Here is a 54,317-nt window from a genome sequence, read left to right on the forward strand (position 1 = left end):
GCCGCGACCATGGCCGACCTCGCGAAAAAATTCGCGCGGCTCGAACGCCAGACCGCCCCGCTCGAAGTCGACGCCGTCTCAGCGCGCAAGGTCCATTGGCTCAAGCCGGATCTCGTCTCCGAAATCGCCTTCGCCGAATTCACCGCCAGCGGATCGGTGCGCCATGCGAGTTTCCTCGGCCTGCGCAGCGACAAGGAGGCAAAGGACGTGACCCCCGAAAAGCAGCAACCCGCCCCCGAACCCGCCAGCGACGTGACAATCAGCAGCCGCGACCGTATCATCTTCCCCGAGGCGAAGGCGACCAAGGGCGACCTCGCCGACTATTATGAAGCCATCGCCCCGCTGATGCTTCCCCACGCCGCGCGCCGCCCGATCAGCCTCGTCCGCTGCCCGCAGGGCCGCGCCAAGAAATGCTTCTTCCAGAAGCATGACTTGGGCTCGTTCGGCGATCATGTCCAGCATGTCCCGATCCGCGAAAAGGACGGCGGGCACGAAGATTATCTCTATGTCGACGACTTGGGCGGCCTGCTCGCCTGCGTCCAGATGGGGACGATCGAATTCCACGGCTGGGGCAGCCATGTCGATGCCCTCGAAAAGCCCGACCGCATGGTCTTCGACCTCGACCCCGACGAAGGCCTCGCCTTCGCCGACGTTAAGAAGGCCGCGACCGACATCCGCCGCCAGCTCGCCGACATCGGTCTCGTCAGCTTCGCCATGCTCTCCGGCGGCAAGGGCGTGCATGTCGTCGTCCCGCTCGATCCGGGGCACAGCTGGGACGCGCACAAGGATTTCTCGAAACGCTTCGCGGAGGCGCTCAGCATGGCCGAGCCCGACCGCTTCATCGCGACGATGAGCAAGGCCAAGCGCAAGGAAAAGATTTTCATCGATTACCTCCGCAACCAGCGCGGCAGCACCGCGATCCTCCCCTATTCCGCCCGCGCCCGCGAAGGCGCACCCGTCGCCGTCCCGATCGGCTGGGACGCGCTCGCCGATGTCGACACAGCCGGCGCCTGGACGATCAACGACGCCGCGGAATTGCTCGACCGCGCCGCAGACGCCGACCTTAAAGGGTGGGGTTTCGCGTCGCAGATGCTGCCGTCAATTTAGTATTGGAAATACAGTTAGCGGAGCCGTCTGCTTCTCGTACCGGCGTCCTGATTGCGGACGGTCCGCAACCGGCCATCCACCCCAATAGGGATGTTGGCGCAGCCATTTTTACAGCGGCCACAACGTGTCGCCCGGGCCACCGATCCGAAAAGAGACTGACCTCGATCAATGTGGGCAACAAACGTGCGGGCTAAAGCTTGCTGCAACATGATGATAGCACAACAAAGCGGCGCGAATGCCGTGAAACTCGCTCCCCCTTCGCCATGGCTCGCCGCTGCGGAACTCCCACGAGCGATGTCCGAGATGTCGCTGCTTGCCGCGACGTTTCCCGGCCTTCTTTATGCGGCGGCGCGCGGAGATAGTCATCCCGTAATGGTCTTGCCCGGCCTCTTGGCGGGCGACCGGTCGACGGCCGCGTTGCGGGCCGTCCTGAACAAGCTGGGTTATGACGCCCGCCCTTGGGGCTTGGGTCGCAATCGCGGTCCACGGGCCATCGGACCGCGTGCAGAGCTTCTCGCCGCGCGCGTCGAGGCGCTGTTCGCGGAGACCGGGCGCAAGGTGAGCTTGGTCGGTTGGAGCCTCGGCGGGGTTTTCGCGCGCCTTATGGCGCGGCGCATGCCCGACCGCATTCGCCAGGTGATCACGCTCGGCTCGCCGTTTATGGACGATGGCGATGCGACCAACGCGGCAAAGCTCTTTGAGATGGCGAGCGGAACGCGGCGCGACGATGGCGCGAACCGCGCCTTGTTCGTCGAACTGGCTCGGCCATCGCAGGTGCCCTCGTCGGCGATCTACAGCCGATCCGATGGCATTTGTGCTTGGCAGACATGCCGCGAAGACAAGGCGATGCGCCGCGAAAGCATCGAGGTCTACGGCAGCCATTGCGGTCTCGGCGTGAATCCCAGCGTGATCTATGCGGTCGCCGACCGGCTGGCGCAGCTCGAAAATGGGTGGGAGCCCTTCCGACCGACGGGCTGGTGTTCCTGGGCTTTTCCCGCCGCAGGTCATGCATAAGCGCGGGATGCGCGCGCAACGCAGAGGAACTTCGAGGTGCAGCCCGGGTTGACGAGAGGCGGGGGAAGAAACTCCGCGACGGAGATCCTCATGAAAAGCCCCTATATCCTGACGCTCGCCCTTGCGCTGGCGGCGTGCAGCGGGGCTGACGACAACGCCCCCGCCGAGACCGCGACCGTAACCGAGACGATGCCCGACGCCGACGCGCCGCCGCTTACCGGCGCGCCCGCGACGCCGGTAGATGCGGCAGGCTATGTCGCCAAGGCCGGTGCCGGCGATATGTGGGAGATCGAATCCTCGAAGGCGCTTCTCGAAAAATCCACGATCGCGGATGTCAAAGCCTTCGCGCAGATGATGATCGACCATCACGGTAAATCGACCGCCAAGGTCGAGGCGGCCGCGGCCGAGGCCAAGCTGACCGTGCTCCCGCCCAAGCTCGACGATACGCAGCAGACGATGCTGGACGATATCAGAAACGCCGATGCGGAGAGTATCGACGCGGTCTATCTCGCGCACCAGAAATCCGCGCATGACACGGCTTTGGCGCTCCACAAGGGCTATGCCGCTGGCGGCGATGCCGAAGGTCTGAAAAAAGCTGCTGGTGAGATCGTGCCCATTGTCGAAGCGCATCGCACCCAGCTTGCGAAGCTGATCTCGAAGGGCTGAGCCGCCCGCCTTTGGCCAAAGGAAAGGCCCGCTTCGGCGGGCCTTTTTTGTCGGCGTTTAGCCGGAAATGTGAAGCCGGACGGCACCCGGATCGAAACTATGCCGGCGGCCTCATGCGAAGCCGCCGGCACCGTCAGGGAACGCAGGCGAGGGAGGCGCAGCGATCCCGGACGCTTACGGGAGCGGCTTGCTTCCGCCGCGGCCAAAAATGAAGCCGACGATGACCAGTACGACGGCCACGACGAGCAGGATCTTGGCGAAATCGGCGGAGAGCCCGGCAATGCCGCCGAAGCCGAGGAGCGCTGCGACGAGCGCGACGACGGCGAAAATGATGGCCCATCTGAACATATAAACTCTCCTGTCGAGACGCACGTCAGCCCCTGCTCGCGCACCAAAATGCACGCGCTTCGCGACGTCGCCAAATCATCCTGTCCGGATATGCGGTCAACGCCAGCCACGGGTGAAGGTTCCTGTGCTTCGCAGTGCAACAGAAGCGGCCGACGGGCGTCTTGTTGGAAGGGGACAAAATTCTCACAGGGAATCTTATGCGCCGGCTCTTATCGATTGCCACGGTCCCGATCCTCGTCACAACCGCGACGCTTCGCTTCACTCTTGCAGCGATCCCGCGAATAACTCGCCGTCGTCGGGCGCCAGCGCGAGTATTATTACCCTCGCCGACGGCGCGACGATGGTGGCGGCGAAGGGATCGCGCCAGCGGGCGATGGCTGAGTGGCTCACCGCAGCGGGCGCGCGAGGATCGAGCCTCGATTTGGCGCCCGGTGCCTTCGTCTCGGAAAAGGGAACGCTGTCGCGCGCGGGGCTGAGAGAAGCCGCGACGCTCGCGACCCTGCTCGACGCAACCGCCGATGCGCGGATAGCGCTTGTGGTGCACGAACATGCGCAAAATGTCGCGGCGTCGTCGCTCGGCCGCAGGCGAGCGGACGCACTGGCCACCTTTCTGAAGGAAAGGGGGATCGCGTCGGACCGGCTGGCCATCCGTACGGATCGATCGGGGCGAAGCCCGAACCAAGCGTCGCTGACGCTCGTCGCCGAACGCGGCAGCTGGCGCGACCCGATCCGGACCGGCGCGCGCTGATGGTGCGAGCATCGCAATGACCGCTTTGCTGGCCCGCCAGGTCTAACGGAGTGCCAACGTTCTCCGCTCGAACCCTACATATTATGGCTTACCGGAGCGGGCGTGCTGATCGCGCTCGTAGCATGGCTCCCCCTGGCGCTGAAACGCCTGCCGTTGTCGCTGCCGATCATCTGCATCGCGATCGGCGGCGCGATCTTCGCGTTGCCGGGGGTGACGCTTCGTCCGCTGCCCCTTGACTATCCCGAAATCGCCGAGCGCTTCACCGAGTTCGTCGTCATCATCGCCCTGATGGGGGCGGGGCTCAATCTCGACCGCCGGTTCAGCTGGCGGCAGTGGCGCGTGACCTGGCGCCTGCTCGCGATCACCATGCCGCTCAGCATCGCCGCGATCGCGGTCATAGGCGGTTGGGGCTCGGCCTTCCGTGGATTACGGCGCTGCTGCTCGGCGCGTGCCTCGCCCCGACCGATCCCGTTCTCGCGAGCGACGTCCAGGTCGGTCCCCCGCGTACGGGCGAGGAGCATGAGGTAAGGTTCGGTCTGACCTCGGAGGCGAGTCTCAACGACGGGCTCGCTTTCCCCTTCGTCAACCTGGCGATCGCGCACGCTTGCGGCAACCACAGGCGAGCCATGGGCGGGCAAATGGCTGTGGCACAATGTCCTGTGGGAGATTGGCGCCGGCATCGCGGGGGGCTGGCTGGTCGGCAGGCTCTTCGGGTGGCTGACTTTTCACGTCCCTGCCGAAACGCGTTTCGCACAGACGGGCGACGGGCTCATCGCGATCGCCGCGACATTCGTATCCTACGGCGTCACCGAGATCGCCAATTGGTACGGCTTTCTCGCGGTCTTCGTGACCGCGCTGACGCTCCGCCGCTCGCACCGCGACCATCATTTCAATCATGAAATGCACGCGCTGACCGAGCAGGTCGAGCGACTGGCGATGATGGTTCTGCTGATCCTGTTCGGCGGCGCGCTCGTCGAGGGCCTGCTGCGTCCCCTTCGCGCCGGGGACATCGTCGCGGCGGTCGCGATCATTCTGATCGTCAGGCCGCTCGCGGGGATGGCCGGGCTCGCTGGGTTGCGGGCAGCCGGTTCGGAGAAGCTGACGCTCGCCTTCTTCGGAATCCGAGGCGTCGGCCCTTTCTATTACCTCGCGTATGCGATCAACCATATGGCGCTGGCCGAAGGCGCGCGGCTCTGGGCGATCGTCGGACTCGTCGTGCTGCTATCGATCCTGCTTCACGGCCTGACCGTAACGCCCGCGATGCGGCTGCTCGACCGCCGTCACGGCCGCGATCCCGACGCCGCTATGGCCCGCGACGTGCCCGAGAAGGCTGTTTGAACCGGACCGCGACTACCGCAACTGGCTGTCCTTGCTACCGCGGCGGTTGATCCCTGCCGGTCGGATCGCCGCGTCGCGTGCGGACTGGCAGGCGACGCAAGTGCGCGTCCCGGGCAAGGCCTTGCGGCGGGCCTTTGGTATGTCCGCGCCGCAATCGTCGCAATAATCCGCGCCTTCGCCGACCGGAAGCCGCGCTCGCGCGCTCTTTACCGCGTCGGACACCGTATCGTCGATCTGATCTTGCACGGCGCCGTCGCGCGCCCAGCCATTGGCCATAATCTGTCTCCCTCTGCGGAACGCGCGGCGGCCGGGGAAGCTTCCGGCGATTTCGCTCGCGCATGAAAACGGCGGCTCCGACTTTCGTCGGGCCGCCGCTTCCTGTCTCTGCCCGAAGGGAGAGAGTTAGCTCGCGTCGAGCCCATGCTTCAGCGCCGACATCTGGTCATGGCCTTCGCGCACCGAGGTGAAGGCAGTCTGGATCAGCTGGCGCACCGCCGGGTCGAGATCCTCGTCCTTCAGCGCGCTTTCGAACTTCGCCTTGATATGGTCCTCGCCGCGTTCGACCTCGGCAACGACGGCCGCATCGTCGCGTTCGCCGGTCAGCTTGTCGCGCAGGCCGAGAAAGGCGCGGTGCGCCGACGCCAGGATGGTGCCGTCGTCTTCGGGATTGCCGCCGAGTTCGCGGACCTTCGCCTGGAAATTGGTGACGATCGCCTGGCGCTCGTTGGCGCGGCTCAGAAACTGGTCCTTGAACTGCGCGGCATTGGCTTCGTCGGCGGCCTTGCGATAGCCATCGACGCTATCGAGGGTAGTGGCGATCAGCGAATTGAGCGTCGCGACATTCTTGTTATCGAACATTCTGAAATCCTTTTGGAAGGTGACGCCGTCGAACTGTCGAGGGCGGTACGATCCCCAACCCTTCGCCTGCGCGCGGGTTGCTACACGGACGCGGAAAATAACCTGCATCATGACGATAGGGCCGCGCAGGCTGGCTCGGGTCAGATAGGGCTTGGCGCAACTTTCGCTGCCGCACCGCGTAGTGCAGGCAACCCCGTCTCCTGGCGTCCTCTCGTCTCATGGCTTTCAGGAGACGCGGCCACTCATTCTCACGCTGACCTGGCTTTGGAGCTGGCGGATCGGCGCTTGTTTTCAGCTACCGGCTACTGCCGATCGACGGGCCGGATGAACCCCAATTTCTCGCACAGTCGGCGGAGCGCGAACTGGCGCTCCAGCTCGGTCTGGGCGATCTGCTCCGCCGATGGCGCCGCGGGACGATCGACGAATTCTATCGCGTCCCCAGCCGCATTCTTTTTTTGCAGATCCTGTTCGGGCTCTGCGCCGGTTGGCGCGCCGCTCGCCGCCGCCGCGTCGTGCGCGATGACCAGCGCGCGGCAACGTGGCTTGATCTGCTCCACGATGTCGGGTGGCAGGATGCCGCTTTCTGCTTTCTGGATGGACGGCTGGTCTTCGGCTGCCTGATACGCCCCCTCGCCAGAATCCGATGCACGTCCCTCGCTGCTCGGCGTCGAGGCGGCATTTTCGCTGGCGCCGGGTTATCGGCGCAGCCGCTGACGGAAAGAAGTGACAGCGCGAACAGGCTAGTTGCCCAAGGGCTTCCAAACCAGCCTAGGCCAGACATTGCGCACGAACTTCGTCCGCAACCCGGTCACGCTCGGCGCACGCCCGCTCGAATTTCAACCGACGGGCGGCCATGGCGTGCCAGGCGGCCGCCGAGCGCAGGTCGCGGGCGCGGACGTGCGTCAGCACGGCACCGGCCGCCTCGGCCTCGCATCGTTCGGCATGTTCGCGATAAAGGTCGCTTGCTACGGGCATGGAATTCTCCTGGGTCAGCCGATTATCCTGGCGATCAGCGCTTTGATTTGGTGACGCGAACGCATGGGCGAACGCCGCGACGTATCGTCGAAGCGGATGGGCTTGCCGGCCAGCGAGAGGCCACCGAGGCTCGGGAAGATATCGTTATTCTGAAACATGTCGGTTCCGATGATTGTGAGCTATTCACGCGTCCCGGGGAAAGGGCCGCATCCGGTCGTACTGTGCCGGCTTTAAGCCGTGAGACGGTCTGCCGGCACAGGCGGGCATCAGGCCGTTTCGAGATTGACCGCGGAGATTTTGCCGTCGCGGCCCGTCTCCAGTTCGTAGGAAAGGCGCTGGTTCTTTTCGAGCGTCGCCATTCCGGCGCGTTCGAGGGCGGTGGCGTGGACGAAGCTGTCGCCCGAGCCGTCTTCGTTCGCGATGAAGCCATAGCCCTTGTCGCTGTTGAAGAATTTTACGTTGCCGATCGGCATGGGTGTTTCCTTTCACGAAAACAGGAACCTGCCGGCAAAAGCGCACGGCAGCGCTGGAAGCGTGAGAAGGGAAAAGTCGCCCCACGTCGGGGCATAAAAATTCCGTCGCAGGCGACGTAAGCGTATCTTATATAATATCATGTTCCTGTAATTCAAGAAAATGGGAATTTTATCTATAAATATATACTCCAAAAAATCGCACATTTCTAAATTTATTTCATGATAGAGATTTCCTATTCGGGTCATAATGTTTCGATAAATTGGGATAAGTTTCGTAATATATTGGCTTAGACGGAACAATTTGTCTGTTGAGAGGTTGGGGCTTCAGAGAACGGCTACCGCCAGTTCTAGGAGTCTCCCACAATGCGTAAATTCATCTTCGCGGCGAGTATCGCCGCCATTGCTCTCGTGCCGTCCGCGGTTTCGGCGCGCACGCAGTCGCAGACGAGCTGCGAGCAGCAGCGCTCGACGCGCGTCGTCGCCACCGTCGCGGGCGCCGGTGCCGGAGGCGTTCTCGGCAACGTCGTCGCAGGCAAGGGCGACAAGCGTCTCGGCACTGTGATCGGCGCGGTCGGCGGCGCGATCCTCGCCAATCAGGTTGCCAAGCCGGGTCGCGACTGCCGCGACGCCTATGGCTATTATGATCAGGAAGGGCGCTGGCATGCGTCGGGGATCGGCTCGTCGGAGGCCCGCGGTTATTATGACCGCGACGGGACCTGGTTCGAAGGACCGCCGAATGGCCGTTATGGCGATGACGGCCGATGGATCGCTTACACGGGCTCGAACCGCGGCGAGGGCGACTATCGCTCGGACGGCGAATGGGTCCCGGCTTCGGCGAACGGCTATTATGATCGCAACGACAAATGGATCGCGGGATCGACGGCCGGGCGATACGACAATCGCGGCCGCTGGGTCGCCGCCACGGCGGGCACGGCGCCCGGCAATCGCCGCGCCGACGCCTATGGCTATTACGACGCGCAAGGCGCCTGGCACGCAAGTGCGGCGGGCCGCGGGCGCGCTACCGGCTATTATGACCGCGACAACAAGTGGGTCGCGGGCAGCCCGAACGGCTATTATGACGAGAGCCGCAACTGGGTGGCGCGCGCCGAGGACGGCGCCTCGAACGGCAGCTACGACAGCCGCAACCGTTGGGTGCCCGCCTCGTCGAACGGCTATTATGACGAGAAGGACCAGTGGATCGGCGGTACCGCCAGCGGCTATTATGATCGCCGCGGACGCTGGGTCGCGGGCGCGACGGTCGGCCATTATGACGCCAATGGACGCTGGACGACGGGCGTCGCAAAGGGGCGCCGCGACAGCTACGGCATGTGGGTCGCCGATCCGCAGCCCGGCTATTACGGCACCGACGGCCGCTGGAACGCCGGCGCGACGACCGGTTATTACGACAGCCGCGGCCGCTGGATTTCGACCGCACGCGACGGCGCGCGATATGATGGCGCTCAGGGTGCAGGCTATGGGGCAAGCCGTTCTATCCTGTCGCAGGTTTCGGACCTCGACCAATATGTCCGTGCCGCGAAATCGGATCGCAGGCTGGATAATCGTACGGCGACCAGCGTCCAGCGCGAGCTGACGGCGATCCGCCGCGATGAGAAGCGGATGCGGCACGATCGCATGGGCAATTTGTCCGACCGCGACGCCGCCGCGATCCAGACGCGCATCGACCGCGTGAACCTTCGCCTGCGTATCAGCCCCAGCTGATCGGCGGCGGGGTTTGCCGGAGGCGCGACATATGTCGCTCCCGGGCCCAATCCCCTGAACAAAAATAGCCCCGCCATCACGGCTACAACCGTGATGGCGGGGCTGTTTGCTGCGATGAAAGAGTTGGCTCTGGAACGGGGATAGACGCGCGCCCACGGACGAAGCCGCGAGTTGCTATGCGTCGGTGCCGTGATCCGAAGTTACCTGCATCATAACGAATGCCGACAGCTGCGTCGCGCGTTCTAGGGCGCCGGCAGTTTGACGTCCGGCAAGGCCGCCAGTTGTGCCGCGGTCATCGAGATTTCGACGTCGGTATCGTTGCCACGCACCACGGGCTTCAGCCCGAGGATCGGCACATGGACGTAGCGATCAGGATTGCTGTCCTCGATCTCGACGAGCAGCCGGTCAACCTTGTTGTCGGGGCCGCGCAGCACCTGCACGACATCGCCGAGTTCCTTCCCATCGGCATCGACCAGGTCGGCACCTAGAAGCTGCGCCTCGCTGAGCCCGAGCGCGGCGGGAATGGGGCCTGATACGGTGGCACTGGTTTCCGCGGCCTTTTCGAGCTTGTCCTCAGCGGCTTCATCCCTGTCGTTGCACGCGGAAAGAAGGGTGGTCGAGCAGACAAGAATGAGGAGGTTGCGCATGGCTTTTCCTTTTGATGATCCTGCCTCAAAACGTCCGCGCATGAGGGAAGTTGCCTACCGGTCTGCTAGTCGCCGAATGCGGCATCGGCGACTTTTTGTCCGGATTGCCTCGGTGTGATCAGCCGATCGAGGTCGAAGCCCTGCGTCTTGGCGACAGCGAGATAATTTTCGACGACCTCGCTAGGAAGCGCGGCCGTTCTGGCAATCAGCCAGAGATGTTCGCGGTCCGGCGTGCCGACCAGTGCGACCGAATAATCGGGGGCGATCGCGAGAACCCAATAGTCGCCATGGGTAAACGGGATCCAGCGCAGATATTGGGGGAGGAAGCTGACCTTGAGCTTCGCATTACTCGCGTCCTGCGGAACGGCGACGCCGATAGACCGGTCGGCCTTGCCCTCCTTGTCGAGACACCGGTTCTCGACTCGCACGCGCCCATCCGTGGTTCTGCTGTAGGTCGCCGTGATATCGCTTGCGGCGGCATCCTCCCATTTCAGGGGAAGGCGGCAAATTTCGAACCATGTACCGAGATAGCGGTCGAGATCGATGGTCGATACCGCCGCGACTTCGATTTCATCATTTTGCATGGAGTCTCCGTTCGAGAGACGAAACTTCGCGGTCGGCAACTCGTTCCTTCATCGTCGCGCTTTTGCTGCGGCATGCCGAAGGAAGAACATATGAAACCCTATATTCTCCTGATCGCCCCGGCGCTGGTGCTCGGTGCCTGTCAGGGGCCCGCTGAGACGGCCGGCGCCGAAAAGGACAAGGCAGCCGCCGAAGCGGCGGGTCAGCCTTACGAGGGCGAAGGGCCCAATGAGCGGATAGGCGCTGCAAAAGATCGTGCCGCCGAGGCGGCCGAAGAGGCGCGCCAAGCCGAGGAGGAAGCCGTCGAGAAGGCGCGCGACAGCATCCGCACCGAAGCTGACATCGAAGCCGAGCGCCTCGAGCAGGAAGCGGACGCCGTGCGCAAGGCTGCGGAGCAGCGTGCCGAAGCGGTAAAGGGCGAAATCGCAAAATAGACCGTCTTGATGGCGGCATGGGCCGCCCGCGAGGCTTTTTACGCGGATATGAAGTCAGCGGCTGCCGCCAACCGGCGCATCCGCTCCGGTCTTCGGTCCCTTGTCGGTTGGGATCGGTTTGTGACCGCCGCCGGCTTGCGGGTCCGAATCATAATCTTCGGGATTGCCGGCGCCGCCCGCGCCGGCGCCGCTACCCGTCACCGGACCGCTGCCGACTTTGTTCGCGCGGCGGCCGCGGTTCGAAGCGCCGGTTACGTCGCCGTCGTCGCGTTCCTTTTTCGGATAGTCGTCGGGACGAACCGTCCCGACATTCTCGCGGTCTTCGATCCCCTCGGGCGGGAGCGAGCCGGGGGTGGGGGGCTTGTCGGTCATGTAAATCTCCTCTGGCGTACTCGGCATTCGATCCATCAATAGGTTGAGGGCGGATCGCTCGCGGGGAAGGACTCGTCGGCCGCCTGATCGACGCCGTCCCACGCACGCCGCGCATCGCTGCGCATGCCGTCGGGTCCCGCCGAACGTGTCTGGTCGAAATTCTCGGGATCGGTCTCGCTGTCCGCGAAGGCTGCCGAATGCGTGTCGCTTTTGGGAAATTTCGGCTCTTTCTTGCGCGTGAACCAATAGAGCGCGCCGATGACGGCGAAGCCGAGAAGTTTCCCGAAGCCCGAGGACTTTGCGGCCCGATGTGTTGCTGCTGTCATGAGTTTCTCCCTTTCGCTGGAGAAACGGGGCGCAGGCTCAAGGTTGCCGGGCCGATCTGGATCAATCGGTTTGTCGCGCACATCCCGTGCAGCGAAACGACCGTGCCTATGCTTGCTGGGGCCGAATTTCGAAACCGATCACCTTGGCGTTCGAAGACAGCGCTGCGGCGAGCCGTTCGCCGCGCTCCTCATCATAGCCATTGGCGATCGCGCCATATTCCATGATTTCGTCGGCGAGCAACTGCTCGATCGTGATAAAAGCTAGTCCATGGCCTGCCAGCAAGGTGCCAAATGCCTGCGCACCTTCGGCATCGGGTTGGCGATACCGCACCTTGAGATGCACCACGCGCCCTTGCGGCGCACGCTTCTCGGTGATCGAGACGGCGGCGAGGACGAGCAGCGTCGCCGCCGCGCCGAATATCGCAAGCTCGTAGAATCCGATCCCAAACAGGATGCCGAGCGTCGCGGTCATCCAGAGTGAGGCGGCGGTCGTTAACCCGCGGACATTCAGTCCCTCACGAAAGATGACGCCGCCGCACAGAAAGCCGATCCCCGTCAAAATGCCGTGCGCCATGCGGACGGGATCGATCCGGACGACTTCGACCGGCGCGTCATTGAGCCAAGCCATCTGGTGGACCGCCGAAAGCATCAGCAGGCAGCAGGAGAGGCCGACGAGAATGTGCGTGCGTAGCCCCGCGGGGCTCGCGCGATATTCGCGCTCGGCGCCGATCACCGCTCCCGCGACGACCGCGCCCAGGATCGGCCAGAACAGGTCGGGGCTCAGCAATTCCATGTTATCTTCCAAAAATGAGTGGGAGAGAGGCAAGTCTCTTCAATGAACCCGTGCCGGCCCGCTTCGTTTCGTAAGCGCCTAGTTTGCCATGGCGACCAACCGTTCCGCCCGCCCGGTTTGGCGCAAGCGAACCGAGCGAAAATCGATATAACCGAAGTTAATCGGCGGCAACCGTACGTTCTTTCAGCGGTTTACCGGTCATGCTGCAACCCACCGACGATCGCGACCACCCGCTGGCCCGCCGCTTCGACGCCTTCGTGCGCGATCCGGCATTTCCCTGCGTGGGTGCCAAATCCGCCCTTGCCAAAGGGCAGATCCGGATCGTCGTCGGCCGCGACATGCGGTCGGCGTGGGACGACCTGCGCATCTATCCCAATCTGCTCGATCTTGCGTGGACCTATGCGCGCGAGCCGAGCCTATTTCATTCGCTCGCGGTCGTGTTCGAGGAGGATGGCGGGCTCGACGAGGAAGGGTTCGAACGCTGCCTGTGGGAGCGCCTCGAATCGCTGACCAAGAAAGATGATTTCCACGGACAGATGGCCGATCCGCGGGTCAGCGCCGATCCTGGCGATCCACATTTCTCGCTGAGCTTCGGCGGCGAGGCGTTCTTCGTTGTCGGTCTCCATCCGCGCGCGAGCCGGCCGGCGCGGCGCTTCGAGCGTCCGGCGCTGATCTTCAACTTGCACGACCAATTCGAGCAGCTTCGCGCGAGCGGCGTCTATGACAAGATGCGCAGCACGATTTTGGCGCGCGATGTCGCGCTCGCGGGCGGCGTCAATCCGATGCTCGCGCGCCATGGCACCATGTCGGAAGCGCGCCAATATTCGGGGCGCGCTGTCGGCAGCGACTGGGTCTGTCCGTTTTCTGGGCGGAGCGGCGCACCTGCACCACGCAATTTCATGTTGGGCCGCGGGGACTGATCGAATGGGCGCGGTTCACGCCGGCCCCATCGTCACGCGTCGGACGGCGAACAGGGCTTGCGGGTCGCGAGATCGAATTCGTCGCCCGCGCTTAACGCATGCAAGGTGACATTGTGGATCGAGCGCGCGCGTTTGGGCTTGGCTTCGGCGACGTTCGAACGCGTCACATGTTCGGCATCGACGATCGTCACCGCGCCCGACCCGATCACCGTGAAGTGCTCGCCCTCAACAATGATGGCGCTGTCCTCATCGATGCCGATACCCAATATTCGCGGATTATGGGCAACCGCTCCCAGCAAACGCCCGATGCGCCCGCGCTCTGCAAAATGCTGGTCGATGATGACATTGGGGATAAGACCCAAGCCGGGCGCCATATGGAGTTCGCCGATGCGATAAGACTCGCCGTCGCTGCCGCCGATGAGCATCGTCTCGCTCTGAGCCGAAGCGCCGGCGGACGTCCCTGCAATGACCCCACCGCGCGCGTGCAAGGCGCGCACTGCGGCCTCGAGCGGGGTGTCGCCGAGCTGGCTGACGATGCGAAGCTGATCGCCGCCGGTGAAGAAAATGCCCTCCGCGCCGTCGATCAGCGCCTTGTGTGCCGGGTCGTTGGTCTCGGCGCGATCGTCGACATAAAGTTCGACAAGATCGGTGATACCGAGCGCGCCGAACGCGTCCTTATAAGCATCGAAATAACCGTCGGGTTCGTGGCTCGCGACGGTAGCGATGATCAGGCGGCCTCCTTTGAGCCGTTCGGCGACCGCACCCAGAATGATGCGCTCGTCTTCCTTGTCCTCATGTCCGCCAATGGCGATGAGCGGTCCGTTTCGATCAGTCATGCGAGATATCGGCTTTCAGTTCATCCTGATGGATGGCGGTAATGATGTCGATGCGATCGCTCGACGCGAAGGCGAGAGCGAAATTCTCGCTGTTGTGCGCAGCGCCGATGTGGCCCGCCGCGTCGATCGCGATCACGCCAGCCTCGGCGGCAAGGCGCTGCATCGGGGCATGGATATTCTCAACCGCTTCGGCGGCGGGCTGGTCTTCCATCGCGCGCATGACTTGTGCGCCGAGAAGGGTTCTCGCGATCGCCTCGCCATCGCCCGAGAGCGAGACGCCGCCGATCGCATCATCGGCGTAAAAACCACAGCCCGGCAAGGGAGCGTCGCCGATGCGCCCAGGCAAGGTGCCGGATATCCCGCCCGTCGAGGTCGCCGCTGCAATATGACCGGTTAGGTCGCGCGCAACGCAGCCCACCGTGTCATGGCGCGCGTTTCTCTTCGGTAGCGATGGGCTAGGCGGGGTACATCGCAGGCCGCGTTTGTAGGCAAAGCGCTCGGCCCCTTTGCCGACAAGGAGGATCGGGGGCGTTTCGAGCATCGCCGCTGCGGCTTCGATTGGATTGGCGATCCGGTTGACGGCGGCCACCGCTCCGATGGCGAGGGTCGCGCCATCCATGATCCCGGCGTCCATTTCGATGTCTCCAGCGGCGTTGGCTACCGATCCCTGGCCGGCATTGAAGGTCGGATCATCTTCGAGGATGACGACCGCGCGCCGTGCGGCATCGACGGCAGAGCCGCCGCGCGCGAGAATCTCGGCGCCCGCCTCAGCGGCGCGCGCGCAGCCGGCACGGTGCGCTGCCGCTTCGTCGGCCGCGATGGGCTTCGCCCCGCCATGGACAATAATCGCCCAATTGCCTTTATCCATGAGCATAGCCTAGCACTGGGCTGCGCTCCTCCCGCTTGGGGGCAGGGCTGTTCGCGAACCTTTGAACGCGGGCCCAGATGCCCTCGATGTCGGTCGGAGTCAGCACGACGATGTCGCCCGGTCGTGCGCGCTCGAGGCAGCAGTCGGTCGCGTCATGTTCATTGGCGAGGCAATGGATCGACGCTGGATCCTTGCCCGCCGCGAGAGCGCCTTCGGCCATCAGTGCATTGATCGACCCGAGGGCGCGGCCGCGGTTGTCGGGTCCCTCGCGGAACATGATCTCGTCGAACATGCCCGCCGCTTGCGCCCCGACGTCGCGCAGATCGCTGTCGCGGCGATCGCCGGGTAAGCCGATCATGCCAAGGATGCGGCCGCCTGCCGGGCGCAGCTTTTCAAGGAGAATTGATAGCGCGTCGAGCGCGGCGGGGTTGTGCGCATAATCGACCACCACCTTCACCCCATGCGCTTCGACGATGTTCAGCCGGCCCGGGGAATCTTCGAACGAAGGCTGGAAGGCGGCGAGGCCCGCTGCGATCGTCGGAAGCGGAATGCCGTAAGCGGCGGTCATCGCCGTCGCCGCGAGCGCGTTGAGGACATTGAACGCGGCCGCGCCGCCCAGTGTCGCGGGGATTTCGCTCCCCGGCAGAACGGGGAAGCGCTCACCATCCTTGTAGAAGAGGATCGAGTTGCTGCCGCAGACTACGGCCATGCCGCCGCCCTCGATATGGTTCCGGATCGGATTGCGCTCAACGGCGTCGGCGGCGCCCGAGAACCAGACGATTTCGCCCCGCGCGTGGCGCGCCATCTTGACGGTCAGCGGGTCGTCGGCGTTGAGGATGCTATAACCGCTGCGCTTGACGCTTTCGACCACCACCGATTTTACGCGGGCGAGGTCCTCGACGCTGTGAATGTCCTTCATGCCGAGATGGTCGGCGGTGACGTTGAGCACCGCGCCGACATCGCAGGCATCGAAACCAAGGCCTTCCCGCAATATGCCGCCGCGGGCGGTTTCGAATACCGCCGCGTCGACGGTGGGATTGCGCAGGATCATGCGCGCGCTTTGGGGCCCGCTGGCGTCGGATTTGACTTGTTTGCGCCCGTCGACATACACGCCGGTCGTCGTCGTGAAGCCCACGCGCTTGCCCGCTCCGGCCAGGATTTTGGCGACCATGCGGACCGTCGTCGTCTTGCCGTTGGTACCGGTGATCGCGAAGATCGGGATGCGGCTCTTGGCACCCTTCGTGAACAGCGACGCGACAATCGGCGCCGCGACATCGCGCGGCGTGCCTTCCGAAGGCGCGATATGCATGCGAAGGCCTGGCGCCGCATTGACCTCGACAATCCCGCCGCCCGTCTCGGCCAAGCTGCGACTGATATCGGGAGTCATCATGTCGATCCCCGCAACGTCGAGTCCGATCGTTGCGGCGGCCTGGATCGCGATTGCGATATTGTCGGGATGCACATCATCGGTGCGGTCGATCGCAGTGCCGCCGGTCGAGAGGTTTGCCGCGCCGCGGAGCCAGATCCGCGTGCCGGCGTCCGGAATGCCCGAGATTGAACGGCCATATTGTTCGAGGAAGTGGTGCAGCGCGTCGTCAATACGGATGCGGGTGAGCACCGCCTCATGCCCGGCGCCGCGGCGCGAATCGGCGTTGACGATGTCGATCAGCTCTCCGATCGAATGGCGACCATCTCCGATGACATGCGCAGGGACACGCTCGGCGACGGCGACGAGTTGGCCCGCGACGACAAGCAGGCGGTGGTCGGTGCCGGGAAGCTGCTGCTCGACGATAACGCGCCGGCTGATCGCCGCGGCGCGCTCGAACGCCTCGATCGCCTGCGTTTCGTTTCCGAGACCGGTCGTCACGCCGCGGCCTTGGTTGCCGTCGAGCGGCTTGATCACGACCGGCCAGCCGATCCGCTGCGCGGCCGCAATAGCTTCGTCCTCCGTACGCACGACCTCGCCGCGCGGAACCGGCAGGCCGGCGGCTTTCAGCAGATCCTTAGCGGCATGTTTATTGGCGGCGAGCTCGGCGCCTATCAGCGAGGTGGCACTCGTGACGCTGGCGCGGATACGGCGCTGGCGGCTGCCGGTGCCGAACTGAATAAGGCTGGCGGTATCGAGCCGCATCGCGGGGATATGGCGCCGCCGGGCTTCTGCGACGAGCGCGGCGGTGCTTGGGCCAAGGCCGTTGGTTATGACCATCTTGCCGAGGAGGGCTATAATCTGGTCGCTGTCGTCGGGGCGGGTCTCGAGCGCTGGGCCGAGCCGGTCGAGGCCTTCGACTGCTTGAAACTGCGGAGGCAGGAGCGCGGTGACAAGCGCGATCGCTGCGCGCGCCGCGGCCAGCCCGCTTCTTTCGTCGGCGTAGCAGAAAAGGATGTCGTAAACGCCCGGACGGTCTTTCACCGACCGCGTCTTGCCCCGCGTCACGTCTGCGCCGGCGCGGGCCTGCAGTTCGATTGCGACATGCTCGATAACATGGCCGACCCACGTTCCCTCTTCCATACGCTTAAGAAAGCCGCCCGGTTCGCCATAGCTGCACCCGTGGCTCGCCAGGCCGGGAAGTTGCTCGACCAGCGCATCGGCAAATCCAGGCAACCGATCGGTTGGCCATTGTTCGAGCGCGCCGAGGTCAAGACGCACGCGGATCATCGGGCGCGCGCTATAGAGATGGGGGCCGCGATAGACGTTGCGCTCGATCACGCGCATGGTTGCTCCGGTCACGCGCAGGCTGGCCGGGCCGGTGCGGATCGCCGCGCCGGAAACATCGTTCGCATTCATTGTCATCTCGCCTCGTTGGTTGATCAGGCAACGCGAGGGCAAGGGCGCGGTTGCGCAATGTAACCTGCATCATGGCGATTGTGCGCACGCCGGCGGAAAGAGGTTGAGCCAGGTTAATAATCGAGCGCGCGGCGCGACCATTACCCGCGCTCCGCGTTCTCTCGTTGAACGAGGACATTCCGCTGCTCGTCACAGGACAATCATCATGGCTGCAACTAAAACCGCCTCCCGGAAGGCCGCTTCGAGCGGCGCCAGAAAACAATCGGAAAGCGCATCGAAGACCAAGGGCAACGGCAAGCCTAGTGCTGCCGCCCAGCGCCCTGCCGACGCGATTAAGCTGCTCAAGGCCGATCACAAGGAAGTGAAGACTTGGTTCAAGGACTATGAAAAGCTCGATACGAGCGCCGAGAAACAGGCGCTCGCCGACAAGATCTGCCTCGCGCTCACCGTCCATGCGCAGATCGAGGAAGAAATCTTCTATCCCGCGGCCCGCCCGGCAATCGACGACGATGATCTGTTCGACGAAGCCGAGGTCGAACATGGCAGCGCTAAGCAGCTGATCGCGGAGATCCAGGCGATGAAGGTGGGCGACCGCCTGTTCGACGCCAAGGTCATCGTGCTCGGCGAATATATCGACCATCATGTCGGGGAAGAAGAAGAGGAGATGTTCCCCGAGGCCCGGGACAGCGATCTCGACCTCAAGGCGCTGGGCATTCAGCTTGCGGCGCGCAAGGCCGAGTTGCTGGCTGCGGCCGGGAAGTAACAGGCGAAAGGCCGAACCCGCTGGGCCGGCTCGTCTCGAACGAGGATCCGGCGGGGTCGCCACGCCGAAATTAACCTGCGTCATCATCAATGCTCGACGCGTGATGCAACGCTCCCGTCTATCGCCCGTTGCGAGAGAGCACAGCGCTTCCACTGATGCTTCCCGAATTCAAGCGAGGATCGTCAGACATGTTCACCGAACGTTTCCTGAGAGATAAACGCGGCGCGAGCCTCGACACCGCCGAACGCAGCCGGCTCGAGGCGGCGATCAGCGAGGTGAAGACCTTCGGGGCGCGCAAGATCATCGCGCGGGCCGGCGAGCCACTCGATCAAAGCACATTGCTCATCGAGGGCATCATGTCGCGCTATCTCGATGATCGGAACGGACTCCGGCAGTTAGTCGCGATCCATCTTCCGGGCGATTTTCTCGATCTTCACGCCTTTCCGCTCAAGGTGCTCGATCACGACGTGGCGACATTGACGCCCGCAACGGTCGCGACCGTTCCGCACGCCCAACTCGAGGCGATCGCGGAGGAAATGCCGCAGCTCGTCCGCAAGCTCTGGTTTGCAACTTTGCTCGATGCGGCAATTCACCGCGCCTGGCTTTTTCGTTTGGGGCGGCTCGATGCCACGGGGCGCGTCGCACATTTCCTGTGCGAGACGGACGCGCGGCTCTTTTCGGCGGGTCTCAGCGACGGACGCCGTTTCGCGCTCGGGCTGACGCAGGCCGACCTCGCCGAAATCTGCGGGCTGACGACGGTGCATGTGAACCGCGTGATGCGTCAGCTTCGCGAAGAGAAATTATGCATCTTTCGTTCCTCGCTCGTCGACATCCTCGATCCCGCCGGGCTGGCAGCGCGCGGCCAGTTCAACCCCGCCTATCTCTACAACAACCACGACGTCGAGCATCTCTCCTCCCGCCAAAGGCCAAAATCATGAGATCAATCGCAGCCGGGCTTGAGCCCGAAACGGAACCCGGCATCGCCAGCGCCGAAGGGGGACTTGTTTTCCTCGATGGCCCCGACGGGGTCGCCAAGACGATGACCGCCGATGCCGCGGCGCGAACCGGTCAAAGCCTGATCGACGCGGCGGTGATCGCCGAAGGACAGAAAGCGCAAAGCGATGTTTGATCCCGTCGGCCAATGGCGCCGCTATCTCTCGGCGGGCAGGTCGATGCACGCCACGGGCCGGCACGCCGCGGAAACGTTCGACAGTGCGAACCGCGTCGTTGCGGCGCGCAGTGCGATCATCGGTCAGGCGTTTGTATCGCCGTGGACCGCCGACCACGCGGAACTCGGACGCATGATCCCCGAAAAGATCGAAGCCTTCGCGCTCGCGGGGGCTGCTCTCGCGGCTGTCTGGTGGGACAACGGATCGCTGTGGATGAAGCATATGCAGCATCTCGGCATCATGGCGATGCGCGGACGGCCGCCGACGGGTGCCGAACTTGCCGACCTCGGCCAGCGTAGCGCGGTCCTTGCGCTGCGGTCGGTCGAGGCGGCCGCGAAGCTCGGATCGGCAGGCCTCGCGCCCGTGCGTACGCAGGTGCGCGCCAATGACCGGCGGCTGAAGTCCGCAGGCAAGCGGGCGCGTGGCGCACGGCGCGGGGTTTCGGATTGATCATGCCGATTAGGGCTGAATGCAGGAACGGTTGCCGCGCGGCCTGACGCGAGCGCGGACAGGAGAGCTTCGGATGCGACTGCTCAAGGATAACAGCCTCACCATCGTCTTGCTGCTGCTCTTTGCCGGAAGCATTATCGGCCAATGGCTGACCGGCTGGCATGTCGCGATTGAGGATGCCACGCGGCACGGCCAGGCGGCGATATCGCTTGGCACCTACACGGCAAGCTCCGAATTTCTCTCGAGCGGGTTCGAGAATTGGGAGAGCGAGTTCCTGCAGATGTCGGCCTATGTCGTGCTCACCGCGATGCTCATCCAGCGCGGCTCGTCGGAATCGAAGGATCCCGACAGCCCGGCGCGCGACGCCGACCTCGCAGAGCAGGCGATGAAGCCCGGCGCACCGGCTATCCTGCGCAAAGGTCGGTGGGCGCGCGCGCTTTATGCGCGGTCGCTCGGGATCGCGCTGTTTTTTCTTTTCCTGCTCTCGTTCGTGATGCACTGGACGCAAAGTGCGCATGCGGCCGCTGCCGAGGCGAAGGAACACGGTGATGCCGCGGTTTCGACGCTCGCCTATCTCGGCGATCCGCAGCTCTGGTTCGAATCCTTCCAGAACTGGCAGAGCGAGTTCCTGTCGACCGCCGTCCTCGTGCTGTTGTCGATCGTCCTCCGTCAAAAGGAATCGCCCGAATCAAAGCCCGTCGCTGCGCCGCACGCGCATACCGGCGACTGATTGCCCGAAACGGCGGAATTTCGGGCCGAATGGAGTGATTCGATTGGACGTCATTGCAACTAACGGCGCCCGCGAGCGTCGTTAAAATATCGGCTGCGCAGCTGAAATCTGCCTCACGACACCTCCGATAATCCGGGTCACCGGCCCTCTCTTAACGCACGCTCGACATCCGCCCGGGCGGGGAGATTTTCATGTCCAGCTTTACCGACCGACTTGTTGACCGTTTCTCCGGTCGCAAGGCCCCCGATCCTTTCACCCTCGCCGCCGCTGGCGCAGGCCTCGCTGCCGCGGGGATCGCGCTCGCATTCTGGCGGCGCAGCCAGAACAGGAACGTTGACGACGGGGAGAGCATTACCACCGACGCGCCGCACTGGACGCTCGACAAACCTTCGAAGCGCGCGCTGTTCGGCAAGTCGGTCCTGATCAACCGGACGCGCAAGGATCTGTTCGCGGCGTGGAAGGTCGAACGCTTCCCAGCGTTCATGGAGAATGTCGTCGCGGTCGAACAGCTCGGCGATGGCGTTTCGCAATGGACGGTGAAGGCGCCCGCGGACCGCGAGGTCACGCTCGTCAACCGGATCACCGAAACGATAGCCGGCAAGGCGATCAGCTGGCAGAGCGAACCGCAATCGGACATCGCGAACAGCGGCGAGGTCCGTTTCACCGACGCGCCCGCAGGACGCGGAACCTATGTCAGCCTGATCCTCGCTTATGATCCCCCCGGTGGAAAGCTCGGGCGCCTCGCCGCCAAGCTCCTCCAGCGCGAACCCGAGGAGCAGGCGCGGCGCGACCTCTATCGCTTCAAACAGCTGATGGAGACGGGCGAGGTCACGAGCAACGCATCGCCTTCGGCGCGCGCCTCCGAATCCGTCACCCAGCCCCACATTTAAGGAAATTCCCATGCGTGCAGTAACCTGGCAGGGTCGCCACAAAATCAGCGTCGAAACCGTTCCTGATCCCGAGATCGTCAACCCTCGCGATATCATCCTGAAAGTCACCTCGACCGCGATCTGCGGCTCCGACCTTCATCTCTACGACGGCTATATTCCCGGCATGCGCGCCGGCGACATCGTGGGGCACGAGTTCATGGGCGAGGTGGTCGAGACCGGCGCGAAGTCGACGCTCAAGAAGGGTCAGCGCGTCGTCATCCCGTTCACGATCAGCTGCGGCCAATGCTTCTTCTGCGAAAAGCAGCAGTTCAGCGCGTGCGACAATAGCAACCCGTCCGAAACGCGCGACGGGTCCGAAACGATGATCGGCCATGCGATGGGCGGCGCGTTCGGCTATGCGCACCTGACCGGCGGCTATGCCGGTGGGCAGGCTGAATTTGTGCGCGTGCCTTACTCGGATATCGGCCCGGTCGTCATTCCCAACGGCATGGAAGACGACAATGTCCTCTTTCTCTCTGACATTCTTCCGACCGGCTGGCAGGCGGCAATCAACGCCGACATCGAACCCGGCGACACCGTCGCGGTATGGGGCTGTGGACCCGTCGGCCTGTTCGCGATCCAGTCGGCGCGGATACTTGGCGCCGAGCGCGTGATCGCAATCGACCATTTCCCGGCGCGACTTATGCTTGCCACACAGCTTGGTGCCGAAATTCTCGATTATACGCAGGTCGATATCCACGAGGCGCTGAACGAGATGACCGGCGGCATTGGACCCGACGCGTGCATCGATTGCGTCGGCATGGAGAGCCATGGCTTCAACCTCGACAATGTCTATGATCAGATAAAGGCGCAGCTGTTCCTCGCTACCGAACGCCTGCACGCCCTGCGCCAGGCGATTATCGCTTGCCGCAAGGGTGGACGACTTTCGATCCCGGGCGTGTACGGCGGCTTTGCCGACAAATTCCCGCTCGGCCAGCTGATGGAGAAGGGGCTGACCGTCAAAAGCGGGCAGACGCACGTGCAGAAATATACCGCCAATCTGCTCGGCATGATCCAGGAAGGGCAGTTCGACACGACCTCGCTCATCTCGCACCATGCCTCGCTCGAGGATGCGGCGGACATGTACCGCCACTGGCACGACGAGCAGAATGAATACACCAAGATCGTCCTGAGGCCCGGCCTCGAAAAGAGCGCGGCGAAGTCGCGCGAGGAGATGGAACATGTCTGATCGCGAGTGCGTCGCTTCGGGGCTGGGCGGGGTAATCGTAACGTCGTTTAGCGCTCGATGTCGTAGTTGATCGGCTTGAAGCTGCCGCCGCAACTGTCATAGGCCGAGCAGGCGGTCAGCCCGACGACGAGATCGGCCAGCGCCCGCATCCGGATAAAATCGCCGGGCGCGGTCGGCGGCGGCAACACCTTGAGCTTTCCTTCGGTATCGACCGGAACGTTCATGAAGATGTTGAAGGCGACCGGAATCGCGTCCTCGCCGATCCCGAAGGGAGCAAGTGCTTCGGCGAGATTGCCGAAGCAGCCGCGGTGCACCGGCTTGTCGGCGTAGAAATGGCGGAAGGTTGCCTCGCTGCACGGTGTCAGGAGAAAATCATGCGTGCCGACGCTGTCTTCGACGATCTCTAGCATCGGGTTCGAGCGGTTCGACCAGAGCCGGTTTCCTGTGGTGAGTTGGATCGTTTCCTCATAGTCGAAGGTCCGTCCGTTGGAGATCGCCTCGCGAACGTCGGCATGCATGAAGGCCAGCAGGTCGCTTACCTGACCGCCGTCGGGATCGATTACCTGCAAGATTTCGCCTTTGCTTAGCGGAAAAGCCGTGCCGCTTCGCGGTGCGATGATTTGAACCATTGAGAAAACCCTCGATTGCAATCCCGCCAAGCGCGGATCTGTCGCATTCCATACGGATGGCTCCGTTGAAGGCTGCGACGGGAAACAAAAGTAGGGCGGTGAGGGCAACATTGCGCAATCCATGGGACGAATCGCGATCCGAGGCGTTGCTTCCAAGGCCCCCCTATTTCGGGACGCCCATAAGGTGCCGATCCGGCTTTGCGGTGTTGGACCGCAAGGAGGTTTTGGTGCCGATTCCGCATATCCTCATTGTCGAGGACGATCCGCTGATTTTGATGCTGGCTGTCGGCGTCATCGAAGATGCGGGCTATCCTGCCTTGAAAGCTTCCGATGCCGACGAGGCAATGGCATTGCTGGAGCGAAGACCTGAGATCGGCATCGTCTTTACCGATATCGAGATGCCCGGCTCGATGGACGGGCTTGAGCTCGCGGCCTGCATTCGCGAACGATGGCCCGATGTCGAAATTCTTGTGACCTCGGGCGGCGTGCGGGTAAGCGACGCTTCGCTCCCACCGCGCGGACAGTTCCTCCGCAAACCCTACAGTGCGCGCGAACTCACTGCCAAAATCCTTGCCCTCCGATAAAATCCTCGCCCCCTCGCTGTCCGGCACAATGGGTCTCTTCGCGATTGACGCAGGCGCCTCGCTGCCGTCTAGGTCGCTCTGCTGCGATGCCGAAACGCGCGGAACTACGGAGGCCAAGTGGAAATCGATCCAGCCAGCAGCGTCGAGGCGGTTCGCGCGATCGATGTCGTGCCGGCCATTCTGGACACCGTCTGCCGCATAACGGGGATGGGCTTTGCCGCGGTTGCCCGCGTTACCGGGGAGCGCTGGGTCGCGTGCAGCGTCAAGGACGACATCGCATTCGGGCTTGAACCGGGCGGCGAGTTGAAGCTCGAGACGACGATATGCCATGAGATACGCGAGAGCCGGCAGGCCGTCATCATCCCCGACGTCGCCACGGACGCGGTCTATCGCACCCATCATACGCCTGCGCTCTATGGGTTCCGCAGCTATATCTCCTTTCCGATCCTGCTCCCCGACGGCCGCTTTTTCGGGACCCTCTGCGCGATCGATCCCGAACCGCGCAACCTCGACCGGCCCGAGGTGCGCAATATGTTCCGGATGTTCGCCGACCTCATCGGTTTCCATCTAGACTTGGGGCAGCAGCTTTCGGAAACGCAGGCCGATCTCGGACGCGAACGCCAGACGGGTATCCAGCGCGAGCAGTTCATCGCTGTTCTCGGCCACGATCTCCGCAATCCGCTGGCGGCGCTCGAGGCCGGGCTGTCCTTGATGAAGCGGGCACCGGACCCTGAACGGACCGAATTCATCATGTCGGCGATGCAGGCAACCATCGACCGTATAAATGCCATGGTCGGCAACATCCTCGATTTCGCACGTGGACGGCTGGTCGGCGATCTGCCGCTCCGCTTCGAGGCGGCACAGCCCAACAAGATCGTCACGCAGATTGTCAGCGAACTCACGATCGCGCATCCGGAACGCGACATTGTGCTGCACTGCGATGCAGCCGCGCCGCTGATGTGCGATGCGCAGCGGATCGGCCAACTCGTCTCCAATGTTGTCGGCAACGCGCTGACGCACGGTGAGCTGGGCACGCCCGTCGTCGTCGACTGCCGCGAAAGCGGCGGCGAGTTCATCCTGTCGATAACGAACAACGGCCCCGAGATCCCGGCGCCCGTACGCGCGACCTTGTTTCAGCCCTTCGAACAGGGTTCCGAATCCCATGCAAGCGGAAGCCTCGGTCTAGGTCTCTATATCGCCTCGACGATCGCCAAGGCGCATGGCGGCAGTCTCGCCGTCCAGTCGTCCGCGGCCGAAACCATCTTTACATTCCGCATGGCCACAGCCGCCACGACGGCTGAGCATAGCGCCTGACGTTGGCGGGGGGAGGGGGCAAAATGATCGGTATTTTGTGTTCGGGCTGACGCGTGACAGGCATCGCCAGTGTAAGAGCCGGCCAGTCGGAGTGCTCCGCGCGAGCCGGCCCAAGCACCGATTCCATTCTGTCTAGCAGTTGCCCTTGACGCCATCGGCACAGTCGCCGACGGATTCGACGTCTTTTCCCGCACCGTCGACTGTGTTGCAGGCGGACAGAAGCAGCATAGAGCCACTTATCGCAAAAATTGTCAGAAGCTTTTTCATTCTCTCTCTCCGGCGGGGAGGGGGGAGAAGGACCCTCCACCAAGCCTCAACCGCTGCTCGTCCCGATCGTTCCCCTGCATCAGCTTTCTGCTAGCCCGATTGTTAGAAACGAGCGCCAAGGCGGGCGGAATGACAGGGTCGGTATCGCTTCCAACGCGATCTGGTGGCGAGAGGGTCAGTTGGATCGATATAGAAAAAGTCGCGCTGGCTTCCGGCAGCTGGCGCGTCGCCTCGCTCGCATTGTTGAGCGTAGTCCGAAACACGCCTACAGGGCGAACTCAAATCGCCGACTTGATATTTCGGATAGGTACCGATCCTGCCGTCAGGCGGCGAGGGTGTCTTGCTCGGGCATGTCGATCGCTGCTCCGATCACCGGCTCGCGGCTGGAAAAGCAGAACTCTTCCTGCAGGTAGGCGCGTACGTCGTGATAGGAGGGGCCGACAGCAGCCACCGCGACGAGGATCTCGACCTGATGCTTGCCGAGGATTTCGGACCATAGCCGCATGGCGGTGATGCTGCTGCGATTGATCTGTCCGCCATCCGGGAAGATTTGCGTCTTCATACAGGCTCGTTCCCTCGTCGGTGCGTGGCAGCGGCGATCGCTGATGCCCATCAAACGCCAGACGCCCTGTGAGCGTTCCAAACCGGCTCCCGGGATCCCGCCTTTATAGCCCGACCGCTTCGCGTGCGCTCCAGAATGCGGCGCAAAGCATGCCGCTGCACGCGGCGATGCCCGCTGCGTCGACGAGAAGATCCTGACGGACCTCGATCTCGGCATAGGGAAGGCCGTGCTCATAAGCATGGCGCGGCACGCTATAGTCGGTGTCGTCCATCCGGTAGGGTTCATTGTCTCCAACGATCACGTTCGGGCAGGCGGTAAGCGCGGCGAGCGAAGCCCTCGCCAATCGGGTGTCGCCTTGATCGTGGAGGATCCCAACGTGCCAAGGCCGCATCACGCCGCCAAGGGCCGGGGTGAAGCTGTGAAGCGCGAGCAAAATCGTTGGTCGCCGCGCGGCCCGGCGTGAGGCGAGCGTGCGCGCGATCTGGCGGTGATAGGGCGCATGAATGGCTTCGACCCGGGCCACCAGCGCTTCGGCTGCAAGGTCGGCATTGCGCGGAACCTCGCTGCCGTCGGACAGCGCGGGTGCGGCTTCGGGGTGCCCTGGATCGCGGTTGCAGTCGATGACCAGCCGCGAATAGGGCTGATGGATGAAGGGGGCATCGAGCGCCGATGCAAGCGCCATCCCCAGCTCGCGCACCCCAAGATCCCAGGCGATATGGCGCGTTCGGTCCGCCTCCGAAAGGCCGAGGTCGCCGAGCGCGCGCGGAATCGCGTTCCCCGCATGGTCGCCGGTGACAAGGAACGGTGAGCCGCCCGCGGCGTTGAACGACAAAACAGGAGCGGGCTCGTCCTCGCCCAGCAAGCCGCTGTCAGAGCGCGTCATCATGAAAGCCTTCCATGCCCTTGCTGACGATCCGCCACACCACCGAATATGCCTATCGGCAGCCCGTCACCTTCGGTGAGCACCGGATCATGATGCGGCCGCGCGAGAGTTTCGACCAGCGTCTCGTCAAGGCGGAGCTACATATATCACCACACCCCTGCGAGCTGCGATGGTTGCACGACGTGCTCGGCAACTCGGTGGCGATCGCCCTGTTCGACAAGCGCGCGAAGGCGCTCCGGGTCGTGAGCGAGATGACGCTCGACCACGCGCCGCTCGAACGCGATGCGATCGACATCGAGGACTACGCCCGGCAATTTCCCTTCACTTACGCCTCGGAAGACATGCCCGACCTGCTGCGCTCGATCGAGCGGCGCTATCTCGATGTTGCACGCGTCGTCGACACATGGGCCAATGGCTTTCTGGACAAGCACGGCCCGACCGACACGCTCGGCTTGCTCACGGACATCGCGACCACGATCAAACGCGACTTCACCTATGTGCCGCGGCACGAAAAAGGGACGCAGTCGCCGATCGAAACGCTGTCGCTCCGGCAGGGAACGTGCCGCGACTTCGCCGTGCTAATGATCGAGGCCGTTCGCGCGCTTGGCCTCGCGGCACGGTTCGTGTCGGGCTATGTCTATAATCCCAGCCGCCACGAAGGCCGCGTCGGCGGCGGCAATACCCATGCATGGGTGCGCGTCTTCCTGCCTGGATCGGGATGGATCGAGTTCGACCCGACAAACGGGATCGTCGGGAACCGCGGCCTCGTTCGCGTCGCCGTGGCGCGCGACCCTTACCAGGCGGTGCCGCTATCCGGCACTTGGAGCGGTTATCCCGCAAGCTTCATCGGCATGGATGTCACCGTCGACGTTCGCCTCGGCGCTGAGGGCGATACCGAGGATTCACGCGCCGGCGGCGCCATCAACAGTCGCGGCAGCGGCAACGAGAGGAACAAGGCAAAGTGCTGATAAGATCCGGATATGAGATAGTCTTCGAGACCGCGAGCCCGACGCCGATGATGGCGATGCTCAGCATTCATCCCTCGCGCCAGAAGGACCTGCAGACCCCGCAGCAGATCGAAACCTCTCCCGTCATCCCCATCTATAATTATGAGGACAGCTTCGGAAACATCTGTACGCGCCTGACCGTGCCTGCGGGCGGTGTGACGCTTTCGGCCGATTTCGTAATCGAAGATAGCGGGCTCGTCGACCCACGCGCGCCCGATGCGGCGCCAACTCCGGTCGAGGATTTGCCCGATGACATTCTCATCTATCTGCTCGGCAGCCGATACTGCGAGACTGACCGGCTGATGGGAGTTGCCTGGGCGGAGTTTGCGCACATCGCTTCGGCGCGCGACCGCGTCGATGCGATCGTGGCCTTCGTCCATAACCATATTCGCTTCGGCTACGAGCATGCGCGCCCGGACAAGACCGCGTGGAACGCCTATCAGGAACGGCAGGGGGTGTGCCGCGATTTCGCCCACTTGGCGGTGACTTTATGCCGGTGCATGAATATTCCTGCGCGCTATTGCACGGGCTATCTGGGCGATATCGGCATCCCTCCGGTAGATGCCCCGATGGATTTTTCGGCATGGTTCGATGTCTATATCGGCGGCGACTGGTACACCTACGATGCGCGGCACAACCGGCCGCGTATCGGACGGATATTGATGGCCCGCGGGCGCGACGCGACCGACACCGCGCTCACCACCGCCTTTGGCCCGGCGCGCGTCATATCCTTCCAGGTTCATACCGATGAGGTCGAGACTGCGGATATCGCGCAATGACCATCGGGCCACGGGCAAATGCACGGCCATGAGCGCGATGAATCGCACGATCCCGTTCGTTGGCGATGCGGCCCAGGCGGCCGCCGCGGCATTACCGATGCTTGCCCGCTGGCGCGTCATCACGAGCTATTTATGGCGGCACCGCCGATATCCCGATCTCGACGCACCCACTCGCTTCACCGAACTGGTCCAGCGGCGAAAGCTCACCGATCGTTCGGCGCGGCAGTCGCAGCTCATGGACAAGCTCGCGGTAAAGGCGATGGTGTCGGGACGCCTCGGGGCGGAGTGGGTCATTCCGACCCTGTGGCATGGCACAGCTCTGCCCGCACCGATCCCGTTCGACGTGCCCGCCATCCTGAAGGCACGGCACGGCTGCAATCAATATGCGGTCCTCTGTAGCCCGCCGAGCGAGCGGGAATGGGGCCGCCTCCAGCGAAGAACCGCGCGCTGGCAGCGACGGCCTTATGGAATCTGGCTCGACGAATGGGCTTATCGGGGCGTTCCGCGCGGGCTGATCGCCGAACCCTTGCTCGGCGGCGCCCTCCCGCTGCCGATCGACTACAAAATCTATGTGTTTGGCGGGCGAGCAACGCACGTCCAGGTCCATCTCGATCGCGGCCGCCACCATCGCTGGATCCTGTACGACCGCGACTGGCGGCAGTTGGTGGCATGCGACGACCGCCCGGCGGCACCGGCATCGCTTGCCGCGATGCTCGAGGCGGCCGAGGCACTCGCCCGCGACACGGCGTTTTTGCGCGTCGATTTCTACGAGGTCGATGGTCACCCCTATTTCGGGGAATTTTGTCTCTACCCCGGATCGGGTTTCGATCCCTTCGCTGCCGACTGGATTGATCTCGAGCTTGGGCGGTTATGGGTATCCGCCATGCAGGCCCGGCAATGCCTGTCCAGTTAGAACTCGCCCACAACGCCGACGCGGATGGCGGTGTTGTTGTTGCCGGCATGGGACACGCCGGCGGTGAAGGCGAATGGCGTGCCGGTGTCTAAGCGGTGCGCGGTCTACACTCCCGCACCAACCCAGGCGCAAGCGGCGCCAGTTTTGCTAGCGAGATAACCGATTTGGCCCATCGTCTCGGATAGTTGGCGACCTGCTTCGCCGTGGAGCCAAATTCCCCAGGCGGCCGCTTTAAGGAGCGGGAGACCCTGCGCGCGCAGCCCTGCGATCAGGCCGGCGAGCACGTCGCCCGAACCGCTCACCGCGAGACCCAAGCCGCCCCCTGCATAGGAAAGACAGCTGCCATCGGCCATCAAATGACTGGTGGCACACTTCAAAAAGAGCGCCGGCGCGGCGCGATCATGCATTGATTTTTGGCCCCGAACCCGGAGCCGCATCGCGCCGTGGTCGGGGCTAGAAGCCGACGAGCAGAGTCCCCGCGTGAAGACGGAAACGGAGAAGGCGAACGCGCTTTTGCATGAGTCGAAGATGGTGGCTGACCTTCAGGAAGTCAAATCGTGTGCAGCGTGCTGGATAACGATGCGCCGGCAGCGGGCGAGATCCGACAAGAAAGTCGAGCGCTCGGGACGGAGTTCGGCGCATATGCAGGAGCAAAGGCTGGGCGCGATTTGGCTCTTGTGCCGCTTCATGCTATAGGCCCGTCCATGTTGTGCTCTACTGCATCTCGTTTTCTGGCTCACGCCGGCAGCCTGCTGACACGCTGCCCGGCCTCGGCCCGGCCCCGGTCCGCCTGACGCGGAGCGGCGCCGCGCCCGAGGCGCATTGCCGGTCATTCCATGCCGGCACCCCCGCATATTTCCTGATCAAAGACCTGCGCGAGCTGGTCGATAACGGCGTTTATTCCGCCGGGAGTTTTACATGAGCACCCCCATGTCCGAAGCGGAAGCTTTCGGCATACTTCGTACGCGCCGCAAGCAGTTGGAAGCTGCAGCGGCGCAATCCTTGCAAATATCCGGCGCAGACTTGGAAGCAGCTGCGCGGAACGCCGCCATCTTGGTCGACCTGATGCTGGCCGGCTGCGACAATGACGTCGCATCGCGAAGCGATGCAACCGCCGTACCGCGCAGGCAAATCATTGCCTTCGGAGACAGCCTTGTGCCTTTGCTGAAAGACTTCATCGGCGAGCCGCCGCTGCTTTTCCTTGCCCGGTGCGTGGATGCTTATTGGCGTGGTGCCACCGCGGCGCTCGACGCGGCATGACTCTCGCTCGGGTCTGGGTCACGCGGACCGACCCCTTCAACCGATTGACCGTGAAGCGCCTCGCTGCGGCGGGATATGACGCTGTCGGTGCGCCGGTTCTCTCCGTCGTTCCGCTCGCCGTCCCGCCCGTCGTGGAAGTGCCCGATGCTCTGATCCTCACGAGCCTCAACGCGGTGCGCCTTCACCGGTTCGTCCCGGCGTTCGCCGACCTTCCGCTATTTGCGGTCGGGGATCGGAGCGCGCGGTACGCGCGCGCGCGGGGATATAGGTGCGTCGCCTCCGCGCGCGGAGACGTGCAGGCGCTATGCCGCCTGATCAAGAGCGAACTGGATGGAGGGGCTGACATCCTTCACCCCGCTGCGGTCGACACCGCCGGCGACATCGAGGCGCTTCTTGGACAAGGCTTTCGGGTGCGCAAGCTTCCCCTCTACGACGTCGAGGAAAGCGATCCTCGAGACCTGGAATGGATATGCGGTGCTCTGCATGAAATTGACTATATCCTGATACATTCGCCGCGCGCTGGACGATTTACGGCATCGCTGATTGACGGCGCCGCGTCGCGTTGGACGGACAGTATCCATTGTATATCGGAAGCGGCAGCGGCGCCCTTCCAAAGGATCCCGGACCTGCGGGTCGTCATTGCGGCGCACCCCGACGAGCGATCGCTGCTGGCTTCGCTTGGCGCCGGTGGAACTTCGATCGATCCTGCGCCCGATCGCGGGGAGCCACACGCCAATCTGTGCCGGCAGGACCGATCTACCGGCGGCACGCAGAGCTTCTTCTCGCGCTTCGGGCGCTTCGGAGTGCGGCTGATTCGAGGAGATTAGCCCCGAATCCGCATGCCGCGGGTTCGGGGCGTCAGCTTGACGAACGGCACGCACCTTCGCCGGAAAACCTTCGGGTATCCCGGCGGATCCGGCGCGCGCGCGGCGAGCCATCCTTGCTAGCCGGTCTCGAAATCCTTTGTCCATCACTCGCCAACCGCCATCGCATGCGCCGGCGGCTCATGGAGGTATATGTGAAAACCATAACGGGGCAGCAATGTCTGCTCGATCATCTCATCGTCGGCGCGGCTCGCCGAGCGAGCGCCATGCTGAACGACCCGAACCAGGCTGCAGGTTTGCGCACGCCCTCCGACTGCGGGCTGACGCCGATCGATAGGCTGGAATATTCTGCGCTGGCCGAAGATCAGTTGCTCGCAGTCGCGCTGCGAACCTCAGCGGGTCCGGCGCAGCCCGAGACAATCGAGGCGGCGCTCGACTGTCTTTTCGGAGAGCCGCCGATGCGGGTCGCCGTCGAGGCCCAGCGACATGCCGCATTTGGACCCTTTGCAAGCGCCGGACTACCGATCGAACGCGCCTGGGAAACGGGAGCCGAAATATCCCGGCGCGCACGGCAGCAAGAGCGCGAACCGCTGCGGGACCTGATGAACTACGCGGACCTCTACCGCGATCTTTGGTGCGATCCCAGGATCGCTGCACCGATTTCGGTACGGCGCGAAATGCTCGCGCTCGTCAGCGTCCTTAGCGCGCTTGCCCGCTCGAATGAGCCCGAGCTGCAGGAGGCGAGCGCATGAGACGGCACCTCAGGCGGACCCGGCGCCCGCGGATGACATGCCGGGTCAGAATGCTGTCGATGGCGGCTTTTATTGGACTGTTTGCCGCCGGCTGCTGGCTTGCCGGGGTCATGCTTTCGGCCGCTCGATGAACGATGGAGATTAGAAAATGTCTATTGGAATGGCGGGCCTGTCGCTTTGCTGGAAATATCATCTGGACGAGATCATGGGTCTGGTCATCGTGGCCGCCGTCGCCGGCCTCTACAGCCTGATGTTTGCCCTGACCGAGCGCAAGATGGGATGGCTGACCGCAGCCTGCCTGTTCTTCGCCGCAGCGACCGCGCTTGTCGTCGCCAGCCCGCAGGACGCTTCGGCACGAATACAGGGCCTGACGGATGGAAAGCAGGGATGCAAATGACGATCCCTGCACATCAGCCGTCGCCGTCCGGGCCGGACGCGTGCCCCGATTTGCACGAGGTCGCCGATCTGCTTGCGCGTTACCCGCATCTTGGCGGCCGCGCCCGGAGGTGGTTGATGTCGCTCACGGCAGGCCTGTCGCCCGAAGAGCGCGGTGCGCTCCGCCGCGATCCGGCGCGTGCCGCGAAGCTGGCGCGTTTCGAGAACGATCACGCGCTGCGGCGAATGTCGGCGCTGCCCGGAACCGCGCTCGCAATATTGGTCGCGGCTGTCCTGCTCCTCCTGACCGCCGCGCGCCTCTCGCGATGAGGCCAGTCGGCCACTTTCCTGCCGTTTTCTCTCTATTCTGAAGTTGAAACATCGTGTCTTTTCTCCGTTTTGTCCCTCTCGCAGTGTGTCTTCTGACAGCGCTCACGGCTATTTTTGCCTTGCCGACTGCAGGGGCTCTCACGCTCTTAATCGGCGCTGCAATCCTATCCTGCTTGGGTGTTTACGACCTTTGTCAGCCGCTCCATTCGATCCGCCGCAACTATCCCCTTGTCGGACGGCTGCGGTGGCTGTTCGAGGATATTCGACCTGCAATCCGGCAGTATCTGATCGAAGGGGACCAGGAGCAGACGCCTTTCTCGCGAAGCCAGCGCTCGCTCGTCTATGCCCGCGCCAAGAATGAGGTGAGCGATCTTGCCTTTGGCACGCTGGTCGACGTCTACAAAAATGGCTATGAATTCATCGCGCACTCGACGCGCCCGGTGCCGGCTGCCGACCCCGCCAATTTCAGGGTCGCCATTGGGGGCGATGAGTGCACGCAGCCCTATTTGGCCTCGATCTTCAATATCTCGGCCATGAGCTTCGGCGCCCTGAGTGCCAACGCCATCCGTGCGCTCAACAAGGGCGCGAAGCTCGGCGGATTTGCTCACGACACGGGGGAGGGATCGATCAGCCCGTATCACCGCGAGCACGGTGGCGACCTGATCTGGGAGATCGGCAGCGGCTATTTCGGTTGCCGGGACGATGACGGGCTCTTCGACCCGCACCGCTTTGCCGAGAAGGCTGCCGACCCGCAGGTCCGGATGATCGAGTTGAAGATCAGCCAAGGGGCGAAGCCCGGCAAGGGCGGCATATTGCCTGCCGAGAAGGTCAGTCAAGAAATCGCACTTACGCGCGGGATTCCGATGGGCCGCGACTGTATCTCGCCCCCGCGGCACTCGGCGTTCTCGACGCCGATCGAACTCCTCGAGTTTATCGCGCTGCTCCGTCGACTGTCGGGCGGGAAACCGGTCGGCTTCAAACTCTGTGTGGGCCAGCCGTGGGAGTTCATGGGCATCGTGAAGGCGATGCTCAAAACGGGTATCGTGCCGGACTATATCGTCGTGGACGGGGCCGAAGGCGGAACCGGGGCAGCTCCCCTCGAATTTACCGACCATCTCGGAATGCCTCTACGCGAGAGCCTGCTCTTCGTGCACAACACGCTGGTCGGAGCCGGGCTTCGCCGGAAGATCAGGATCGGTGCCGCCGGAAAGATCGTCAGCGCCTTCGACATTGCCACCGTCATGGCTCTTGGTGCCGACTGGACGAATGCGGGGCGGGGCTTCATGTTCGCGATCGGATGTATCCAATCCCTTGCATGTCACACAAACCGCTGCCCCGCGGGCGTCGCCACCCAGGACCCTGTGCGGCAGCGGGCGCTTGCCGTCCCGGACAAGGCGGAGCGCGTGCGGAACTTTCACCGCAACACATTGCTCGCGCTTTCCGAAATGATTGCAGCGGCCGGGCTCGACCATCCGGCGAAGCTTGGACCGCACCATCTTGTCCGCCGGGTCAGTCTCACGGAGATCAGACTCTTCTCGCAGCTCCATATCTTCCTCGAAGACGGCGAGTTGCTTGGTGCAGATTGCGAGCGCGACTTTTACGGCGCTGCGTGGCGGCTCGCGCGCGCGGAAAGCTTCGACATTGCAACGTGAAGAGTGGTGGCCTGACTTGCGGGTCATTTGCGGATGCAGCGGACCTGCAAACGGCGCGGCTGCTTTAAACAAGTTGACCGCAAAAAGCGGACAGTCCGCGATCGGCCAGAGCTCGCCTTATGCGACGCGACCGGACGGGATATGTCTACTCGTGCTCGGGCGCAGCGCATCGCACGCTGTCTGCTTCCATTTGCAACGCTGCATGGGAGATGTCGAATTCGTCCCGTAGCATCTGTGCGATGGCCAATCTGACCGGATCGGGCGCGCTGCCCGGCCGCAACACGACATGGACCGTGAGGCTCCTGTCGTCGCCCGCGACCGACCAGAGATGGAGGTCATGGACTTCGACGACGTCCGGGACGAGTTTGATGGCCGAGCGGACAGCGCTTAGGTCGATGCCTCGGGGAACGCCCTGCAACAGGATGTTGGTCGTGTCGCGGAGCAGAACCCAGGTGCGGGGCAGGACCCATAGTCCGATCGCGATCGCGACGACGGGATCGACCCAGCTCCAACCCGTGAAATATATCAGGACGGCGGCGGCTATGACCCCGAGCGAACCGAGCATATCGGCCCAGACTTCGAGATAGGCGCCCTTGACGTTGAGACTGTCGTCCTTGCCGCCTGCCAGTACGCGCATGGCAATGAGGTTGATCGCCAGTCCTGCCGTTGCCACCAGCAGCATGCCGATCGACTGAACGGGCTGCGGATCGAAAAAGCGATGAATGCCTTCGTACAACACATAGGCCGCCACTGCGAAAAGGAGGACTGCGTTGAAGGCCGCGGCGAGGATCTCGAAGCGGCGATATCCGTAGGTGCGCTTGTTGTCCGGGGGCCGCCGACCGATACGGATCGCTGCGAGCGCGATCGCGAGCGCCGCGGTATCGGTAAACATATGCGCGGCATCCGATAGCAGCGCGAGACTGTGGAAGAGCCACGCTCCCGCCAGTTCGGCAAGCAGGAAGAGGCTGGTGAGTACTAGTGCGATCGTGAGGCTTTTTGCGTTGGCGCCGGCCCCGTGACTATGCCCATGGTCTCCATGATCATGACCTGTGCTCATAGCTTGTTCCTCACTCGATCCCGGCTGTTCTTCGTAAACGGACGTTGCGCGCGGCCGTTGCACCATGTGTAAATCCTATCGGTCATCGGGGTGCTTCGGGGCTGCATAGCTGGCAAGTTCCGGCGGAAGAGGCATGGGACGGAAAGCGCTCACGCGGGCGCGACCGGTATTGCCGACGGGAAGACGCCCGGTGAGCGTGCCCAGCGGGACGAGAGCGAGACGGAATATCTGCCCGGCAGCCTCTCGCCAGTCCCGTAAGGAAACGGCGAAGCGAAGCATTTGCCAGTGCGACCAGAGGTGCAGGGAAAGCCACGGCTGTGCGACGATGTGGATCCTCTCGAGCGCACGCCATGCCGTGTCGCTATCGCCCGATCCGCGCGCGGCCTGCTAGCGACCCAACTTTCCGCGTATCCACGCCTGCGCATCCTGCTTGATCGGATCTGACATTGTTCGCTTCCCGGTTTTTTGATTCGCCATGCTTATGCACCCTGTAGCGACTACAGACTTAAGCCCCATTTCAGCGATCTTGTCGGGCCCTCAATAGCTGCTCCAATTTGGACCGGGCCGTGGCTGGCATCGTTCGACGAGATGGGCGAAGCGCAAGCATGCGGCTTTCGCCGCGGAGAGCCGCACATATTTCGTAATCAGCCGGGAAGGTCGGACCCAGGCGCGCAGCGGCGAGCAAGCCGATGTGCGCCCGCGTCTCGCATCTGGCTATCGGATCAGTCGCTGCGTCTTGAAAGCGATGGTTGCCCTCGGGCGAAGGCTGTATCAAGGGTGCGCGAGCGCATAATCCAGCGCCGCGCGCACCGCAGCTACCTGTGCCCGCACACATTCTTCCGGCTTGGTGCGCGGGCTGTCGGGATAGACTTCGGTGGTCGTCGTGTATCGCGCGCCCGTGATCGACGGGCATAATGCGAGGTCCTTCAGCGGATATTCGATCACGCCCTGGGCAACGACGGTCGAACCGATGATCTCGCCCTCTGCATCGGCAGGTGCGATATGGGTCACCTGTTCGACCGCAGCGATGATCGATTGCTGGAATTGCGGCTGCGGGTTTTCGCTGTCGTCGACGAGGTAGAATCCATCGGGGATCAGGCCGGGTTCAAACGTCTTGCCGTCGCGCGCTGCGCGCGCAGGTCCAAATTCGCTCTCGTCGCTATCGGTGGTCTCGTGCAGGTCGATATGCAGGAGAAACGGGCCTTGCGTGGATCGGACGAGTTCGATCAGCGCAGTGGCTTCGCGCGCGGGTCCATCGGCACGGAAATTCCGGTTCGGATCGATGGCGTCATAGTTCCAGCGGTTGATGCGCTCATAGGCCCACGGACTGACGCAAGGCACTGCCAGCAGGTTGACCTTGCCGGCATAGTCTGCCGCGTCGCTCTCGAGAAAATCGAGCGCACCGAGGACACCGCTCGTTTCGTATCCGTGCACGCCGCCGGTCAGCAGCGCTGTCGGGAGGGCAGGGTCGAAGGTCCGGTCGCGGAGCGCGAGCAATGCGTACTGCTCCCCGTCATAGGCGAGCTGACCATATTCGATCCTTTCGTACCGATCGGCCAGAGCATCGATCCGCGGCACGACGTCGACATCATATCGGCGCTGCCGCGATTGGCGGCTTCGCCACTGTGCGAGTTCGAGAGCGCCCCAGGGCACGCCGGGCGTGCCCACCGGATAGAAGTCTGAATCGGTCATCACATTGTTGCCTTACTGAAGAGCCTTCGCGTAATCAGGGAATGGGCGCGGGTTCAAGCGGGATCGAAGGCGGTTTCGAGGCTCGGGCGGAGTATTTCGGCCTACCCCGCACGTTCAACGCATGCGGCCAACTCGTTGCTGAGGTCGGGCCGGAGCCGTTCGCGGTTCGGCTCATTGGTTATCACGATCGGAACAACAGCGGCGTCGGGCGCGAGCCAAAGGATACGATCGGCACGCGGTTGCTAACCGCGATATCGCGCTTCAGACAGGTCGAGCTCGCGAGTCAGCTTTCGGGCGACCTCACTGCCGATCGCGCGAGCCCGGGCCAGCTCGACGAGCGCTTCGCGTTCGGCATGGACGCCGACAAGCTGGAAGTCCCGCGCAAGCTGCTCCTCTTCCCGGCGCGCCTCCGAAAGGCCCTGGCTGCGGCTCTCGATGCGCTCGCGGTAAAAATCCATGATGCGTGTGCCGGCGGCCGCGTAGATGTCGGCTTCGCCGCGCTCCTCGGCGAGCGCGTGCTGGCGGCGCTCGATCGCGCGGATCGCGGCCTCCGCCGTCGCCACGCGGGCGGTATCTTCCTCGGCTTGCTTCGATGGTTCGGGCGGCATCACCAGCCCTTTCAGCAGCAGGGGCAATCCGATGCTGGCCAGGAGCAGCGATACGATGATGACACCCGCAGCAAGGAAGATCGCGAGGTCGCGCGCGGGAAAGGCCGTGCCGTCGTCGAGCGCCAGCGGCAAGGTCAGGACACCGGCGAGCGTGATCGCGCCGCGCACGCCGGCGAAGGACATCGCGGCGACCAGCCGCCAGTCGGGGCTTTGCATCTCGCTATGGTTGTCACGTTTCCGCAGAATGGTGAGCCGCAGCGACACCCACACCCAGGCGAAGCGCAACGCCGCGAGCCCCGCGACGATCGCGATGACATAGACGCCGAGCCACCAGGGGGCGCTGTGTCCCGTGAGTGCCGCCGTTTCCTTCGCGCCCGAGAGGATTGCGGGCAATTGTTCGCCGAGCAGCACGAAGATGATGCCGTTGAGCGTGAACTGGATTGTGTCCCAGACCGAGTTGCGCCGCATGCGCGTGACCGCCATCGCCTGACGCGAGATTTCCGCGAAGGACATGGTGACGCCGGCGCTCACCGCGGCCAGGATGCCCGAGGCGTGGACATGCTCGGCGAGCAGATAGGAGCCGAACGGGATCAGCAGGCTGACGAGGATTTGCGAGCCGGTATCCTCGCCCCAGCGCTTCGTGACCCAGGCCTTGGCGCGCGTCACCGCCAGCGTGACGGCGACGCCGATCGCGAGTCCGACCCCGGCGACCCAGAGGAAGTTCAGCGCGGCGGCGCCCGCGGAGAAGGTGCCGGTGAGCGCCGCGGCGATCGCGAAGCGCAGACATACGAGGCCCGATGCGTCGTTGAGGAGCGACTCGCCCTCGAGGATGTGCATCATCCGCTTCGGGATGGGTACGCGTGCCGCGATGGCGGCGACGGCGATCGGATCGGTTGGCGATACCACGGCGGCAAGCGCGAACGCGACGGCCATCGGCATCGCCGGGATCATCCAGTGAATGAACAGGCCCATGCCGATGACGGTCAGGAGCACAAGGCCAAGCGCGAGTTCGACGACGGTCGAGACGTCCTTGAACAGCTCATCCTTCGGGATGCGCCAGCCATCGAGGAACAAGAGCGGCGGGAGGAAGAGCAACAGAAACAGCTCGGGGTCGAGTTCGACGCGGTAGGATGTCGAGAGGCCGATAGCGGCTCCGAGCAGGATCTGCACGAGCGGTGTCGGCAGGGAGATGGGCAGCATTCGCGATATCGCGCCGCTGACGACGACGGCCAGCAGCAGAAAGAGTACGATCGATACCGTATCCAATGAGCATCTCCATTTTTCGGGTCATCGTCCTCTAGAGGCCGGGGCTCGCGCAGCGCAACCCTGGAAGGACGCCGTGCGATGTGAGCGGCGATACCTCGCCGATAGCCGAGACGGGTGGCCGACATATGGAGGCGATTGTCATTCGTATGCCCGACCTTCCGCGTCATGGCCGGATGAGGACTTTGATATTCTCCCATTTCTCTTTGTTTAAGGGAACTTGCAGCGCGCTGCCTCGTTGGGCGGTCGCAAGCAGATGACGATGGATCGCGGCGAAGTTCTGAACAAGGAGGAGCGGCTCGGTGGCCTGCCGCACATTCCCCATTCGTCCGGGCGCCATGACCTTCCGGACAAGGATGTCGAGCAATCCGAACGCATCGACGCGGACGAATTCTGGGAGCGGCTTGGCCTTTAGGGTTTAGCGCCTGAGCGTCACCATCACCGGGCAATGATCCGAATAATGCTTCTCGCCGGGGGCGTAGAGCGTCTCTGTGAAGGCGAGCATGTCGCCTCCGGCGCGCTTGTCAAGCACGACATGGTCGATGAAGCTGTCATAACGCCGATCGCATTTCGGGCTGATGCCCTCGTCGGCGAGGCGAAGGTCGGCGTTTTGTGGCTCGCCGTCGTCGATCTCGGTCCAAACGGCGTCGCCAGCAAGGCCGAGACGGCGGTTCCAGTCGCCGAGCACAATGAAGCGGTCGGGGCCGGTCGCGGCTTGATCTATCCACGCCTCGAGCGCCGGGATTTGCTGCTGGAGCGTCGGGCAGGCCTTCGCCTCGTTGCCCGAGAAGCAGCCCGACTTCAGATGGATGCCGAGCAGGCGGAGCGGTGCGCGTCCAGCGGGGCGGAGCGTGATGTCCACGCCCGAGCGGAGCTGCGCGTTGCCGAGCATCAGCGATGTGACGTCGGCGTTGCGGTCGAAGGCAATGTCCTTTTTGATCGCGAAGCCCACCGCCTGCCGGATCACGGTCTGCGTCTTCTGTTCGCCGCCGCAGGTGCCGCTCGGGGCGCCGGGACGGCTTTCCATGACAATCGTGTAGCGGGCGGGGTCGAAGGCGCGCGCCGCTGCGGCCGGGGTCTCGGCTTCCTGGAAGGCGATCACGTCGGCATCGAGCGTGTCGGCGATGCGGCGCATCGCGGCATAATCGGCATCGGTGCGCGGCTGGCAGCCGATGCCATTCTCCTCGGCGAGAAATTCGAGGTTCCAGCTTGCGACCTTGAGCGGCGAGCCCGTCGGCGCCGCCGCGCGCGGCGCGCCTTGCGGCGTCGTGCAGGCGGAGAGGGTCAGGGCGAGTGCGATCGTAGCGGTAAAGCCTGTCATGGTCTTCCTCTGGCGGGCTTGGGCGTCAAGTTCAAGAACGGGCCTCTCATTGAAAATTGCGGCTGCGCTGGCGGAGCGGCTCGCGGCTGTCGGGACCGCCGCCATTGGTCGCGCCGTCGCCGCGTCCGGGCGCGACCGTAAAGCCGGTGCGGCCAATGCTGCCGAGCAGCGCGTCATGGTCGACGATGCGGTCGGCGATGACATGGATGACTTCGCCTTCCTTCTGGAGGCGGCCGCGTATCGCGATCATCGACGCGGCCATGACCTGCCGCCGATAGATTTCGAAGCGGTCGGGCCAGAGGATCGCATTGGCGATCCCCGTCTCGTCCTCGATGGTCACGAACAGCACGCCCTTGGCGCTGCCGGGGCGCTGGCGCACGAGGATGACGCCCGCGACCTCGATATTCTTGCCGTTGGCGATGTCGCGAAGATCGGCGCAGCGCACGATGCCCTGGCGGTCGAGTTCGTCGCGCAGGAAGCTCAGCGGGTGGGCGCGGAGGCTGAGCTGGGTCGCGCGATAATCTTCGACGACCTCGCGGCCGTCGGTCATGGCTCTCAGGATCGTCGGCGGCTCGATCCCTTCGGGGCTGAAGCGGGCTTCACGCTCGTCGGCCGCCTGGAAGAGCGGCAGCGGCGCTTCGTCAAGGCCGCGGGTCTTCCAGAGACCCTGGCGCCGACTCTCGCCCATGACATGAAAGGCGTCAGCCTCGGCGAGCCGCTCGATCGCGGCGCGGGGGACGCCGGCGCGGCGCCAGACATCCTCGACCGCGTCATAGGGAAGGTCGCCGCGCGCCCCGACGATCGCGGCGCCGTGGATGTTGGCGAGGCCGCGAACCTGCCGGAAGCCGAGACGGACCGCGAGATATCGGCCGTCTGCCGCCTCGAGCGTGCAATCCCAATGACTGTGGTTGATCGAGACCGGCCTGACCTCGACGCCATGATTGCGGGCATCGCGCACGATCTGGGCGGGCGCGTAGAAGCCCATCGGCTGGGCGTTGAGGAGCGCGGCGCAAAAGACGTCGGGGTGATGATGCTTCATCCAGCAGCTCGCATAGGCGATCTTCGCGAAGGACGCGGCGTGGCTCTCGGGAAAGCCGTAAGACCCGAAGCCTTCGATCTGCTTGAATGTCCGTTCTGCGAAATCCTTCGGGTAGCCGCGTTCGACCATGCCGCCGACGAGCTTGTCGTAGAAATGGCTGACGCCGCCCGTGAGCTTGAAAGTCGCCATCGCGCGGCGGAGCTGGTCCGCCTCGGCGGGGGTGAAGCCCGCGCCGACGATCGCGACCTTCATCGCCTGTTCCTGGAAGAGCGGGACGCCGAGTGTCTTCTCGAGCACGGCTCTGAGCTCGGGCTTGGGATACTCCGGTTTCTCCTTGCCCTCGCGGCGACGAAGATAGGGATGCACCATGTCGCCCTGGATCGGGCCGGGGCGGACGATCGCGACCTCGATCACGAGATCGTAGAAGCATTTGGGCTTGATGCGCGGCAGCATCGACATCTGCGCGCGGCTCTCGATCTGGAAGACACCCAGCGTATCGGCCTTCTGGATCATGCCGTAGACGGCGGGGTCATCATCCTGGAGGTCGGCCATTCCGACGCGAATATCCTTATGCTCGGCGAGCAGATTGAACGCCCGGTTCATGCAGCCGAGCATGCCGAGGCCGAGCACGTCGACCTTCATGAATTTGAGGGCGTCGATATCGTCCTTGTCCCATTCGATGATCTGCCGGTCTTGCATCCTTGCCGGTTCGATCGGCACGAGATCGTCGAGGCGTTCCTCGGTGAGCACAAAACCGCCGGGATGCTGCGAGAGATGCCGCGGCGTGCCGATAAGCTGGCGGGCGAGGTCGAGCGTCAGGCGGAGGCGATGGTCCTTCGCATTGAGGTTGAGCTTCTCGATCTCCTCGTCGCTGATCCCGTCGACCGACCAGCCCCAGACCAGCCCGGTGAGCATCTTGGTAAGGTCGCGCGGCAGGCCGAGCGCCTTGCCGACCTCGGCAACCGCGCCGCGCGTCCGGTAACGGGTGACTACCGCGGTCAGCGCGCTGCGATGGCGGCCATAGGTCTCGTAGATCCACTGGATGATTTCCTCGCGCCGCTCATGCTCGAAGTCGACATCGATGTCGGGCGGCTCTTTGCGCTCGCCCGAGACGAAGCGCTCGAAGAGCAGTTCGTGGCGGATCGGGTCGATCGAGGTGATGCCGAGCATATAGCAAACGCAGCTATTCGCCGCGCTGCCGCGGCCCTGGCAGAGAATGCCGCGCCGCCGGCTCTCGGTGACGATCGCATTGACGGTCAGGAAATAGGGCGCGTAGCCGAGTTCGCCGATGAGCCTGAGCTCATGGGCGATCTGTTGCTGGTAGGGAGTCGGCAGGCCCTCCGGGAACATCGCTTCGGCCCCCTCGGCAGTCAGCGCGGCAAGGGCTTCCTGGGCGGTGCGGCCTTCCATGACCTGCTCGTACGGATATTGATATTTGATCTCGGCGAGGTCGAAGCGGCAACGCGCGGCGATGTCCGCGCTCGCCGCGATCGCGTCGGGAAACAGCGCGAAGCGGCGTTCCATCTCTGCGGGGCTCTTGAGGCTGCGGTCCATGAAGCGTTCGCGTTTGAACCCCAGCGCGTCGATGCTGGTCTTCTCTCGGATCGCGGTGACGACATCCTGCAGAGGCCGACGTTCGGGCGCATGATAGAGGATGTCGCCTGTTGCGACGCTGCGGACATTTTCCGTGCGGGCGAGGTCGTCGAGAGCGCGGAGGCGCTGCGCGTCGCCGGGGCGGCGGCGGAGCGAGAGCGCCATATGCGCATCTTTGCCGAAGACGTCCGCGAGTTCGGTGAGGTGGAGGCTTGTGATCGCGTCGGACTGGTCGGGGAGGAGGATCGCGACCTGACCTTGCGCATGCGCGGCGATGTCGGGCCAGTCGAGCCAGCATTGGCCCTTGCCGCCGCGCCCCTTGCCGAGGCTGAGCAGGCGGGTGAGCCGCGACCAGGCGGCGCGGTCCCTCGGATAGAGGAGGAGTGCGCGCCCGTCGCGCAGGTCAATGCGCGAGCCGGCGATCATGCGGACGCCCGTCGCCTCCTGGCCGCTGAGGCCCCGGACCATCCCCGCGACGCTGCCGCGGTCGGCGATGCCGAGGGCTGTGTGGCCTTGGAGGGCGGCGGCGGCGAAGAGTTCCTCGGGCGCTGACGCACCGCGCAGGAAGGAAAAATGGCTCGTCACCTGGAGTTCGACATAGGTGGTGTTCGCCGTCATCGGCTCAGCCGAACACGCCGTGGAGATACCAGCTCAGATCGCCGGTTTCGGGCTCGACGGCGTCGCCGCGCCGGAACAGCCAGAAGCGTTCGCCGGTCTCGGCCTCGACTTTGAAATAATCCCTGACCGCCCACATCTCCTGCGCGCGCCGCCACCATTCGCCGTGAATCCGCTCGGGACCATCGCCCGCGATCACGCGGTAGGGCTTGCCGCGCCATGTAAAGCGCCGCGGCGGATGATCGGGGAGCAGCGCGACGACGCCGCGCAGCGCCTCGGGCCTTTCGAGCAGCCGCACCGGGCGTCCCCAGACCGGCCAGCCTTTCGATTTCGCAAGCGGTGCGAGCGCGCGCAGGGCCCGCTCGGGAACGTCGCTTTCGACCGAGGTCAGGCGGAACAGCGCGGCATGGCCCACCCGGCCTGCGAGCTGGTCGACGAGCGGGGCGAGGTCGGGCGCCTTGTCGCCCGCGATCAACGGCGACGCGATCGCCTCGGCGCCGAGCGGCTCGACCTGCGGCGCGCTGAGGCGCATCGCCTCGATCCCGAGGCCGGGCTCGATCTTCTCGATCCTGAGGCCGAACATCCGCTTGAGATGTTTCGCGTCGCCCGTCGCGCGCGATGTGCCGAGTGCAATGACCTGCTCGCCGGCATCGACGCGGACACAGACAAGGGCGGCGGCGCGCAGGCCGAGGCCGCGCCGTTCGAGGGTAGCGATCATGTCGTCGACGAGATCGCCGATCACCTGACCGATCGCTTCGGCGGTCGCGATCGGTTCGACGAGGCGGCGCTCGACGACCGGCATCTCGAACGGCACGAGCGGCTCGATCGGTTCGGGCGCAAGCCCGCGCGCCTGATCGAGGCGCTCGACGGTCTTGAGGCCGAGGCGCCGCGCGAGTGGGCCGCGCGGCATCGGGTAGAGGTCGGCGACGCGTTCGATGCCGAACCGGGCTGCGGCGGTCAGCGCCTCGGGCGTCAGCCGGAGCGAGGCCAGCGGCAGTCCGGCGAGCGCCTCGGTCTCGGAACCAGCCGGAAGGACGACTATCTTCTCGCCTGAATAGCGTGCGAGCGCATGGGCGGCGCCGGCCGTCCCGGCGACAGCGATCGTGCCGGTCATTCCGAGGCGTTTCAGAAAAGCGAGAAGGCGGCGGCAGAAGCGCGCTTCGCCGCCGAAGAGATGCGTCGTTCCGGTCAGATCGAGCCACAGCCCGTCGGTCCCGGCGACGGCGGCGGTCGGCGTCCAGTGACGCACGGCATGGAGCGTGAGACGATCGAGCAGCGCGGCATCGGCTTGCGGCTCGGCGTCGCCGACATCAAGGTCGGGAACCAGCGCGCGCGCGTGGGCGGCGGCCATGCCGGGGCTGAGCCCGAGATCGCTCGCGAGCGGGCACGCGGCGGTCACCACGTCGCGCTGTCCCGCGCGCGCCACGAGAATGCGCGGCTTCAATCCCCAGAGTGGAGGCAGAGCGGGCGGAGGCATCGCCGAGGCGCCGCCCTCGTCGCCGGGCGCGGGGCGAAAGGGCGAGGGCGCCGCTTCGCTGCGGCGTCCCATCTCGCGCATCGTGGGACGCTGATGCGCCGGGAGGTCTGCGAAATCAGGCTCTCGCGCCCAGCGCGCACCCGGCCGCCAGCCGCCGCCGCGCGGGACCGAACAGGAACCGGGGTCGTCGTCGGTGGCGGGAACGGGCGGCGTGACGGATGCCGCGCGGGCGCCGTCAGGCGGCGCGCCCGACCGCGACGGATAGGTCCGCTCCATCCTGCGCAGTCGCTCGATCGCGAGCTGCGGCAGGAAGAGCGAGGCGACCCTGGTCATCGCACGCCTCCAGTTCGAGGGAAAAAGGCGGGCCGCCGCGCTGGCGGACGAGCTCGACCGACCAGCGCGCGCGCCCGACGCCGGGGGCTGCGATCGGGGTGGAGGGTAAACAGCCGATCCGCCAGCGCGTGCAGGCGAGCGATGGCTCCGCGAGCGGGCAACGACCCTGCCGGCGATGACGGCGATAGAGGAGGAGGGGCGTGCAGCCTTCGGACGCCGCGAGCTGGAGGCGGCGCGTTGCGGTCTGGTCGATCGTCTTAACCTCGGCGATCACGCAGGCGAGCGCGCCATCGCGCACCCCGTCCTCGGCGAGCGCTAGCACATCCTTGTCGTCGTGGCCCTGCGCATAGAAGATATGATCGGGAGAAAGCCCCGCTTGTTCGAGACCGGGAGCGTAGAGGTCGAAGCGCGAGAGTGCCCAGAGGATGTTGAGGCCGGGCTGATCTGCGAAGCGCGCGGCGATACCGGCGGCGAACAGCGTCGCGGCGGCATCGTCGCTCCAGCTCGGCGATGCGCCTGCGATCTCGTGGAGGCCTGCCCCATCGAGGCCGCGATCGGCGAGGCGCTCGTCGAGTGCGGCGACGCCGAAGGCGAGCGCGGGGCCGCGTTCGCCGCGGACGCGTGCAACCGCATCGCGAAGCGCGGCAAGCTCCTCGGCACTGGGCCGGGAGAGGGGCGAGGGTAGCGTGAATGTCATAGGGTAACGACTCAAATGTTCCCTATATGTTCCATTGAGTCGGGACCGGCGTCAAGGCGCGATAATTGGATGCTGTATGTGACGCAGCGCAAGATCCGCGTCGATGCTGGAAAAAGCTGCCGGGATCGCTAGTTTTGTTGGTGGAAGGCGCGATTTTTTGCGCCCACAGGGGGCTTGATATGTCGCAAAAGCGCGCGCTCAACGAAATTGAGCGGTTTCTGTCATCGGCAGCCCCGGAGGTGTTGAGCATCGCGGGGCGCTGGGGCGTGGGGAAGACTTACGCTTGGGACACGATGCTGCAGGCCAAGCGTGCGACCGCAGCGCTCCGCCACTATGCCTATGTGTCGGCTTTCGGCCTCAAGAGCCTCGAGGCGGTCAAAACCGCGATCGTCCAGTCGACCGTCAGTCTGCAGGGCAATGAACTCGAACCGACAGTAGATTCATTCGTTGAACATCTCCGGAGCTTCGAGGGCCTTCGGAAACTTGGCGGCGAAGTCACCCGAAAAGGTTTGAACATCTTCGCTACGGGCGCCGCGGCAATACCTCATGTCGGCAAGATGGCTGATCTGCTCGCACCGGGCGCTTCCTTGCTAATCCGCAACCAGATCGTCTGCATCGACGATATCGAACGCGCAGGAAAGGGACTGGATGTCGCTGACATATTGGGTCTCGTGTCGTTTCTGCGCGAGCGGCGGAATTGCAAGGTCGTCCTGCTTCTCAATGAAGACGGGCTCGGCAAGCAAGGCGCCAAATATCGGCAATATCTCGAGAAGGTCGTCGACCAAGCCGTCGCCTTTGAGCCGACCGCCGAAGAGTCGATCGCCGCCGCCCTGCCGCCGGGCGACGCCTTGGGCGAGCTGGTGGCGAAGCACGCGATTGCACTTGGCATAACGAATATTCGCGTCATCCGGCGTATTCGCCGCTTCCTGTCCTATCTCGAGCCGCAATTGGCGGGACTGCACGACGGCGTCGCCGATAATGTCGTCCATTCGATCGTGTTGATTGGCTGGTGCGTCTTCGAACCAAAGCTCGCCCCGGACATCGAGCGGGTTCGCAGACACAATCTCTTTCTAGGCATGCTCGGCGAGGACCAGCGAACCGCCGAGGAGCTGCGCGATGACCAAATCCTTCAGAGCTATGGATTTGGCGGGTTCGACAAGCTCGATGAGCTCATCTTCGATGGCCTGAAGGCCGGGGCTTTCGATACTGACGCGCTGCAAATGGCCTTGGCCGAAGTGAATGGCCGATACGCGAATGAGGACGCGCGGAAAGCGATTCAGAAGCCGTGGGACACTTTTGGCGAAAGCTTCGATGCGGATGCAGACGCGCTGATGGACTCGCTCGTCGCGTCGATCGAAAACCATGCCGACGCGATGTCCCCGGCACAGGCGTCCGACGCGCTGGACGTGTTGCGCGAACTTGGCCGCCCCCAAGAGGCCGAACGCCTTCTCCCCATCTATCTCGAAGCCCAGAACGGTCGTCCGCGCGAGTTTTTTGCAACTGGCCGCGAAGGCGCCCGGCGTCTGATCGATCCCGCGATCGCTGCAGCATTCGAGCAGAAACTGAACGACATGCCGCTCGAGAAGGACCCGGCGCAAATCCTCGTCGACATCGGGACGAAAAACGGCTGGAATCCAGCCGACGTCGCCTTTCTCGCGACAGTGCCGGTCGATAAATATGTCGATCTGCTCCGGCAACTTCGTGGCGACGACCTGCACAGCGCGGTCCGGGCGGGCCTGCGGTTCGGCGAATTCGCCAATCCGGACGGCAATGATCAGGAAGTCGCCAAGCGGATGGACGCTGCCTTGAAGAAGATCGGCGAGGACAATGCGCTCAATCGTATGCGGGTCAAACCCTATCTGAAGAACGAGGCGCCGGCCGAGCAAGCCGAATAGGGCGTATAGGCGTTGGCTTGGGCGGCGCTATAACGCCAGGCTGGCTTGCGCGGGTGGCTTCCCGAATACCTGCCTGACCTCGAGACTGCCCGCCGGGAGCCATTGCAGGACCTGTTCGGCAGGAACCTCGGGATCGAGCCAGTCGGCCCAGCTTGTTCGCGCGAGCGGGATGATCTGGCGGTGATGATAGGGGGCGACGTCGGGGCCGGCGTCCATCGTGAGCAATGTGAACGCTTCGCCGTCGTCATATGCGCGCCAGATACCGGCCATGCAAAACCAGCGATGGTCCTTCATCGTGAACAGCCATTTATCGAGCCGTTTCTGCGCCTTATCTTCCGGATCGGTGAACTCGTAGAAGCCGTCGCACAGAACGAGGCAGCGGTGCGAGACGAAGCTGCGGCCTTCCGAGCGGAAATTGTAGATCGGGTTGCCCTTGGGGCCGGGCCAGCTCCATCGCCGGTTGACGAGCTCGCCGGTGGCGCGCGTCTCACCGCTCCGCACGATCGGGCCCATGTCGGTGATGCGGACATCTTCGCGCGCGGGCACGTTCGGCGCGCCTTCGGGCATATCGATCTTGATCTTGAGGTCGTCGAAGTCCTCCGCGATGGACGCGATGTCGACCTCGAGCCGATAGTCGTTGCACATGATCGCTTAATTCCCGCCCTTGCGACTCGTTCATGTTCCCATTATGTTCCAATCGTGAGCACGGCGCCAACCCCCTTCGATCCCGACGCTCCGCAAGGCGGCAAGCGCGCGCTCGTCCGGCGCAATCCCGACGATCCAGCCGAGATCGAGATGGTCGAAGCCGTGTGGGGCAGCGATCCACGTTTCAGCGACGGTGTCAATTTTCGCTTCGTCCGTTCGGAAGGACGCGCCTTTCCCGCGCGCCGCTGTCTCATTCCCGCATCGGAGTTCCGGATGGGCACCGGCGATCATCGCTACCGCGTGACGCTCGACAGCGGCAATTTCTTCTATCTCGCGGCCATCTGGGATCCGCCGCTCGCCGACTGGCCGCTATCCTACCGGATCGTCACCATGCCGGCGGGCGCCGATATCATTCCCTACCAGTCGCGCCATGGCCTCATCATCCAGCGCCGCGACGTGATGCGCTGGCTCGACGGGACCGGCATCGACAAGGACTTGCTCGCCGAGCTTCCGCGCCACTCGTTGTTCGTCGAACCGCTGAAGGCGCAAGCCGCGCTACCGCTATGAGTGTGCCCCTCCGTGCGAGGCAGGGCGACCTGTTCGGCTCGCCCTTGCTGCCCGGCCTCGCTTACGCCGAGGGTGTCGTCGACGAGCCCGAGGAACGGTCGCTGATCGGCCAGATCGCGGCGGCTGGGCTGGAGCCGTTCCAGTTTCAGCAATGGACGGGCAAGCGGATGACGCGTTCCTTCGGCTGGACCTATGATTTCCAGACGGGGCGCTTTGCGCGGTCCGAGCCATTGCCGGCCTGGCTCGAACCGCTACGCGACCGGGCCGCGCGCTTCGCCGGCCTCGAGCCCGGCGATCTCGTGCAGGCGCTGCTGATCGAATATGGCGTGGGCGCGGGGATCGGCTGGCACAAGGATCGTCCGGTCTTCGAACATGTCGTCGGGGTTTCGCTGGGCGCCGAGGCTGTCATGCGCTTCCGGAGGCGTGTCGGCCCGGATTTCGAACGCGTCTCCGTGCCGCTGGCGCCGCGGTCGATCTACCATATGGACGGCGAGGCGCGGAGCGACTGGGAACATAGCTTGGTCGATATGCCGGCGCCGCGCTGGTCGGTCACCTTTCGTAGCCTCCATCCATCATTCGCCGCGCGTCTTGGCTGAGGCCGGGAGCAATGGGTTTCGCGGGGAGCTTTCGGGCGCGGGGCAAGTGTAGCGCCGGCTGCCCGCAGGGCACCGGATGGCCCAGATGATACGCGGCAGCGCCCTCGCGATCTGCGCGATCGTGAAAAGACCGGCCAACAGCAAAACCTCACCCATACCACCGCATCCTCACAAAGGATCGAGCATGGTCCCGATCCGCATCGCCTTTTGCCGCGACAACAAGCCGCTGATCCACGGGTTTCTTGCGGCGGATTCCGCTTTCTGCCGGGTTCGGACACCTTCCTAAGAGCCTGGCGGCCGACAGGTCTGTCCGGTTCGCTATGCCGAAACGGGCAAGTTTGTCCGGCCGCCACGACCGGTGCCGCGAGGGAGGTTTAGCGGGCTGCGCGAACAAGATAATGTCTCCCGAATCCACGATCATGGATTCGTGGACGCGGGGCTTGCGGGCAGTGTCACAGCAGACCGATGATCGCGGAGGCGACCCGGGCGGGCAGGGGGCTATTGCCGAGCAGCCAGCCGGCCGTCACGATCGCCGCGGCCAAAAGCAGCGCGCGGACGATGAGGACAAGCGCGGCGAGCCCGGAGTGGCCGGCATCGACGAACGCCTGGACTTGCAAGGTCTCGGCCTCGTGGCGCGACATGGCCGCGGCAGGGCGGCGCAGCGAGCGCCGCGATCGGGAAACAGGGGTTTCATTATCGGGATTGTTCGGGTTTTTCATTCTACACCTCACGGAGTCCGCGCCAAAATTACATGCCGTCAGGCTGGCGAAAGGAAGTTACCGTGAGGGGGAAAGCCCTCCGGGCTGGAGTGCCGCTCCGGGCTGATTCGTGTCAAGCTTCACGTTTCAGTTTTTCTACATTCGCTACTCTTGACGCCCCCGTTCGGAGAAGTCGGCGGTAGCGCTTCGGCCCGCGGATATGACGGAGATCGACCGCAAGCGCGGGGTTGCGGCCCCCGGATTTGCGTGGGAACGCGACAATCCTCCTATCGGCAGCCCGAAGAAGGGCGGCCCTCCGATCAGCAGGTCGAAACGGTCGCTCATCGACGGCAGCGGCGGGTAGTCGCCCGAAAAGATGATCGCGTAACATGAAGAAGCGCTTGTGCGTCGCAAAGGCCCCCGGTGCGGCGGAGGTGCGATGGTCGCTGGCGGCTCTCTGGAGGATTTTGATCGCTTGAAGTCCGCGGCACGGTGGCCCGGGCGGGAGCGGCGCCATGACCCCGACCAAATTGCTCATCGGCCAGATCTTGATCGTGCTCGCGATCATGATGGCGGGCGTCTGGATGGCGACGCAATGGGCGGCCGCGATGCTCGGCTATCAGCAGGCGCTCGGGTCGCCCTGGTTCCTTGTCGGCGGCATGCCCGTGTACCGGCCCTGGGCGCTGTTCGGCTGGTGGTATCATTATGAAGCCTATGCGCCGCAGGTCTTCGACCGGGCGGGCAGCCTCGCGGCGGCGAGCGGCTTTCTCGGCTGTGCATCGGCGATCGGCGGCTCGCTCTGGCGCGCGCGCCAGCGCGGGCGCGTCACGACCTATGGCTCGGCGCGCTGGGCGAGCGAGCGCGAGATCGACCGCGCGGGGCTGCGCGGCGACAGCGGCGTGTTCCTCGGGCGCCATCGCGGCCGCTATCTGCGCCACGCTGGCCCCGAGCATGTCATGGCCTTCGCGCCGACCCGCTCGGGCAAGGGCGTCGGGCTCGTCGTCCCGACCTTGCTCTCATGGACGGGCTCGGCGGTGGTCCACGACATCAAGGGCGAGAACTGGACGCTGACCTCGGGCTGGCGGTCGCGCTTCTCGCACTGCCTCTATTTCGATCCGACCGACGCGCGCTCGGCGCGCTACAATCCGCTGCTCGAAGTGCGCCGCGGCCTCCACGAAGTGCGCGACGTCCAGAATATCGCCGACATCCTCGTCGACCCCGAAGGGGCGCTCGAGAAGCGCAACCATTGGGAAAAGACGAGCCACGCTTTGCTCGTCGGCGCGATCTTGCATATCCTCTATGCCGAGGAGCAGAAGACGCTGGCGCGTGTCGCGAGCTTCCTCTCCGATCCGTCGCGCAGCTTCGTTTCGACGCTCGCGGCGATGATGCGTACCAATCATCTGGGGACCGACAAGGTGCCGCTAGTCCATCCGGTGGTGGCGTCGGCGGCGCGGGAGCTCCTCAACAAGAGCGAGAATGAGCGCTCTGGCGTGCTGTCGACGGCAATGTCGTTCTTGGGCCTCTACCGCGATCCGACGATCGCGGCGGTGACCTCGGGCTGCGACTGGCGGATTTGCGATCTCGTGTCCGGGGCGCGGCCCTGCTCGCTCTATCTCGTCATCCCGCCGTCCGACATCTCGCGCACCAAGCCGCTCGTCCGCCTCATCCTCAACCAGATCGGGCGCCGGCTCACCGAGAAGCTCGACGATGGCCGCTCGTCGGTCCGGCGCCACGAACTGCTGCTGATGCTCGACGAGTTTCCGGCGCTCGGGCGGCTCGACTTCTTCGAGACCGCGCTTGCCTTCATGGCGGGCTACGGCATCCGCTCCTTCCTCATCGCGCAGTCGCTGAACCAGATTTCCAAGGCTTACGGCGAGAACAACGCGATCCTCGACAATTGCCATGTCCGCGTCGCGTTCGCGACCAACGACGAGCGCACCGCGAAGCGCATCTCGGACGCGCTCGGCACTGCGACTGAACAGCGCGCGATGCGCAACTATGCCGGCCACCGCCTCGCGCCCTGGCTCGCGCATGTCATGGTCAGCCGGCAGGAGACGGCGCGCGCGCTGCTCACTCCGGGCGAGGTGATGCAGCTTCCCGCCGACGAGGAACTGGTGCTCGTCTCGGGTCTTGCGCCGATCAAGGCGAAGAAGCTTCGCTATTATGAGGACCTGAACTTCGCCCCGCGGCTGCTCGGCGCGCCCGAGCTCGCGGACGGCGGCTTTGCCGACCGGCCCGCGGGGCGGCCGCACGACTGGGAGGCGGTGCTTGCATCCGCCGATCCGCGGCTCGGCGGCGATGGTATGGAAGACGGCGAGGGCGCCACCGGCGGCGTCCAGCAGGCGCGCGAGCCCGAGCTGCCGGAAGCGGTCGCTCCAAAGCATGAGGCGACGTCGGCCGCCAATCCGCTCGGTCTCGACGATGATGCCGATCCGGCGATCGACAAGAAGCTGATGGATGCGGCGCGGCCGCTCGCGCCGGTCCTCGCCGGCCATGCGATCGACGAGGCGCTGCATCGTAGCGGCGGCCAGTTGGATCTCGGGCTGTGAACACGAAGCCCGGCACGGCTGCACCAGTGCGCGCGGGCATGCGCGGCGGCGAGGTGCGCCACCAGCTCTTCCTGCCCGCCGATCTCAGCGAACGGCTCGAGGCGCTCGCGCGGCGGCCCGGCGTCACCAAATCCTCGATCCTCGCCGCGGCGCTCGGCGCCTGGCTCGACCGTGAAGCGGAAAATAGTCTCGATGCTCGCTTCGGTCCGCGGCTCGACCGGATGGCGCGGCAGGCGGCCCGCATCGAGCGCAACAGCCAGATCGGCATCGAGGTGCTCGCGCTTTTCATACGCTACATGCTCGCCTCGGTGCCGCCGGTCGCCGATGGCGACGAGGCGGCGCGCGCGCAGGGCCGCGAGCGCTTCGACTGGTTCACCATGAAGGTTGCCGAAGCCTTCTCGCGAGGCGCGGGAAGTTTCGGGGTCGAGGTGACGCCATGACGCCGGGGGCGAGGGATGGCGCGGCCGATAGCGCGCGGGAAAGCGAAAGCCGCCGCCGGACG

Annotated in this window: 64 protein-coding genes (2 of these 64 only partly in view); 34 read left to right on the forward strand and 30 right to left on the reverse strand. The window is 64.4% G+C overall.

Annotation, left to right across the window (positions count from 1 at the left end):
* The 3 genes from ligD to ASD67_RS20465 form a co-directional block, all read left to right on the forward strand.
* A protein-coding gene (gene ligD, locus ASD67_RS20455) for a DNA ligase D (protein WP_056351028.1) crosses the window boundary here: on the forward strand, positions 1 to 1,107 show its final stretch. It extends 1,398 nt beyond the left edge of the window; 1,107 of the gene's 2,505 nt are visible here — the last part of the coding sequence; its start codon lies off the left edge, out of view; its stop codon occupies positions 1,105 to 1,107.
* Positions 1,108 to 1,401: 294 nt separating this feature from the next.
* A complete protein-coding gene (locus tag ASD67_RS20460) occupies positions 1,402 to 2,121 on the forward strand; it encodes an alpha/beta fold hydrolase (protein WP_156377803.1) in 720 nt (239 codons plus the stop codon).
* A 90-nt stretch (positions 2,122 to 2,211) separates the two neighbouring features.
* Positions 2,212 to 2,787: a DUF4142 domain-containing protein gene (locus tag ASD67_RS20465; protein WP_056351032.1), complete on the forward strand. Its 576-nt coding sequence runs from the start codon at positions 2,212 to 2,214 to the stop codon at positions 2,785 to 2,787.
* Between the two features lie 174 nt (positions 2,788 to 2,961).
* On the opposite strand, the gene ASD67_RS22795 is transcribed toward ASD67_RS20465, so the two are convergent.
* Both ASD67_RS22795 and ASD67_RS23885 read right to left on the reverse strand, forming a co-directional pair.
* Positions 2,962 to 3,135, reverse strand: a complete 174-nt coding sequence (locus ASD67_RS22795) for a DUF1328 family protein (RefSeq protein ID WP_082545213.1) — start codon at positions 3,133 to 3,135, stop codon at positions 2,962 to 2,964.
* 258 nt (positions 3,136 to 3,393) lie between these two features.
* Positions 3,394 to 3,525, reverse strand: coding sequence for a hypothetical protein (locus tag ASD67_RS23885; protein WP_268799249.1), 132 nt, complete (start codon positions 3,523 to 3,525; stop codon positions 3,394 to 3,396).
* Here ASD67_RS23885 and ASD67_RS20470 point away from each other — a divergent pair.
* From ASD67_RS20470 to ASD67_RS23960, 3 genes are all read left to right on the forward strand, one after another.
* On the forward strand, positions 3,509 to 3,883 hold the full coding sequence (locus tag ASD67_RS20470) for a hypothetical protein (RefSeq protein ID WP_056351034.1): 375 nt from the start codon (positions 3,509 to 3,511) through the stop codon (positions 3,881 to 3,883). The two genes, ASD67_RS23885 and ASD67_RS20470, sit on opposite strands and share 17 nt — an antisense overlap.
* 102 nt (positions 3,884 to 3,985) lie before the next feature.
* Entirely contained in the window at positions 3,986 to 4,411 is a 426-nt protein-coding gene (locus ASD67_RS23955; RefSeq protein ID WP_327197037.1) for a hypothetical protein, read from the forward strand.
* A 129-nt stretch (positions 4,412 to 4,540) separates the two neighbouring features.
* Positions 4,541 to 5,221 (forward strand): cation:proton antiporter domain-containing protein, encoded by a 681-nt coding sequence (locus ASD67_RS23960; RefSeq protein ID WP_327197045.1) that lies wholly within the window; start codon positions 4,541 to 4,543, stop codon positions 5,219 to 5,221.
* Positions 5,222 to 5,233: 12 nt separating this feature from the next.
* On the opposite strand, the gene ASD67_RS20480 is transcribed toward ASD67_RS23960, so the two are convergent.
* The 6 genes from ASD67_RS20480 to ASD67_RS20500 form a co-directional block, all read right to left on the reverse strand.
* Positions 5,234 to 5,497 carry a DksA/TraR family C4-type zinc finger protein gene (locus ASD67_RS20480; RefSeq protein ID WP_056351036.1) on the reverse strand — a complete coding sequence of 88 codons (264 nt, stop codon included), beginning with the start codon at positions 5,495 to 5,497 and terminating at the stop codon, positions 5,234 to 5,236.
* 126 nt (positions 5,498 to 5,623) lie between these two features.
* The gene (locus tag ASD67_RS20485; RefSeq protein WP_056351038.1) at positions 5,624 to 6,079 is read right to left on the reverse strand and encodes a PA2169 family four-helix-bundle protein; all 456 of its coding nucleotides are present in this window, start codon (positions 6,077 to 6,079) and stop codon (positions 5,624 to 5,626) included.
* 302 nt (positions 6,080 to 6,381) lie between these two features.
* Positions 6,382 to 6,636 carry a hypothetical protein gene (locus ASD67_RS20490; RefSeq protein WP_056351041.1) on the reverse strand — a complete coding sequence of 85 codons (255 nt, stop codon included), beginning with the start codon at positions 6,634 to 6,636 and terminating at the stop codon, positions 6,382 to 6,384.
* A gap of 211 nt (positions 6,637 to 6,847) precedes the next feature.
* Positions 6,848 to 7,054: a hypothetical protein gene (locus tag ASD67_RS23240; RefSeq protein ID WP_156377804.1), complete on the reverse strand. Its 207-nt coding sequence runs from the start codon at positions 7,052 to 7,054 to the stop codon at positions 6,848 to 6,850.
* Between the two features lie 14 nt (positions 7,055 to 7,068).
* Positions 7,069 to 7,212 (reverse strand): hypothetical protein, encoded by a 144-nt coding sequence (locus ASD67_RS23245; protein ID WP_156377805.1) that lies wholly within the window; start codon positions 7,210 to 7,212, stop codon positions 7,069 to 7,071.
* 108 nt (positions 7,213 to 7,320) lie between these two features.
* Positions 7,321 to 7,527: a cold-shock protein gene (locus ASD67_RS20500; protein WP_056351045.1), complete on the reverse strand. Its 207-nt coding sequence runs from the start codon at positions 7,525 to 7,527 to the stop codon at positions 7,321 to 7,323.
* A 363-nt stretch (positions 7,528 to 7,890) separates the two neighbouring features.
* On the opposite strand from ASD67_RS20500, the gene ASD67_RS20505 reads away from it, so the two are divergent.
* Entirely contained in the window at positions 7,891 to 9,246 is a 1,356-nt protein-coding gene (locus ASD67_RS20505) for a glycine zipper 2TM domain-containing protein (RefSeq protein WP_056351048.1), read from the forward strand.
* A gap of 242 nt (positions 9,247 to 9,488) precedes the next feature.
* On the opposite strand, the gene ASD67_RS20510 is transcribed toward ASD67_RS20505, so the two are convergent.
* Both ASD67_RS20510 and ASD67_RS20515 read right to left on the reverse strand, forming a co-directional pair.
* On the reverse strand, positions 9,489 to 9,893 hold the full coding sequence (locus ASD67_RS20510; protein WP_056351050.1) for a hypothetical protein: 405 nt from the start codon (positions 9,891 to 9,893) through the stop codon (positions 9,489 to 9,491).
* Positions 9,894 to 9,958: 65 nt separating this feature from the next.
* Complete coding sequence (locus tag ASD67_RS20515; protein WP_235535759.1) at positions 9,959 to 10,516, reverse strand: lipocalin family protein; 558 nt, start codon at positions 10,514 to 10,516, stop codon at positions 9,959 to 9,961.
* A gap of 51 nt (positions 10,517 to 10,567) precedes the next feature.
* Between ASD67_RS20515 and ASD67_RS20520 the strand changes: the two genes are divergently transcribed.
* Positions 10,568 to 10,909, forward strand: a complete 342-nt coding sequence (locus ASD67_RS20520; protein WP_056351055.1) for a hypothetical protein — start codon at positions 10,568 to 10,570, stop codon at positions 10,907 to 10,909.
* A 54-nt stretch (positions 10,910 to 10,963) separates the two neighbouring features.
* On the opposite strand, the gene ASD67_RS20525 is transcribed toward ASD67_RS20520, so the two are convergent.
* Genes ASD67_RS20525 through ASD67_RS20535 form a run of 3 tightly spaced genes read right to left on the reverse strand, consistent with a single transcriptional unit; the run spans position 10,964 to position 12,400 of the window.
* Positions 10,964 to 11,281, reverse strand: a complete 318-nt coding sequence (locus ASD67_RS20525) for a hypothetical protein (protein ID WP_056351057.1) — start codon at positions 11,279 to 11,281, stop codon at positions 10,964 to 10,966.
* A gap of 35 nt (positions 11,282 to 11,316) precedes the next feature.
* Positions 11,317 to 11,688, reverse strand: a complete 372-nt coding sequence (locus ASD67_RS23250; RefSeq protein WP_156377806.1) for a hypothetical protein — start codon at positions 11,686 to 11,688, stop codon at positions 11,317 to 11,319.
* A 25-nt stretch (positions 11,689 to 11,713) separates the two neighbouring features.
* Positions 11,714 to 12,400 (reverse strand): MgtC/SapB family protein, encoded by a 687-nt coding sequence (locus ASD67_RS20535; RefSeq protein WP_056351060.1) that lies wholly within the window; start codon positions 12,398 to 12,400, stop codon positions 11,714 to 11,716.
* Positions 12,401 to 12,600: 200 nt separating this feature from the next.
* Here ASD67_RS20535 and gntA point away from each other — a divergent pair, with 200 nt between their 5' ends.
* Entirely contained in the window at positions 12,601 to 13,320 is a 720-nt protein-coding gene (gene gntA, locus ASD67_RS20540; protein ID WP_056351062.1) for a guanitoxin biosynthesis heme-dependent pre-guanitoxin N-hydroxylase GntA, read from the forward strand.
* Positions 13,321 to 13,352: 32 nt separating this feature from the next.
* On the opposite strand, the gene ASD67_RS20545 is transcribed toward gntA, so the two are convergent.
* From ASD67_RS20545 to cphA, 3 genes are read right to left on the reverse strand one after another with little or no spacing between them, the layout of a single operon-like run.
* Positions 13,353 to 14,156: a cyanophycinase gene (locus ASD67_RS20545; RefSeq protein ID WP_056351064.1), complete on the reverse strand. Its 804-nt coding sequence runs from the start codon at positions 14,154 to 14,156 to the stop codon at positions 13,353 to 13,355.
* Positions 14,149 to 15,024, reverse strand: a complete 876-nt coding sequence (locus ASD67_RS20550; RefSeq protein WP_056351066.1) for an isoaspartyl peptidase/L-asparaginase family protein — start codon at positions 15,022 to 15,024, stop codon at positions 14,149 to 14,151. Before ASD67_RS20550 ends, ASD67_RS20545 begins: the two co-directional genes overlap by 8 nt.
* The gene (gene cphA, locus ASD67_RS20555) at positions 15,017 to 17,815 is read right to left on the reverse strand and encodes a cyanophycin synthetase (protein WP_235535760.1); all 2,799 of its coding nucleotides are present in this window, start codon (positions 17,813 to 17,815) and stop codon (positions 15,017 to 15,019) included. Before cphA ends, ASD67_RS20550 begins: the two co-directional genes overlap by 8 nt.
* Here cphA and ASD67_RS20560 point away from each other — a divergent pair.
* The 7 genes from ASD67_RS20560 to ASD67_RS20590 all read left to right on the forward strand — a co-directional run bounded on the left by ASD67_RS20560 (position 17,772) and on the right by ASD67_RS20590 (position 23,039).
* Positions 17,772 to 18,572 (forward strand): hemerythrin domain-containing protein, encoded by an 801-nt coding sequence (locus ASD67_RS20560; RefSeq protein ID WP_235535761.1) that lies wholly within the window; start codon positions 17,772 to 17,774, stop codon positions 18,570 to 18,572. The genes cphA and ASD67_RS20560 overlap by 44 nt on opposite strands.
* 188 nt (positions 18,573 to 18,760) lie before the next feature.
* A complete protein-coding gene (locus tag ASD67_RS20565; protein WP_056351067.1) occupies positions 18,761 to 19,510 on the forward strand; it encodes a Crp/Fnr family transcriptional regulator in 750 nt (249 codons plus the stop codon).
* Positions 19,507 to 19,701, forward strand: a complete 195-nt coding sequence (locus ASD67_RS20570; protein ID WP_056351069.1) for a hypothetical protein — start codon at positions 19,507 to 19,509, stop codon at positions 19,699 to 19,701. The genes ASD67_RS20565 and ASD67_RS20570 overlap by 4 nt, the downstream gene beginning before the upstream one ends.
* Positions 19,694 to 20,191, forward strand: coding sequence for a hypothetical protein (locus tag ASD67_RS20575; protein WP_056351071.1), 498 nt, complete (start codon positions 19,694 to 19,696; stop codon positions 20,189 to 20,191). Before ASD67_RS20570 ends, ASD67_RS20575 begins: the two co-directional genes overlap by 8 nt.
* Before the next feature lie 73 nt (positions 20,192 to 20,264).
* Complete coding sequence (locus ASD67_RS20580) at positions 20,265 to 20,921, forward strand: DUF6766 family protein (protein ID WP_056351073.1); 657 nt, start codon at positions 20,265 to 20,267, stop codon at positions 20,919 to 20,921.
* A gap of 191 nt (positions 20,922 to 21,112) precedes the next feature.
* Positions 21,113 to 21,811, forward strand: coding sequence for an SRPBCC family protein (locus ASD67_RS20585; protein WP_082545216.1), 699 nt, complete (start codon positions 21,113 to 21,115; stop codon positions 21,809 to 21,811).
* Between the two features lie 10 nt (positions 21,812 to 21,821).
* Positions 21,822 to 23,039 (forward strand): zinc-dependent alcohol dehydrogenase, encoded by a 1,218-nt coding sequence (locus ASD67_RS20590; protein ID WP_056351075.1) that lies wholly within the window; start codon positions 21,822 to 21,824, stop codon positions 23,037 to 23,039.
* A gap of 47 nt (positions 23,040 to 23,086) precedes the next feature.
* Here the strand turns inward: ASD67_RS20590 and ASD67_RS20595 are convergent, their stop codons facing one another.
* Entirely contained in the window at positions 23,087 to 23,668 is a 582-nt protein-coding gene (locus ASD67_RS20595) for a DUF1989 domain-containing protein (RefSeq protein ID WP_056351077.1), read from the reverse strand.
* A gap of 227 nt (positions 23,669 to 23,895) precedes the next feature.
* On the opposite strand from ASD67_RS20595, the gene ASD67_RS20600 reads away from it, so the two are divergent.
* Both ASD67_RS20600 and ASD67_RS20605 read left to right on the forward strand, forming a co-directional pair.
* A complete protein-coding gene (locus tag ASD67_RS20600; RefSeq protein ID WP_235535762.1) occupies positions 23,896 to 24,252 on the forward strand; it encodes a response regulator in 357 nt (118 codons plus the stop codon).
* A 117-nt stretch (positions 24,253 to 24,369) separates the two neighbouring features.
* On the forward strand, positions 24,370 to 25,566 hold the full coding sequence (locus ASD67_RS20605) for a GAF domain-containing sensor histidine kinase (RefSeq protein WP_056351081.1): 1,197 nt from the start codon (positions 24,370 to 24,372) through the stop codon (positions 25,564 to 25,566).
* Between the two features lie 589 nt (positions 25,567 to 26,155).
* Here the strand turns inward: ASD67_RS20605 and ASD67_RS23380 are convergent.
* Together ASD67_RS23380 and ASD67_RS20615 are read right to left on the reverse strand one after the other, a co-directional pair.
* Positions 26,156 to 26,395 carry a DUF3606 domain-containing protein gene (locus ASD67_RS23380; protein ID WP_056351083.1) on the reverse strand — a complete coding sequence of 80 codons (240 nt, stop codon included), beginning with the start codon at positions 26,393 to 26,395 and terminating at the stop codon, positions 26,156 to 26,158.
* Positions 26,396 to 26,498: 103 nt separating this feature from the next.
* Entirely contained in the window at positions 26,499 to 27,281 is a 783-nt protein-coding gene (locus tag ASD67_RS20615) for an N-formylglutamate amidohydrolase (RefSeq protein WP_056351085.1), read from the reverse strand.
* Between the two features lie 11 nt (positions 27,282 to 27,292).
* Between ASD67_RS20615 and ASD67_RS20620 the strand changes: the two genes are divergently transcribed.
* Genes ASD67_RS20620 through ASD67_RS20630 form a run of 3 tightly spaced genes read left to right on the forward strand, consistent with a single transcriptional unit; the run spans position 27,293 to position 29,977 of the window.
* Complete coding sequence (locus tag ASD67_RS20620; protein WP_056351087.1) at positions 27,293 to 28,246, forward strand: transglutaminase family protein; 954 nt, start codon at positions 27,293 to 27,295, stop codon at positions 28,244 to 28,246.
* Entirely contained in the window at positions 28,240 to 29,064 is an 825-nt protein-coding gene (locus ASD67_RS20625) for a transglutaminase-like domain-containing protein (protein WP_056351089.1), read from the forward strand. Before ASD67_RS20620 ends, ASD67_RS20625 begins: the two co-directional genes overlap by 7 nt.
* Before the next feature lie 28 nt (positions 29,065 to 29,092).
* Positions 29,093 to 29,977 carry an ATP-grasp fold amidoligase family protein gene (locus tag ASD67_RS20630; protein WP_056351090.1) on the forward strand — a complete coding sequence of 295 codons (885 nt, stop codon included), beginning with the start codon at positions 29,093 to 29,095 and terminating at the stop codon, positions 29,975 to 29,977.
* Between the two features lie 104 nt (positions 29,978 to 30,081).
* On the opposite strand, the gene ASD67_RS22800 is transcribed toward ASD67_RS20630, so the two are convergent.
* A complete protein-coding gene (locus ASD67_RS22800) occupies positions 30,082 to 30,414 on the reverse strand; it encodes an NAD(P)H-hydrate dehydratase (RefSeq protein ID WP_082545218.1) in 333 nt (110 codons plus the stop codon).
* 481 nt (positions 30,415 to 30,895) lie between these two features.
* Here ASD67_RS22800 and ASD67_RS20640 point away from each other — a divergent pair, with 481 nt between their 5' ends.
* From ASD67_RS20640 to ASD67_RS20665, 6 genes are all read left to right on the forward strand, one after another.
* Positions 30,896 to 31,237 (forward strand): hypothetical protein, encoded by a 342-nt coding sequence (locus ASD67_RS20640; RefSeq protein WP_156377808.1) that lies wholly within the window; start codon positions 30,896 to 30,898, stop codon positions 31,235 to 31,237.
* Entirely contained in the window at positions 31,234 to 32,064 is an 831-nt protein-coding gene (locus ASD67_RS20645; protein WP_056351096.1) for a uroporphyrinogen-III synthase, read from the forward strand. Before ASD67_RS20640 ends, ASD67_RS20645 begins: the two co-directional genes overlap by 4 nt.
* A 191-nt stretch (positions 32,065 to 32,255) precedes the next feature.
* Entirely contained in the window at positions 32,256 to 32,813 is a 558-nt protein-coding gene (locus ASD67_RS20650; protein ID WP_156377809.1) for a hypothetical protein, read from the forward strand.
* Positions 32,814 to 32,973: 160 nt separating this feature from the next.
* Complete coding sequence (locus ASD67_RS20655) at positions 32,974 to 33,210, forward strand: hypothetical protein (protein WP_056351101.1); 237 nt, start codon at positions 32,974 to 32,976, stop codon at positions 33,208 to 33,210.
* 116 nt (positions 33,211 to 33,326) lie between these two features.
* On the forward strand, positions 33,327 to 33,518 hold the full coding sequence (locus ASD67_RS23260) for a hypothetical protein (protein WP_156377810.1): 192 nt from the start codon (positions 33,327 to 33,329) through the stop codon (positions 33,516 to 33,518).
* A gap of 53 nt (positions 33,519 to 33,571) precedes the next feature.
* Entirely contained in the window at positions 33,572 to 35,170 is a 1,599-nt protein-coding gene (locus ASD67_RS20665) for an FMN-binding glutamate synthase family protein (protein WP_056351106.1), read from the forward strand.
* A gap of 145 nt (positions 35,171 to 35,315) precedes the next feature.
* Here the strand turns inward: ASD67_RS20665 and ASD67_RS20670 are convergent, their stop codons facing one another.
* The 4 genes from ASD67_RS20670 to ASD67_RS20680 form a co-directional block, all read right to left on the reverse strand.
* Positions 35,316 to 36,227, reverse strand: a complete 912-nt coding sequence (locus ASD67_RS20670) for a cation diffusion facilitator family transporter (RefSeq protein WP_056351108.1) — start codon at positions 36,225 to 36,227, stop codon at positions 35,316 to 35,318.
* 75 nt (positions 36,228 to 36,302) lie between these two features.
* The gene (locus tag ASD67_RS22810; protein WP_082545220.1) at positions 36,303 to 36,560 is read right to left on the reverse strand and encodes a DUF3703 domain-containing protein; all 258 of its coding nucleotides are present in this window, start codon (positions 36,558 to 36,560) and stop codon (positions 36,303 to 36,305) included.
* Positions 36,561 to 36,998: 438 nt separating this feature from the next.
* Positions 36,999 to 37,919 carry a M14 family metallopeptidase gene (locus tag ASD67_RS20675; protein WP_056351110.1) on the reverse strand — a complete coding sequence of 307 codons (921 nt, stop codon included), beginning with the start codon at positions 37,917 to 37,919 and terminating at the stop codon, positions 36,999 to 37,001.
* A gap of 242 nt (positions 37,920 to 38,161) precedes the next feature.
* Complete coding sequence (locus tag ASD67_RS20680; RefSeq protein ID WP_056351112.1) at positions 38,162 to 39,793, reverse strand: Na+/H+ antiporter; 1,632 nt, start codon at positions 39,791 to 39,793, stop codon at positions 38,162 to 38,164.
* Between the two features lie 217 nt (positions 39,794 to 40,010).
* Here ASD67_RS20680 and ASD67_RS23265 point away from each other — a divergent pair, with 217 nt between their 5' ends.
* Entirely contained in the window at positions 40,011 to 40,205 is a 195-nt protein-coding gene (locus ASD67_RS23265) for a hypothetical protein (RefSeq protein WP_156377811.1), read from the forward strand.
* 3 nt (positions 40,206 to 40,208) lie between these two features.
* Here the strand turns inward: ASD67_RS23265 and ASD67_RS20685 are convergent, their stop codons facing one another.
* The 4 genes from ASD67_RS20685 to ASD67_RS20700 are packed head-to-tail and all read right to left on the reverse strand — an operon-like array spanning position 40,209 to position 46,865.
* On the reverse strand, positions 40,209 to 41,111 hold the full coding sequence (locus ASD67_RS20685; RefSeq protein WP_056351114.1) for an endonuclease/exonuclease/phosphatase family protein: 903 nt from the start codon (positions 41,109 to 41,111) through the stop codon (positions 40,209 to 40,211).
* 46 nt (positions 41,112 to 41,157) lie between these two features.
* On the reverse strand, positions 41,158 to 44,361 hold the full coding sequence (locus ASD67_RS20690; RefSeq protein WP_056351116.1) for an error-prone DNA polymerase: 3,204 nt from the start codon (positions 44,359 to 44,361) through the stop codon (positions 41,158 to 41,160).
* Positions 44,362 to 44,365: 4 nt separating this feature from the next.
* Positions 44,366 to 46,168, reverse strand: coding sequence for a DUF6504 family protein (locus ASD67_RS20695; protein WP_082545221.1), 1,803 nt, complete (start codon positions 46,166 to 46,168; stop codon positions 44,366 to 44,368).
* Positions 46,071 to 46,865, reverse strand: coding sequence for an ImuA family protein (locus tag ASD67_RS20700; protein WP_056351117.1), 795 nt, complete (start codon positions 46,863 to 46,865; stop codon positions 46,071 to 46,073). Before ASD67_RS20700 ends, ASD67_RS20695 begins: the two co-directional genes overlap by 98 nt.
* A gap of 179 nt (positions 46,866 to 47,044) precedes the next feature.
* On the opposite strand from ASD67_RS20700, the gene ASD67_RS20705 reads away from it, so the two are divergent.
* Positions 47,045 to 48,760: a P-loop NTPase fold protein gene (locus ASD67_RS20705; RefSeq protein ID WP_056351119.1), complete on the forward strand. Its 1,716-nt coding sequence runs from the start codon at positions 47,045 to 47,047 to the stop codon at positions 48,758 to 48,760.
* A gap of 27 nt (positions 48,761 to 48,787) precedes the next feature.
* Here the strand turns inward: ASD67_RS20705 and ASD67_RS20710 are convergent, their stop codons facing one another.
* Positions 48,788 to 49,405, reverse strand: a complete 618-nt coding sequence (locus ASD67_RS20710) for an SOS response-associated peptidase (RefSeq protein WP_056351121.1) — start codon at positions 49,403 to 49,405, stop codon at positions 48,788 to 48,790.
* Positions 49,406 to 49,459: 54 nt separating this feature from the next.
* On the opposite strand from ASD67_RS20710, the gene ASD67_RS20715 reads away from it, so the two are divergent.
* Both ASD67_RS20715 and ASD67_RS20720 read left to right on the forward strand, forming a co-directional pair.
* On the forward strand, positions 49,460 to 49,972 hold the full coding sequence (locus ASD67_RS20715) for an SOS response-associated peptidase family protein (RefSeq protein WP_235535763.1): 513 nt from the start codon (positions 49,460 to 49,462) through the stop codon (positions 49,970 to 49,972).
* Positions 49,969 to 50,568, forward strand: coding sequence for an alpha-ketoglutarate-dependent dioxygenase AlkB (locus ASD67_RS20720; protein ID WP_056351124.1), 600 nt, complete (start codon positions 49,969 to 49,971; stop codon positions 50,566 to 50,568). The genes ASD67_RS20715 and ASD67_RS20720 overlap by 4 nt, the downstream gene beginning before the upstream one ends.
* A gap of 452 nt (positions 50,569 to 51,020) precedes the next feature.
* On the opposite strand, the gene ASD67_RS20725 is transcribed toward ASD67_RS20720, so the two are convergent.
* The gene (locus tag ASD67_RS20725) at positions 51,021 to 51,287 is read right to left on the reverse strand and encodes a hypothetical protein (protein ID WP_056351125.1); all 267 of its coding nucleotides are present in this window, start codon (positions 51,285 to 51,287) and stop codon (positions 51,021 to 51,023) included.
* Positions 51,288 to 51,781: 494 nt separating this feature from the next.
* On the opposite strand from ASD67_RS20725, the gene ASD67_RS20730 reads away from it, so the two are divergent.
* The 3 genes in view from ASD67_RS20730 to trbB are tightly spaced (each overlapping or abutting the next) and all read left to right on the forward strand, a layout consistent with a single transcriptional unit that may run on beyond the window.
* Positions 51,782 to 53,815, forward strand: coding sequence for a conjugal transfer protein TraG (locus ASD67_RS20730; protein ID WP_056351127.1), 2,034 nt, complete (start codon positions 51,782 to 51,784; stop codon positions 53,813 to 53,815).
* Positions 53,812 to 54,255, forward strand: coding sequence for a CopG family transcriptional regulator (locus ASD67_RS20735; RefSeq protein ID WP_235535764.1), 444 nt, complete (start codon positions 53,812 to 53,814; stop codon positions 54,253 to 54,255). Before ASD67_RS20730 ends, ASD67_RS20735 begins: the two co-directional genes overlap by 4 nt.
* A protein-coding gene (gene trbB / locus ASD67_RS20740) for a P-type conjugative transfer ATPase TrbB (RefSeq protein ID WP_056351132.1) crosses the window boundary here: on the forward strand, positions 54,252 to 54,317 show its 5' end (the start). 945 nt of this gene lie beyond the right edge of the window; 66 of the gene's 1,011 nt are visible here — the first part of the coding sequence; its start codon is at positions 54,252 to 54,254; its stop codon lies off the right edge, out of view. Before ASD67_RS20735 ends, trbB begins: the two co-directional genes overlap by 4 nt.

Origin of the sequence: Sphingopyxis sp. Root1497 (assembly GCF_001427085.1) — a bacterium.
GTDB lineage: Bacteria > Pseudomonadota > Alphaproteobacteria > Sphingomonadales > Sphingomonadaceae > Sphingopyxis.

Coding starts and splice junctions, on each gene's coding strand:
- ASD67_RS20460 (WP_156377803.1), top strand. CDS start 1,402: ATGTCCGAGATGTCGCTGCTTGCCGCGACGTTTCCCGGCCTTCTTTAT.
- ASD67_RS20465 (WP_056351032.1), top strand. CDS start 2,212: ATGAAAAGCCCCTATATCCTGACGCTCGCCCTTGCGCTGGCGGCGTGC.
- ASD67_RS22795 (WP_082545213.1), bottom strand. CDS start 3,135: ATGTTCAGATGGGCCATCATTTTCGCCGTCGTCGCGCTCGTCGCAGCG.
- ASD67_RS20470 (WP_056351034.1), top strand. CDS start 3,509: ATGGCTGAGTGGCTCACCGCAGCGGGCGCGCGAGGATCGAGCCTCGAT.
- ASD67_RS20480 (WP_056351036.1), bottom strand. CDS start 5,497: ATGGCCAATGGCTGGGCGCGCGACGGCGCCGTGCAAGATCAGATCGAC.
- ASD67_RS20485 (WP_056351038.1), bottom strand. CDS start 6,079: ATGTTCGATAACAAGAATGTCGCGACGCTCAATTCGCTGATCGCCACT.
- ASD67_RS23240 (WP_156377804.1), bottom strand. CDS start 7,054: ATGCCCGTAGCAAGCGACCTTTATCGCGAACATGCCGAACGATGCGAG.
- ASD67_RS23245 (WP_156377805.1), bottom strand. CDS start 7,212: ATGTTTCAGAATAACGATATCTTCCCGAGCCTCGGTGGCCTCTCGCTG.
- ASD67_RS20500 (WP_056351045.1), bottom strand. CDS start 7,527: ATGCCGATCGGCAACGTAAAATTCTTCAACAGCGACAAGGGCTATGGC.
- ASD67_RS20505 (WP_056351048.1), top strand. CDS start 7,891: ATGCGTAAATTCATCTTCGCGGCGAGTATCGCCGCCATTGCTCTCGTG.
- ASD67_RS20510 (WP_056351050.1), bottom strand. CDS start 9,893: ATGCGCAACCTCCTCATTCTTGTCTGCTCGACCACCCTTCTTTCCGCG.
- ASD67_RS20520 (WP_056351055.1), top strand. CDS start 10,568: ATGAAACCCTATATTCTCCTGATCGCCCCGGCGCTGGTGCTCGGTGCC.
- ASD67_RS20525 (WP_056351057.1), bottom strand. CDS start 11,281: ATGACCGACAAGCCCCCCACCCCCGGCTCGCTCCCGCCCGAGGGGATC.
- ASD67_RS20535 (WP_056351060.1), bottom strand. CDS start 12,400: ATGGAATTGCTGAGCCCCGACCTGTTCTGGCCGATCCTGGGCGCGGTC.
- gntA (WP_056351062.1), top strand. CDS start 12,601: ATGCTGCAACCCACCGACGATCGCGACCACCCGCTGGCCCGCCGCTTC.
- ASD67_RS20545 (WP_056351064.1), bottom strand. CDS start 14,156: ATGACTGATCGAAACGGACCGCTCATCGCCATTGGCGGACATGAGGAC.
- ASD67_RS20550 (WP_056351066.1), bottom strand. CDS start 15,024: ATGGATAAAGGCAATTGGGCGATTATTGTCCATGGCGGGGCGAAGCCC.
- cphA (WP_235535760.1), bottom strand. CDS start 17,815: ATGACAATGAATGCGAACGATGTTTCCGGCGCGGCGATCCGCACCGGC.
- ASD67_RS20565 (WP_056351067.1), top strand. CDS start 18,761: ATGTTCACCGAACGTTTCCTGAGAGATAAACGCGGCGCGAGCCTCGAC.
- ASD67_RS20570 (WP_056351069.1), top strand. CDS start 19,507: ATGAGATCAATCGCAGCCGGGCTTGAGCCCGAAACGGAACCCGGCATC.
- ASD67_RS20575 (WP_056351071.1), top strand. CDS start 19,694: ATGTTTGATCCCGTCGGCCAATGGCGCCGCTATCTCTCGGCGGGCAGG.
- ASD67_RS20580 (WP_056351073.1), top strand. CDS start 20,265: ATGCGACTGCTCAAGGATAACAGCCTCACCATCGTCTTGCTGCTGCTC.
- ASD67_RS20585 (WP_082545216.1), top strand. CDS start 21,113: ATGTCCAGCTTTACCGACCGACTTGTTGACCGTTTCTCCGGTCGCAAG.
- ASD67_RS20590 (WP_056351075.1), top strand. CDS start 21,822: ATGCGTGCAGTAACCTGGCAGGGTCGCCACAAAATCAGCGTCGAAACC.
- ASD67_RS20595 (WP_056351077.1), bottom strand. CDS start 23,668: ATGGTTCAAATCATCGCACCGCGAAGCGGCACGGCTTTTCCGCTAAGC.
- ASD67_RS23380 (WP_056351083.1), bottom strand. CDS start 26,395: ATGAAGACGCAAATCTTCCCGGATGGCGGACAGATCAATCGCAGCAGC.
- ASD67_RS20615 (WP_056351085.1), bottom strand. CDS start 27,281: ATGATGACGCGCTCTGACAGCGGCTTGCTGGGCGAGGACGAGCCCGCT.
- ASD67_RS20620 (WP_056351087.1), top strand. CDS start 27,293: ATGCCCTTGCTGACGATCCGCCACACCACCGAATATGCCTATCGGCAG.
- ASD67_RS20630 (WP_056351090.1), top strand. CDS start 29,093: ATGAGCGCGATGAATCGCACGATCCCGTTCGTTGGCGATGCGGCCCAG.
- ASD67_RS22800 (WP_082545218.1), bottom strand. CDS start 30,414: ATGCGGCTCCGGGTTCGGGGCCAAAAATCAATGCATGATCGCGCCGCG.
- ASD67_RS20640 (WP_156377808.1), top strand. CDS start 30,896: ATGAGCACCCCCATGTCCGAAGCGGAAGCTTTCGGCATACTTCGTACG.
- ASD67_RS20645 (WP_056351096.1), top strand. CDS start 31,234: ATGACTCTCGCTCGGGTCTGGGTCACGCGGACCGACCCCTTCAACCGA.
- ASD67_RS20655 (WP_056351101.1), top strand. CDS start 32,974: ATGGCGGGCCTGTCGCTTTGCTGGAAATATCATCTGGACGAGATCATG.
- ASD67_RS23260 (WP_156377810.1), top strand. CDS start 33,327: ATGTCGCTCACGGCAGGCCTGTCGCCCGAAGAGCGCGGTGCGCTCCGC.
- ASD67_RS20670 (WP_056351108.1), bottom strand. CDS start 36,227: ATGAGCACAGGTCATGATCATGGAGACCATGGGCATAGTCACGGGGCC.
- ASD67_RS20675 (WP_056351110.1), bottom strand. CDS start 37,919: ATGACCGATTCAGACTTCTATCCGGTGGGCACGCCCGGCGTGCCCTGG.
- ASD67_RS20685 (WP_056351114.1), bottom strand. CDS start 41,111: ATGACAGGCTTTACCGCTACGATCGCACTCGCCCTGACCCTCTCCGCC.
- ASD67_RS20690 (WP_056351116.1), bottom strand. CDS start 44,361: ATGACGGCGAACACCACCTATGTCGAACTCCAGGTGACGAGCCATTTT.
- ASD67_RS20695 (WP_082545221.1), bottom strand. CDS start 46,168: ATGACCAGGGTCGCCTCGCTCTTCCTGCCGCAGCTCGCGATCGAGCGA.
- ASD67_RS20700 (WP_056351117.1), bottom strand. CDS start 46,865: ATGACATTCACGCTACCCTCGCCCCTCTCCCGGCCCAGTGCCGAGGAG.
- ASD67_RS20705 (WP_056351119.1), top strand. CDS start 47,045: ATGTCGCAAAAGCGCGCGCTCAACGAAATTGAGCGGTTTCTGTCATCG.
- ASD67_RS20710 (WP_056351121.1), bottom strand. CDS start 49,405: ATGTGCAACGACTATCGGCTCGAGGTCGACATCGCGTCCATCGCGGAG.
- ASD67_RS20720 (WP_056351124.1), top strand. CDS start 49,969: ATGAGTGTGCCCCTCCGTGCGAGGCAGGGCGACCTGTTCGGCTCGCCC.
- ASD67_RS20725 (WP_056351125.1), bottom strand. CDS start 51,287: ATGAAAAACCCGAACAATCCCGATAATGAAACCCCTGTTTCCCGATCG.
- ASD67_RS20730 (WP_056351127.1), top strand. CDS start 51,782: ATGACCCCGACCAAATTGCTCATCGGCCAGATCTTGATCGTGCTCGCG.